Here is a 57,671-nt window from a genome sequence, read left to right as displayed (position 1 = left end):
GGCTTTTTCCCACCCCCTCGATATTCCATTTATCTACCAGGCAAGAAAGCCAATGGGCAGGGCCTTCCGAAGAGCCCTATCAGAGATGGGGCTGAGAAAAGAAGAAACAGTTGTGATTGGTGATCAATTGCTGACTGACGTCCTGGGGGGAAACAGAAGCGGCTTCCATACTATTTTGGTCGTGCCTGTCGCTCAGACTGACGGATTTTTTACAAAATTTAACCGGCTTGTGGAAAGACGAATATTAAATTGGTTCAGAAAAAAGGGAATGATTCAGTGGGAGGATTAAGAAGTGAGTGAAGAACAATTTGTTTGCATAGGCTGTGGAGTAAAAGTTCAAACAGAAAATCCTGATGAGCTGGGCTATGCTCCTCATTCAGCTCTGCAGAAGGAAACGATTATTTGCCAGCGCTGTTTTAGGCTGAAACATTATAATGAAGTTCAGGATGTAAGCTTGACGGATGATGATTTTCTTAAGATCCTGAATGAAATTGGACAAAGTGATGCACTTATCGTGAAGATTGTGGACATCTTTGATTTTAACGGGAGCTGGCTTCCTGGGCTCCACCGTTTTGTAGGCAACAATAAAATCCTGCTTGTAGGAAACAAAGTTGACCTTCTTCCAAAGTCGGTGAAAACAAACAAGCTGATTAACTGGATGAAGCAGGAATCAAAACAGTTGGGACTGAAACCGGAAGAAGTCTATCTGGCAAGTGCTGCGAAAGGGTACTCCATTAACGAGATTGCAGCAGCTATCGATCATTACCGGGAAGGAAAAGACGTGTATGTAGTAGGGTGTACAAATGTAGGTAAATCCACATTCATCAATCGTATATTAAAGGAAGTAACAGGTGAGGGCGATGTCATCACAACTTCCCACTTTCCTGGCACAACCCTTGATATTATCGAAATACCTTTATCTGACGGAAAAGCTTTAGTAGATACGCCAGGTATAATAAACCATCATCAAATGGCCCATTATGTAGATAAAAGGGACTTAAAGGTTATAACACCTAAAAAGGAAATAAAGCCTAAGGTTTACCAGCTGAATGAAGCGCAGACCCTGTTCTTTGGCGGACTGGCAAGGTTTGATTACATTGCCGGGGGCCGACGTTCATTTGTTTGCCATTTCTCCAATGAACTAACTATTCACCGCACCAAAACTGAAAAGGCCGATGAGCTGTATCGGAATCATGCGGGAGAGATGCTCACACCGCCAAGGGAGGAACAAATGGAAACCTTCCCGGAGCTTGTGAAACATGAATTCACAATAAAAGAACCAAAAACAGATATAGTATTTTCAGGGCTTGGCTGGATTACAGTAAATGAAGCCGGGGCCAAGGTAGCTGCATATGTTCCTAAAGGTGTCCATGCCATGATAAGGAAGTCTTTAATTTAGGCTGTGAACCTGCAGCTGCTTACGCTTTTCAAAAGGGGTGAGGAATTTTGAAAAAGCTGTTTGGGGTGATTGGGGATCCGATTTCCCATTCAATGTCCCCCGCTATGCACAATGATCTATTTGCCGCTTACAGTCTTGATGCACATTATCAGGCATTCCATATATCAAGGGAAAATCTGACGGATGCTATTATAGGGTTCAGGGCAATGGGCATTGCGGGATTTAATGTTACAGTACCGCATAAGGAGGCTATCATCCCTCTTTTAGATGAACTGGATCCCCTGGCAGAGGCTATTGGAGCAGTTAATACAGTAGTCAATCAAACCGGAAAGCTAATAGGCTATAATACGGATGGGAGCGGGTATGTAAAAGGCCTGCTGAATCAAAAACAATCAATTAAAGACAAAAAAGTGCTCATAGTGGGGGCGGGCGGAGCTGCAAGAGCCATTTATTTTACAATTGCCAAAGAAGGTCCTGAGCTTCTGGATATTTGCAATCGGACTCCAAAGAGGGCGGAACAAATTATAAATGATTGCCCTTTCCGTGTCCCGGCGCGAGTGCTGAGCAGACCGGACGCAGAAGGAAGCCTCGAGACATACGATCTAATAGTTCAGACTACATCGATAGGGATGCATCCGGAAATTGGCCAAAGCCCGCTTTCAGTACATAAGCTTAAGCCTGGAGCCTTTGTCAGTGATATCATATACAACCCGCTTGAAACAAAGCTTCTGACTGAGGCTGCTGAAAAGGGTGCGGGAATTCAGAATGGAATCGATATGTTTGTATATCAGGGTGCACTTGCTTTCGAGATGTGGACTGGTATTGGACCTGACATTGAAAGAATGAGACATAAAGTTTTAAATCAGCTGGGAGGATTATCATGCTAACAGGAAAGCAAAAACGTTTTTTACGATCAAAAGCCCACCATTTAAACCCGATTTTCCAAGTAGGAAAGGGCGGGGTAAATGAAAATATGATTAAACAAGTTGGAGAAGCACTGGAAGCCCGTGAATTATTAAAGGTTTCAGTCCTTCAAAACTGTGAAGAAGACAGGGATACGGTGGCGCAGCAGCTGTCAAAAGGTACAAAGGCTGATGTTGTACAAATCATCGGGAATATAATTGTTTTATATAAAGAATCGAAAGAAAACAAACAAATCGACTTGCCGTAAATTTCTTCAGCATAAAACTGGAAAGCATGGAGGAGTGTAAATGGAAAAGGTAGGCATACTTGGAGGGACCTTTAATCCGCCTCATTTAGGCCATCTCATTATCGCGAATGAGGTAATGTCTTCTCATGGTTTGGATGAAATCTGGTTTATGCCGAACCATGAACCTCCCCATAAAAAGCGGTCTGATAATGTGAGCAGCGGTGATCGTACAGAAATGCTGAAACTGGCATTGCAGAGCCATCCCGGCTTTAAATTGCAATTGATTGAGCTGGAGCGCGATGGTCCTTCATTTACCTACGATACAATCAGGATTTTGAAGGAAAACTATCCTCAAAAGCAATTTTATTTTATTATTGGAGCTGACATGGTTGAGTATCTGCCCAAGTGGCATAACATTGACAAACTTCTTGAATTGATTACCTTTATAGGAGTGAGGCGGCCATCTTACAATCTGCAGACTTCGTATCCGATTCTTTATGCTGACGTTCCTGAAATGGGGATATCCTCGAGTATGATCAGAAGCCGTGTAAAGGAAGGCGGAACTATTCGCTATCTGGTACCGGATGCTATACGGAGTTATATAAAGGAGAATCATTTATATGAATCGTGAACAGGCTCTTGCAATTGTAAAGGAACAGCTGACTGAACATCGCTACCTTCATACAGTAGGAGTGATGGAAACAGCCATTAACCTTGCAGCGAAATATGGTGCTGATACAAAGAAAGCGGAACTGGCGGCTATTTTTCATGATTATGCTAAGTTTCGCCCTAAGGAAGAGATGAGGGAAATTATCATTAAGGAAGGAATGCCAAGTGAGCTTTTGGAGTACAATAGTGAACTTTGGCATGCTCCCGTCGGTGCTTTTCTGACGGAGAAGGAAGCAGGAATTAATGATAAAGAGGTTTTGGATGCTATAAGGTACCATACTTCCGGCAGGCCGGGAATGGTGCTTCTTGAAAAGATCATATATCTTGCAGATTATATTGAACCTGGAAGGCACTTTCCAGGTGTTGGTGAAGTGCGTGATTTAGCGGAGACAAATCTGAACAAAGCCTTAATCAAGGCCGTCCAAAATACCATCATGTTTTTAATGAAAAAAGGGCAGCCGGTTTTTCCAGCGTCCTTTCAAACTTATAATGACCTTGTAATGAATAAGGAGGACTGATTAGATGAATGAAAATACATTGCTGATGACAGCAGTTAAAGCAGCAGACGATAAACGGGCAGAAGATATAACAGTACTTAATATGAAAGGCATTTCTCTGATTTCGGACTACTTTGTAATTTGCCACGGCAACTCAGATAAACAAGTGCAGGCCATTGCTCGGGAAATGAAAGAAAAATCTGAAGAACACGGGTTTGCTGTTAAAAGGATGGAAGGTTTTGATGAAGCAAGGTGGATTCTAGTCGATATGGGTGATATAGTTGCTCATATTTTCCATAAGGATGAAAGAAGCTACTATAATCTGGAAAGACTTTGGGGCGATGCACCGGTCGAGAACGTTCAGGGCATGCTTAACCAATGAGCTACGGAAAGTTCGCTTATCTCTATGACAGGCTAATGGAAGATGTTCCTTATGACAGCTGGATTAAATTGGTCAATGAAAAGCATGCGGAATTTAATGTGCCCGGAAAAAAACTGTTGGACCTTGCCTGCGGCACAGGCCAGCTTTCTATAAGGCTAAGTAAACAGGGGTATGATGTTACTGGTGTGGACATATCAGAGGATATGCTGGCTGTTGCACAGGCAAAGGCAGAACAGAACGGTCTGCAAATCCCCTTTTACCTGCAAAACATGGCTGAACTTGAAGGATTCAGTGAATTTGACATTATTGGCATTTTTTGTGATTCTTTAAATTATCTGAAGACGGAATCAGAGGTGAAGGACACCTTCATGAGGGCCCACGCCCATTTGAAAAGGGATGGTCTTTTTATATTTGATGTTCACTCCATTTATAAAATCATGCAGATATTTATGAACCAGACATTTGCTGAAAATGATGAGGAAATTTCATATATCTGGCACAGCTATCAGGGTGAATATCCTAATTCTGTGGAGCATGATCTTTCATTTTTTGTCCTGGAAGAAGAAACCGGAAAGTATGACCGCTATGACGAACTTCACTTCCAGCGTACGTATCCTATTGATCAATATGAAAATTGGCTTAGAGAATGCGGATTTGAACTGCTAGACATTTCAGCAGATTTTGAAGAGGGCCCTCCAGGCAGTCAGGCTGAAAGAATCATTTTTATTGCAAAGAAAAGGAACTAATATATATTACAGCCGGACTGTGAAGCAATCCGGCTGTTTTTTTTTTTTTTAGAAAAAAGAAGGATTATTTCCATTAACATCGAATAGCTAATGGAGAGAATACTGTTTCTTTACCTCAATAAGATCTTCGTCATACTTGGAATGTGTTGCCTGGAATAAGTGCTCAAATACTGTGCCAAGCTCGCTTTCAAGAATCTTAATTCCCTCTCCTGTAATTCCTCCTTTGACGCATACCTTCTCCTGTAATGTCGGCAATGTATAAAATCCCTTTTTCAGTAAATCCCCAAGTCCGATCAGCATCTCTCCTGCAAGCTTTGTGGCTGTTTCTTTATCAATCTCCGTTTCTGCAACTGCCGCGTTGATGAAGCGCTGTGTCAAATAGCTGAAAAAGGCAGGTCCGCAGCTGACAATATCTGAAGAAACCCGTGTAATATTTTCCTCGATAAAGACAGGCGTGGAGATGCTTTCAAAAAGCTTATGAAGTATCCCTTTCCAATGCTCGCTGCACTGTTCACCGAATGATAAAAGCGAAACCCCCGATAAGGCCCGATTTGTTATGCTTGGAATCGTCCTGGCTGCTGAACAGGGCAGAATAGATTCAAGCTGTTTTACACTAATAGGGCTGGTTATTGAAACTACACATTTATCTTTTGACAGGGACGGCAAAATATCCTGAACGACATTATACACATCATGAGGCTTTACACAAATGAAGATAAGTGAAGAACGATGTGCGGCCTCTCTTGCGTTATTTAAAACTGTAATATCCGGATGAGTTTCCTTTATATCCATCGCTTTTGCCGCTGTCCGATTGGTAATTGTCATGGAGGATGGGGAAACGGTTCCGCCATCGAGGAAAGCCTCGGTCAGTATTCTCCCCATGTTACCTGTGCCAATTATACCGATTTTCATTGCTTTATCCCTCCTTCAAAAGCAAGCTCTCTCATATAACGATATGTATCAAAAACACATTTATTCCAAAAAGAAAGGATTGATCCTTAATGGCTCAATGGATAAAAACACATAAAATTTACGCTTTAGGAGCCGCCATTGCACTGGCTGCCTTCCTCTATTATTTTTTCATGCCTGTTCAAGAGGCTGAATTATTGCCTGAGATTGAACAGACAGTTCAATTAAATGAAAAGGAAGATGATGATAAAGAAATGGAAACAGAAGGTGATGAACAGGCAGAACAGATGCCACAGCCAATGAAGGCAGATATTAAAGGAGCTGTACAAAAGCCGGGAGTATACGAAGCGGCAGAAGGTGACAGGGTGATAGACCTTCTGGAAAAAGCAGGCGGACTGACAGATAAAGCAGATGGAACTAAAATCAATTTTGCCCTCAATATTACGGATGAAATGGTCATATATGTTCCAGAAAAGGGTGAAATTCTCGAGGAGGCCACGGTCGAAGATGGAAAGGCGAGAGGCCAGCAGGATAATGGAAAGATAAATTTAAACCAAGCCAATGAATCAGAATTGCAGATGCTGCCGGGAATCGGCCCATCTAAGGCCGCAGCCATAATTGAACACCGCGAGACAAATGGACCCTTTAAGGATGTTGCAGACTTGAAATTAATATCAGGGATAGGAGAGAAAACCTTTGAAAAACTCAAAGAACATATTAGTGTAAAATAATTTCATTCCATTGACCTTAGCGAGCATGAGGCTTACACTTATTTAGAGAAAAAGCTTGTTTTTGAATTAAGGGCATATACGCCTGTGCAAAAGACGGAAGGGGAGAGACTGCAAGATGGATCGGATTTCCTGGAACCAATATTTTATGGCGCAAAGCCATTTGCTTGCTTTGAGGAGCACTTGTACAAGGCTTGCGGTAGGCGCAACCATTGTAAGGGATAAGAGGATCATTGCCGGAGGCTATAATGGATCGATTGCGGGCGGTGAACATTGTATTGATGAAGGCTGCTATGTTATTGATAACCATTGTGTCAGAACCATTCATGCGGAAATGAATGCGATTTTGCAGTGTGCAAAATTCGGGGTACCTACAACTGATGCGGAAATATATGTAACTCATTTTCCATGCCTCCAATGCTGCAAAGCGATCATACAGGCGGGAATTAAAACTGTTTATTACGCACAGGATTATAAAAATCACCCATATGGAATTGAGCTCTTTGAAAAGGCTGGAGTGAAAACAGTACAGGTAATAGCAGAAAAAGTGTCCTTTGATGACAGCAAACAAGAAAAACATGATTTTATAGAAGAATTAATAAATGAGCTTGAAAAAAGCGGAAAAGATAGGGACTTGGTGAAAAGCTATAAAGAAACAAAGGACAAGCTTTTCGAGAAATAAAACATTCAAGGAGTAACACCTGAAATGAAGGTCTTACTCCTTCTAAAAAAATAAAGGAGCAAATGATATGAAAGGCAGATGGATCTATGCGGCTGCTGCCTCATTGCTGGGAATTTTGACATCTTTTTTTCATCCGGCTATTGCTATCGTTATTTTTCTTCTGACTTTTTTCCTCTTAAAAAGAAATATTTTATCATCCTATAACGCTGCCATTATGATAGTGATTTTCCTTGCCTTTATCATGCGCAGTGAATTTGCATCCGAACACAACAGGACAAGCCTTTCCGGAAATGAGAGCGAGTTCGAAGTAACAATGAAAGAATCTGCAAAAATAGATGGAGATCTTCTTACAGTCTTCATTGAATTAGCAGATAAAAAAGAAAAGCTGGCAGCCAGGTATAAAATTAAATCCGAAGCAGAAAAAAAGACCCTTACAGACAACCTGGGAACAGGTATGACATGCCGGGTAAATGGCACCTTACAGACCCCTCCAACATCCACCAATCCTAATTCCTTCAGCTATCAGGAATATCTAAACCACAACAGCATCTTTTGGATCCTCGAAATGGAACAGTTAAACCTCTCTGATTGCAGTTACCGTAAAAGCAGCCTTGTATTAACCATTTTAAAAATAAGAGAAACGGGAATTAATTATCTCCTGGACCATTTTCCTGAACAATCAGCTCCACTGGCTATTGCCCTTATATTCGGCGAACGTAATTTTATTGATCAGGCTACTATTGCTTCTTATCAGAAAATCGGAATTATCCATTTGCTTGCGATATCCGGCCTTCATGTAGGTATGCTAGCTGGGATGTTCTTTCTTGCTGGTGTACGTGCCGGAATCACCAGAGAAAAAATGACCAGCATCTTATTATTGGTTTTGCCTTTATATGCCATCCTGACAGGGGCAGCACCATCTGTTCTGCGGGCTGTGTTTATGATGCTTGTGGTTTTGCTCGCAAAGAAGCTGAAGGCACCTATTCAATTAGCTGATGTTATCTCTATTGTGTTTATTGGCTACCTTTTTATCTCTCCTTATATCATCTATAATGCCGGGTTTCAGCTGTCGTTTGCTGTCGCCCTATCGCTTATTCTCTCAGCTCCCATCATCCTCAAAAGATTTTCTGAATCATACGCTGCTATCCTGGCAGTTTCTTTTGTTTGCCAGATGGCTGCCATTCCGATCCTTCTGTGGCATTTTTATGAGGTATCGATTATTTCCATAATTGCCAATCTGATTTTTGTGCCTTTATATTCTTTCATAATCCTTCCGGTGGTGTTGATTCTCTTCATTTTTGATTTATTAACAGAGGGGAAAGCAGTTTTATTGCTCAATGTATTTGAAAGACTTATCAGCTTTCTAAATTGGATTGCTGAATTGCTTTCGGCTATTCCTAACTCGACCCTTGTTCTTGGCAGGCCATCCCTGATTATGCTGATCGTCTATCTGCTCCTGATTCCCGCATTCTTTGCAGGCTGGGAAAGGTCAAAAAATAAAAAGGCTCTTATCAGGAGCGGTGTGCTTCCAATCCTTGCCATACTAATTCAGTACTGGTCGAATGTGTTTACTCCTGCAGGTGAAATTACATTTATAGATGTTGGACAGGGTGACAGCATTCTGATAAAGCTTCCATATGGAAGAGGGAATTATCTGATAGATGCAGGAGGCACGCTTATGTTTGACACTGAGGATTGGAGGGTGAGAAGTGATCCTTATGAAACAGGAAAGGATACAGTAGTGCCTTTTCTGAAAAGCAAAGGGATCAGTAAAATAGATAAGTTTTTTTTGACTCACGGGGATATGGATCATATTGGAGGAGCATCAGCTGTGATTAGGGAAATGAGGGTAAAGTCTGTTGTGTTTTCGCAGGAAGCGGAAATTTCAGAGGCTGAAAAGGATTTGATTGTTCAGGCTAAATTAAAAAAAAGCAATATTGTATTCACTAAAGCTGGAGATAACTGGTCAAAAGGAGATTCCGTATTTCAAGTTTTGTCTCCATTTGGAGATCGGATGGGGGACGTGTATACAGGGGAAAATGATAGCTCTATTGTCCTTTTTGCCAAAGTGGGTGGCCTTAACTGGCTGTTTACCGGAGATTTGGAGGAAACGGGGGAAAGTCAGCTTATAAAAGCTTATCCCAATTTGAAAATTGATGTTTTAAAGATTGCACATCATGGAAGCAAAACCTCCACAACAGAATCATTTCTGGCTGCTGTTAAGCCGAGAATTGCCGTTATTTCTGCAGGCAGAAACAACAGGTATGGGCATCCTCATAATGATGTAACGGGCAGGCTTAAAGACATTAATGTGCATGTTCTGAGAACCGATAAGCAGGGGGCGGTTAACTATGTTTTTAAAGGAAATTCAGGAACCTTTTCCGTTCAGCATCCATAGTATATGTTAGAAATGCTTCAGCTCCCTTTCCATACTCTCAATGCCTATTATCACTCACAGCCACAAAAAAAGAGACTGCTGAGGCAGCCTCGATGTGTCAGAGGTATGACACAATTACTTACTTTATGTAGCCATTAAGCTCCTAAAAATTTAATGACTGTTGCAATAACAAATAACGTTGCGAAGAAACCGAATGATACGATGAATCCTACTCCAGAGTCGATGGCATCATTACGTTTGCTTTGGACGTTCTTTTCAAATTCGTTCACAGTCTACCCCTCCTATTTCCTTATATAGTATAAGTCATTCAAATAAAAAAATCTAGAGTTCCCCTGCCCTTTTCCTGCAATAGCAGGAGTTGTCACAAATATGCCGGCACATCAAGGGGAAAATAATAGAACAAAGGTGCACCGCAGCTTCCTGAGTATCCCGGGCCTCAGGCGGCAGCGTTCTATATAGATTGGAAATTGGCGTTCTTCTGGGCGCCAATTTCTTATGTCTTGTCAAATTGGCATTGGTTCTTTAGGATATATAGTGAACATGCAATCAGCGGGATAGGGGCTTTATCCCTGCCCGTTAGACTGCAATAAAGTGAATATAATGTAAGGCGAACGGAGAGAAAGAAATTGGTTTTTGATATTTGGAAGCAGATAAAAGCAAAAAGTTTTGCTCCTATTTACTTATTATATGGAACAGAACCTTATCTTATAAACGAAACGAAGCAGCTTCTGATCAACAATGTGCTAAGCGAAGATGAAGCTGATTTTAATTTATCCTCTTATGACCTTGAGGAAACCCCAATCGATACAGCCCTTGAAGATGCGGAGACATTTCCGTTTATGGGGGAAAGAAGACTGATCTTTTTACATAACCCAGTTTTTTTAACATCAGAAAAATCGAAGGCTAAACAGGAGCATAATCTGTCAAAGCTGGAAGCCTATATGAAAGAGCCTGCCCCGTATTCAGTGGTGGTATTTTCCTCAGCTGCAGAAAAGCTGGATGACCGGAAAAAAATAACTAAACAATTGAAAAAAACGGCTGCAATCCTTGAAGCAAAGAAACTAAATGAAGGAGAATTGAAAGCCTGGATCAGGGAACGCGCAGCACTTAATGGCGTGCAGATTGATGAATCGGCAGTTGAGCTAATATTGACATTGGCAGGCACCAACCTATTTATCTTGACAAACGAGATCGATAAATTAGCTTTATATGCGAATGACACGAAGCGAATCGATGAACAAATGGCAGAGAAAATGGTATCAAGGTCATTGGAGCAAAACATTTTTTCCCTTGTAGACAAAGTTGTTCACCGCAAAATAGAAGAAGCCCTGAGAATTTATTATGATTTATTAAAGCAAAATGAAGAACCCATTAAGATTTTATCTGTTATTACAGGGCAGTTCAGATTGATTTATCAGGTGAAGGAGCTTGCGAGAAGAGGCTACGGCCAGCAGCAGATTGCCGGCTACTTAAAGATTCATCCTTTCCGGGTGAAACTTGCAGCTGGACAGGCGCAGATGTTTGCAGACGAAGAACTTGCAGCGATTATAAGCTTGCTTGCTGATGCAGATTACCAAATGAAAACTGGAGGCATGAATAAAACCATGCTGATTGAAATGTTCCTGTTTCGTCTGCAAAGTCAGGCTCTCAGAAAAAATCCATAAAGAAATAACGTTTCTGCCTCCGGCACCTTGAGTGTTGAGACAAAATTAGTAATTCTGATTACGTAAAAAAGCGGTCCAACTGGACCGCTTTTTTACGTAAAATAAAAGGCTATCCCTTAAGATAGCCGATATCTTCAAACATTAAGCGTTTAAAGAGTTCATTTTTTTCATTAAACGAGACTTTTTACGGGCAGCAGCATTTTTGTGGATAAGACCTTTTGCAGCAGCTTTGTCTAGTTTACGAGCAGCATCAGCGAAAGATTCAGTTGCAGCAGCAGCATCGTTGTTTACGACTGCAGCATCAACCTTCTTTACAGCTGTACGCATTGCTGATTTAACTGTAGCGTTATGAGCGTTGCGAGCTTCGCTAGTTTTAACACGCTTAATAGCAGATTTAATGTTTGGCATTCCATTCACCTCCTGAAAAAGCATCGAGATTCTATAACTCGACATTCACATTCATTAACAATAATTAAGAACAAGTGATATTTTATCAAACACGGGGGCATAATGCAATACTCTGTAATCAAAATTGCTGGAGGCGATTCTGCATGTTTTTGGACTTTAAAGGCAATGATAGTATATATCCGAATTTTAGTATAATGTGTGTTATTTTCCAATAGCTGAGAATGTGAGGGATAAATATGAAGGAATCAATAGATTTAAGCCAATACTCAGTCCGAACGGACCTTGCCATTGAAGCCAGGGAAATGGTTATTTCCGACAGGCAGAAAGACAATATTCATCAGCAGGAGAATCTCTCCCAAATAGAAGGCGTAATAATTAAAGAAAAAGAAGAAAATGATATAAAAATTTCTTTTGTTGAAGTAACAAAAGAAGGTGCAGAGGCATTGGGGAAAAAAGAGGGAAAATATCTGACCCTTGAAGTGACGGGCATACGCCAGCAGGATACGGAGCTGCAGCACAAAGTGGAGTCTGTATTTGCGAGTGAGTTCTCCCAATTTATTAAGCAGCTGGGAATCAATGAAGATGCATCCTGTTTAATTGTCGGTCTGGGCAATTGGAATGTCACTCCCGATGCACTGGGTCCGCAAGTATGTGAAAACTTGCTTATTACAAGGCATCTCTATCAGCTGCAGCCTGAAAGTGTAGAAGAAGGCTATCGGCCAGTAAGTGCTATTTCCCCGGGAGTGATGGGCCTGACCGGGATAGAAACAAGTGACATTATTTATGGCATTGTTGAAAAAACAAAGCCCGATTTTGTCATTGCAATCGATGCTCTTGCTTCCCGATCAATTGAAAGAGTCAATTCTACCATTCAAATTTCGGATACAGGAATTCACCCTGGTTCTGGTGTCGGGAATAAACGAAAAGAAATCAGCAAAGAAACTTTAGGGATACCTGTCATAGCGATTGGCATCCCAACCGTTGTTGATGCTGTGTCCATTACAAGCGATACAATTGATTACATCCTCAAGCATTTCGGTAAGGAAATGAAAGAAGGCGGACGTCCATCACGTGCCCTGGCTCCTGCAGGAATGACTTTTGGAGAGAAGAAGAAGCTGACAGATGAAGACCTGCCGGAAGAACATCATAGAAAAACCTTCCTTGGCATGATTGGAACCTTGCCTGAAGAGGAGAAGCGGAAGCTTATTTATGAAGTCCTGTCTCCTTTGGGCCACAACCTTATGGTGACTCCAAAGGAAGTGGATGTATTTATTGAAGATATGTCAAATTTAATTGCTAACGGTTTGAACGCAGCACTCCATCAAAAAGTGAATCAGGATAATGCCGGTTTTTATACCAGATAGGAAATAACATGTTCTATCTTTTCTAGCAAAGTCATAACATTTACTAGACTAGCAAGGAGAGGTGGAACAATGAAACCTTTTAAATCGAACGGACTTGTAGTAACCATTCAAGGGACAAGCTTGCTGAAAGCCATAGGCGGATTTTTGCTTTTTCTTTTTATGATATTTTCAATAAGCGGAGCATTAACTTCATTAAAGCCGGAATACAGAATCAGCTCCTCCTCAGTTAATTCTGCCGCGAACAGCCTGACAGGAGAAATGCTTTATCATTTTCTTGGATGGGAAAACCACTCATTTCTCCAGGGGGTTTCTGAAACCAGTTCTCCCCCGGGCATTGCCAATTTGGTTTTTAAGCTATCCACAAATGTCAATTTGGATGATCCCAGAAGCCTTTTGGGAAGGGAGCTTCCATTCTTCTCTATTTATGACAGTAAGATTCTTGTTGCTGGTGAAGGAACGGATTATACAAACATGCCTGTGGAATCTTCTCCTCCTATCGAAGTGCTGATGGCAGAACAGGAAGCAGCCCTGCAAAACACCGAAGGACTTGAGCCTGACGGTGATTCGAAACAATCGAAAACACCGCCGATGTCAACAGGTGATAAAAAACCGGTCTATATTTACTTTTCGCACAATACTGAATCCTATCTTCCTTATTTAAAGGGTGTAACCAATCCTGATGCAGCCTATCATTCCAAAATTAACGTTACTAAGATTGGTGATAAGCTTAAAGAAGAGATGGAGAGCAAAGGAATAGGGACCTTTGTCGACAAAACGGATATCCAGGGGAATTTAAGCAAGAAAGGATTAACGTATGGACGCTCCTATCAGGAATCCAGAGAAGTTGTTCAGGCTGCAATTACGTCCAACCGGGATTTGTCTTACTTAATCGATATTCACCGTGATTCAAAAAGAAAAAAAGATACAACGAAAGAAATAAACGGAGAGTCTTATGCCAAATTAGCTTTCATTATTGGCGGAAATAACCCGAACTATGAAAAGAACTTAAAATTTGCGAAAGAGCTGCATGATAGATTGAACGTTAAGTACAAAGGGTTAAGCAGGGGAATCATGAAAAAGGAAGGTGCAGGGACAAATGGCAACTTCAATCAGGATTTATCGGGAAATGCCATTCTCATTGAATTTGGCGGAGTTGATAATACGTTTGAAGAATTAAACCGTTCGGCAGAAGCAATCGCAGAAGTGTTCAGTGAATATTATTGGCAGGCCGAGGAAGTAAATTCATCAGCTGGCGGTGAATCTGAAAAGAAATAGTATTAGGATGATGCGGAATGAAAATATTTATGCTAAAAGCTCTTTTTCTGGCAGCCCTTATGTTTGTCTCAGTATTATTTGGAATGCAGCAGGCAAATGAAGGAATCCACAGAATGAAGGGTTTCCATGACGAAGATTTCAAAAGTGCCCTAACCTTAAATGAAACCAATGAAGGTGAAGTGCAGGCATCTGTCCTGGGGAATGATCTGTCCAGCCATGATCTTCAGCAGAAAAAAGAAAAGCTTGAAGAGATGAAAGCATATAACTTTTTTTCATCTCTGGGAAAAAGTATATCCGAAGGTTTATCAGAGCTGACAGAAAAATCGGTCGCATTCATTACAGACTTAATAACCGGAAAATAGGCTGCTCAAGAGGGCAGCCTTATTTTTTTTGGACGGTTAAAGACGTAAAGCTTAGCATTGAATCTTCACAAACGTACTGATATAATCAAAAATAGTGTATAAACTAAAAGGACTATTTAAAATTGAACACACTTGGCTCCAGGCGCCTGTCTTAAGGCGCTTGCGCTTTTCTTATAGTAGGAGTTGAATTATTTATAATGAACAGAGAAGAGAGACTAAAAAGGCAAGAGAAAATAAGGAATTTTTCGATCATTGCCCATATTGACCATGGCAAGTCGACTTTGGCGGATAGGATCCTTGAAAAAACCAATGCGCTGACATCGCGCGAAATGAAGGATCAGCTCCTTGATTCCATGGACCTCGAAAGAGAGCGAGGCATCACGATCAAGCTTAATTCCGTCCAGCTAAAATATAAAGCTAAAGATGGAGAGATATACACTTTTCACTTAATTGATACCCCGGGACACGTCGATTTTACATATGAAGTATCCCGAAGTCTGGCAGCCTGTGAAGGTGCAATCCTGGTTGTGGATGCGGCTCAGGGTATTGAAGCGCAGACCCTTGCAAATGTATATCTGGCCTTGGATAACGATCTTGAGATTCTTCCGATCATCAATAAAATTGACCTTCCAAGTGCGGATCCGGAACGGGTGCGCAATGAGATCGAAGAAGTCATCGGCCTCGATGCTTCTGAAGCGGTACTTGCTTCAGCAAAAGCAGGAATCGGCATTGAAGAAATCCTTGAACAGGTCGTTGAAAAAGTGCCCGCTCCAGTAGGTGATCCGGATGCCCCTTTAAAGGCGCTTATATTTGACTCCCTTTATGATGCCTACCGTGGAGTAGTAGCCTACATCCGTGTGGTGGAAGGTACGGTTAAAGTAGGGGATAAAATTAAAATGATGGCAACTGGCAAAGAGTTTGAAGTTACTGAGGTTGGTGTGTTCACTCCTAAATCCACTCCATTGCCTGAATTGTCAGTTGGAGACGTCGGCTTTTTGACTGCTGCAATCAAAAATGTTGGCGATACACGTGTAGGTGATACCATCACAAGTGCGAAAAATGGTGCAGCCGAAGCTCTTCCTGGGTACAGAAAGATGAATCCGATGGTTTATTGCGGACTTTATCCAATAGACAGCGCCAAGTTCAATGATTTGCGTGAAGCACTTGAAAAACTGGAACTGAACGATTCTGCCCTGCAGTTTGAGCCTGAAACGTCACAAGCGCTTGGCTTTGGATTCCGCTGCGGTTTCCTTGGATTGCTTCACATGGAAATTATTCAGGAGCGCATTGAGCGCGAATTCAAAATTGATTTGATTACAACAGCACCAAGTGTTATTTATGATGTCATCCTGACTGATGGCACAGAGGTTAATGTGGATAACCCATCCAATATGCCTGATCCGCAAAAGATTGACCGTGTAGAAGAGCCTTATGTAAAAGCTACAATGATGGCGCCGAATGATTATGTGGGAGCCATAATGGAACTTTGCCAGCAAAAACGCGGCATCTTTATTGATATGCAATACATGGATGAAACAAGAGTTAACATTATATATGAAATTCCTTTATCGGAAATTGTTTATGATTTCTTTGATCAGCTGAAATCCAATACAAAAGGATATGCTTCTTTTGATTATGAATTAATTGGGTACAAGCCATCAAAACTTGTTAAAATGGATATCTTGTTAAATGCAGAAAAAGTAGACGCATTAAGCTTTATCGTTCATAAGGATTTTGCTTATGAAAGAGGAAAAGTAATCGTTGAGAAGTTAAAAGAGCTAATTCCCCGTCAGCAGTTTGAGGTTCCTATTCAAGCGGCGATCGGCCAGAAAATTGTAGCCCGCTCAACCATTAAAGCCATCCGCAAAAATGTATTGGCGAAATGTTATGGCGGAGACATCTCCCGTAAGCGTAAATTATTGGAGAAGCAGAAAGAAGGTAAAAAGCGGATGAAACAGGTCGGTTCTGTTGAAGTTCCGCAGGAAGCCTTCATGGCAGTCTTGAAGATGGATGATAACAGCCCTAAAAAGTAAAATATTTGCTTTGTTTTAAGAGGTTAGATATGCTGTCATAATAATAACAGCACTAACCTCTTTTTTATTGAATGTGTTTTAAAACTTGTTGCTTTCCAGTGGCTAAATCATTAAAACATTAAGTTGATTGGAGCAAAAGGCCCGAGATTCTCGAAAATGCTGCCGCATTTTCTTCGTGCGGTGCTGATTCAAGGAAGCTTATTCATCGTCCTGCGGGAGCAGCGTGCCAGGGGAGACCCCAAAGACGCAGAGCGTCGAGGAGCTTCGGGAGCCCCGTGGGAAAGCTTGAGTGCCTGCAGCGGAAGTCAACGGATGAATTCAAAAAGCTATATAAATTAAGTGGAAAGCGATTGAATGATGAAAGTAGTGAAATAAATGATTAAAGCAGCTTATATACACATCCCATTTTGTGAACATATCTGTCATTACTGTGATTTTAATAAAGTGTTCTTGAAGAACCAGCCAGTTGGAGAATATCTGGACTCTCTTGACAAAGAGATGAATCTTGCTTTGAAAGAAGTACCTGCATCCCGCCTTGATTCCATCTTTGTAGGAGGCGGTACGCCAACTGCGCTGAACGGGAAACAGCTTGAAAAGCTTTGCGGCACTATCAAAGGGCAGCTTCCCTATGACTCTTTCACGGAATATACATTCGAAGCTAACCCGGGAGATCTCTCTGAGGAAAAACTTCAAATATTGCATGATGCTGGAGTCAACCGGCTCAGCTTTGGCGTTCAGACCTTTAACGATGAACTCTTAAAAAGAATTGGAAGGTCACACAGAGCAAGAGACGTTTTTCAGTCAATTGAAGCTGCAAAAAAAGTCGGGTTCGATAACATCAGTATCGATCTTATATATAGTCTTCCTGGCCAGACACTTCAGGATTTTAAGGATACACTCGAAACATCATTTACACTGGATATTGCCCACTATTCCGGCTATTCGCTGATCATTGAACCCAAGACGGTATTCTATAATCTGATGAGGAAGGGAAAACTGCCAACTCCTGGAGAAGATGTGGAAGCTGAGATGTATGAATTATTAATGGAACAAATGGGCAAACACGGCTTTGCGCAATATGAAATCAGCAATTTTGCAAAACCAGGCTATGAAAGCCGGCATAACATCACTTATTGGGATAATGAATGGTACTTTGGCTTTGGGGCTGGCGCACATGGCTATGTAAAAGGGCTTCGCCGTTCAAACCACGGCCCCCTGAAAAAATATATGGAGCCTATTGAAAACGGCCGGCTTCCGATCCTGGAAGAGCATAAGGTACCCCTGGAAGAACAGATGGAAGAGGAAATGTTTCTTGGACTGAGAAAAACAGAAGGTGTCTCAATAAGTCGCTTTAAAGAGAAATTTGGCAAAGATCCGCTGGAGCTGTTTAAAGTCCAAATTAAACAGCATGCTGAAAAAGAATTAATTATTGCAGAGGAAGACCATATTAAATTGACAAGGCGAGGACGCTTCCTTGGAAATGAAGTATTTCAGTCCTTTATAGGGTAATCAGGCATGGGGATTGCGTCGGGAAAAAAGAAAGCCAAATTATTGACACTGCACGTTTGATTTGATAATTTATTAGTAGAATTAGCACTCAGGAACAAAGAGTGCTAACAGAGGTGATAACTGTGTTAACAGATCGTCAATTATTAATTTTTCAAGTAATTGTTGATGATTTTATTCAAACTGCACAGCCTGTCGGGTCGAGAACCTTGTCGAAAAAAGAAGAAATTTCTTTTAGTTCCGCGACGATCAGAAATGAGATGGCTGATTTAGAGGAACTTGGGTTTATTGAAAAAACACACACCTCATCGGGGAGGATTCCATCTGAAAAAGGGTACCGCTACTACGTGGATCACCTTTTATCCCCGCAAAAATTAAATCAGCATGATATCCACAAAGTGCAATCTATCTTTGCGGAAAGAATCTATGAGCTCGAGAAAATCGTTCAAAGATCGGCAAAAATTCTATCTGAGCTGACAAACTATACATCCATTGTCCTCGGGCCTGCAGTAAGGGATAACAAGCTGAAGAGAATTCAGATCGTTCCCTTGAATAAAGAAACAGCGATAGCAATTATTGTCACAGATACTGGCCATGTGGAGAACAGGATGTTCCACTTGCCGGAAAACATTGATGCCGGTGATTTGGAGAAGGTTGTTAATATCCTTAATGACCGGCTTGCCGGTGCACCATTGGAAAGTCTGAACAATAAGTTATATAAAGAAGTTGCCGTTCTTTTAAGGCATCATATCAATAATTACGATCTAATGCTGAATTCAATTGCCGATACAATCAAGATACCGGCCTATGATAAGCTTTTCTTCGGCGGTAAAACAAATATGCTCAGCCAGCCCGAGTTTCATGATATTGAAAAGGTTAAAAACCTCATGAATATGATCGAGCAGGAAAAAGGCATATATGATTTAATCCGTAAAAATAAGTCAGGGATCAATATAAAAATCGGCCGGGAAAATAATAATTCAGCAATGGAAAACTGCAGTCTGATTACAGCAAGCTATTCGATCGGCACCGAACAGCTCGGTACCATTGCCATTCTGGGGCCGACCAGAATGGAATATTCAAGAGTCATAAGCTTATTGAACTATATCAGTGCAGACCTATCAGCTGTTTTATCTAAACTGTATCAAAACAGGTGATGGTGGAGATATTGATTAAGGGTGGAAAAACCTTTCCACTCCTTTCCTTATGGTTTTTATTTCGAAGAAACACCCATTCTTTAAGGGAGGTGAACATGTTGGCAGAGGAGAAAGACACACTAAACCAAGAATTAAATGAACAAACCAACGAACCTGAAGGAACCGAAAATGAGGCTCCTATTGAAGAGGTATTTGCGGAGGCAGAAGCAGAAGCTGGTGCTGATGAGGGAAGCACTGATGCAGAGCTTACAGCAGCGAAAGCGAAAATAGCTGAACTGGAAGGCAAGCTGGAAGAGGAAGAGAATCGCATCTACCGCCTTCAGGCTGATTTTGAAAATTCCCGGCGCCGTGCAAGGCTTGACCTTGAAGCGTCTGAAAAATATAGAGCACAGAGCTTAATCTCCGATTTGCTGCCTGCAATTGACAATTTTGAGAGGGCTCTTCAGATGGAAGCTGAAAATGAACAGGCTAAATCTATCCTTCAAGGGATGGAAATGGTTTACCGCAGCTTGCTGGAGGCTATTAAAAAAGAAGGCGCAGAACAGATTGAAGCAGTTGGGAAAGAATTCGATCCTCATTTACACCAGGCTGTGATGCAGGTGGAAGATGAGAATTTTGATTCCAATATCGTGGTCGAAGAATTTCAAAAAGGCTACAAGTTAAAGGATAGAGTCATTCGTCCATCAATGGTTAAAGTAAATCAATAACTACATATTTGGGGAGGTAAAGAACATGAGCAAAATTATCGGAATCGATTTAGGTACAACAAACTCATGTGTCGCTGTCCTTGAAGGCGGCGAACCAAAAGTAATTCCAAATCCGGAAGGCAACCGTACAACACCTTCAGTTGTTGCGTTTAAGAACGGCGAGCGCCAGGTCGGAGAGGTCGCAAAGCGCCAGTCTATTACAAACCCGAACACAATCATTTCCATTAAACGCCACATGGGAACTGATCATAAAACTGAAATCGAAGGAAAAGAATACTCGCCTCAAGAGGTTTCTGCTATTATTCTTCAATATTTGAAATCTTATGCAGAAGACTATCTTGGCGAGAATGTTACTAAAGCAGTAATCACAGTTCCGGCATATTTCAACGATGCTGAGCGTCAGGCTACAAAAGATGCAGGCAGAATTGCCGGCCTGGAAGTTGAACGAATCATCAACGAACCTACTGCTGCAGCGTTGGCTTATGGTCTTGATAAAATGGATGAAGACCAGACAATTCTTGTTTATGACCTTGGCGGCGGTACTTTTGACGTGTCTATCCTTGAACTTGGCGATGGAGTATTTGAGGTAAAATCCACTGCCGGAGATAACCGTCTTGGCGGAGACGATTTTGACCAAGTAATTATTGACTACCTGGTTGATCAATTCAAAAAAGAGAATGGCATTGACCTTGCCAAAGATAAGATGGCTCTTCAGCGTTTAAAAGATGCCGCTGAAAAAGCGAAAAAAGATCTTTCAGGTGTGACTTCAACGCAAATCTCGCTTCCGTTTATCACGGCTGGGGAAGCAGGACCTTTACACCTTGAAGTTACACTTTCAAGAGCTAAATTTGAAGAACTGTCTGCAGACCTTGTAGAACGCACAATGGGACCTACACGCCAGGCGTTAAAGGATGCTGGATTGACTCCTTCAGAACTTGATAAAGTTATCCTTGTCGGCGGTTCAACTCGTATTCCTGCCGTACAGGAAGCAATCAAGAAAGAAACAGGAAAAGAACCGCATAGAGGAGTTAACCCTGATGAAGTTGTTGCAATGGGTGCAGCCATTCAGGGCGGTGTAATAACAGGTGACGTCAAGGATGTTGTCCTATTGGACGTAACTCCTTTGTCACTTGGCATTGAAACAATGGGTGGAGTGTTCACTAAGCTGATTGAACGCAATACAACCATCCCAACATCAAAATCCCAAGTGTTCTCAACTGCTGCTGATAACCAGTCAGCTGTTGATATCCATGTGCTTCAAGGGGAACGCCCGATGGCTGCAGATAATAAAACACTGGGCCGCTTCCAGCTTGGCGATATTCCTCCTGCTCCTCGTGGAGTGCCTCAAATCGAAGTATCTTTCGATATCGACAAAAATGGTATCGTGAACGTACGCGCTAAAGACTTGGGCACAAATAAAGAGCAGGCCATTACGATTAAATCTTCAACAGGATTATCTGATGAAGAAATCGAAAAAATGGTAAGAGAAGCTGAAGAAAATGCGGAAGCAGATAAGAAGCGCAAAGAAGAAGTTGAACTCCGCAATGAAGCGGATCAGCTGGTATTCACTACCGAAAAGACTCTAAAAGATCTTGAAGGCAAAGTGGATGAAGCTGAAGTGAACAAAGCAAATGAAGCAAAAGATGCCCTAAAGGCTGCAATTGAAAAGAACGATTTGGATGAAATCCGTGAGAAGAAAGATGCCCTGCAGGAGGTTGTCCAGGCGTTAACAATGAAACTTTATGAGCAGGCTCAAGCTGCTCAGGGTGCACAGGGTGCAGAAGGCACTGAAAGCAAAAGTGACGACGATAATGTCGTCGATGCTGAGTTCGAAGAAGTTAAAGACGATAAATAAATCATCAATTAAATGATGGTGTGATCTACACACCAGCTACAGGTTCACATCAAAAGTCAAAGTCAGGTTTTTCTTGGCTTTGGCTTTTATTTCTGTTTGAAGCAATCCATTAAATATGCATAAAAGTGTTTTTTGCCCCTTGCCCTATGAGTGGACCGGGGTCCTTTCTTTGGGGAAGCGGCAAATGCCAATGCATAATTCTCTGCATTAGAAGTGTGTATTGCGGTTGCGGAATATAATTAGAGAATGATACAATAACCTTTATGTGAAATGAATCGGGGAGTGGTAATCATGAGTAAAAGGGATTACTATGAAGTTCTTGGAATCAGCAAAGGTGCATCCAAGGATGAAATTAAGAAGGCTTATCGAAAGCTTTCAAAAAAATATCATCCTGATATTAATAAAGAGCCTGATGCAGACGAGAAGTTCAAGGAAGTTAAAGAAGCATATGAAGTCCTCAGCGACGACCAGAAAAAGGCCCACTATGATCAATTCGGGCATACGGACCCTAATCAGGGCTTTGGCGGAGGCGGATTTGAAGGGTTTGGCGGATTCGAAGACATCTTCAGCACCTTCTTCGGAGGAGGCTCCCGCCGGCGTGATCCAAATGCCCCAAGACAGGGTGCAGACTTGCAGTACACCATGTCCTTATCCTTTGAGGAAGCAGTATTTGGCAAAGAGACGGATATTGAAATTCCGCGTGAAGAAACGTGTGAGACATGCAGCGGATCAGGCGCAAAGCCAGGAACTAAGCCGGAAACATGCCGTCACTGTCATGGATCAGGTCAGCTGAATGTAGAACAAAATACGCCATTTGGCAAGATAGTAAATAGAAGGGTTTGCCACTATTGTAACGGCACCGGCAAAGAAATCAAGGAGAAGTGCACTACTTGCCGAGGAACTGGTAAAGTACAAAAACGCAGGAAGATACATGTGAAAATTCCTGCAGGCATTGATGATGGCCAGCAGCTTAGAGTGGCTGGTCAAGGGGAACCCGGTGTAAATGGAGGCCCTCCTGGCGATCTTTATGTCGTATTCCATGTTCGTTCACATGAATTCTTTGAGCGTGATGGCGATGATGTATATTGTGAGATGCCTATTACGTTTGTGCAGGCAGCCCTTGGCGATGAGATCGAAGTGCCTACACTGCATGGAAAAGTAAAGCTGAAAGTCCCATCAGGCACACAAACAGGAACAAAATTCCGTCTAAAAGGAAAAGGTGTCCCTAATGTCAGAGGATATGGAACAGGGGATCAGCATATTATTGTCCGTATTATTACTCCGACAAAGCTGACAGAAAAACAGAAGCAGCTTTTAAGCGAATTTGCTGAAATCAGCGGAACAGTTCCTCAGGGAGAACAGGAAGAAAGCTTTTTTTCGAAAGTAAAACGAGCCTTTAAAGGTGAATAAAGGAATGGAGTTGGTAGTAGTGAAATGGTCAGAAATCAGTATTCATACTGCAAATGAAGCTGTTGAACCGATTTCGAATATTTTGCATGAAGCCGGAGCAAGCGGAGTTGTAATTGAGGATCCTTTAGAACTTGTAAAAGAAAGAAAGGACCAATTCGGTGAAATCTACCAGCTCAATCCGCAGGATTATCCTGAAGAAGGCGTAATTGTAAAAGCGTATCTGCCAGTAAATAGTTTTCTCGGTGAAACTGTCGATGAAATAAAAGAAGCCATCAATAACCTGATATTATTTAACATTGACATTGGGGCAAATAAAGTCAGCATCAGTGAAGTAAATGAAGAAGAATGGGCTACTGCCTGGAAAAAATACTATAATCCTGTAAAAATTTCAGAACGTTTTACAATTGTCCCAACCTGGGAGGATTACACACCTGTCAGCAGTGATGAACTTATCATAGAGCTTGACCCTGGAATGGCCTTTGGAACGGGAACACACCCTACAACGGTGATGTGTATACAAGCACTTGAAAGAACAGTAAAACAGGGTGATAAAGTTGTAGATGTAGGAACAGGATCGGGAGTTTTAAGCATTGCAGCAGCTATGCTCGGTGCTGAGAAGGTGAAAGCACTTGATCTTGATGAAGTGGCAGTAAATTCAGCTAAATTAAATATTAAGCTGAATAAAGTGCAGGATATAGTTGAGGTTTCACAAGGGAACCTGCTCGATGGTGTCAGTCAGGGAGCTGATGTGGTCGTTGCCAACATCCTGGCAGAAGTGATTCTCAGATTTACTGATGATGTTGCATCTGTCGTAAAGGAAGGCGGGCACTTTATCGCTTCAGGCATTATCCAGCAGAAGAAACAGGAAGTAAGAGATGCTATTTCCGCAGCGGGATTTGAAGTTGAAGAAACCATTCAAATGGAAGATTGGGTTGCTATTGTGGCAAGGAGAAAGCAATAATGTAAAAAAGGGGGTAATGAACTTACCCCCCTTTTACAGTTGAAAGAATTCTGGACAGGCAAGAAAGAGGGTGCAGATTGTGCAGCGGTATTTCACAGAGAATGCTGTAAAAGAAAATGTCTTTCTAATTAAAGGGGAAGACCGCCATCATATTGTAAAAGTAATGCGCATGAAAGAAGGCGATCAGATTATCTGTGTTGATCAATCCCAAAATAGTGCACTTTGCGCAATTGCAGAAATTACCGATGAACATGTGGCTGCAGAAGTTGTACAATGGATTGAAGGGTCTTCTGAGCTGCCTGCCAATATTACGATTGTGAGCGGACTGCCTAAAGGGGATAAGCTTGAGTGGATCATTCAAAAAGGCACTGAGCTGGGAGCACACCGTTTTATCCCTTTTACTTCAGCCCGTTCAGTAGTAAAATGGGATGCGAAGAAATCTGTGAAAAAAGCAGAGAGATGGCAGAAGATTGCTAAAGAAGCTGCTGAACAGTCACACAGGACCATGGTGCCTGAAGTGTTTGCACCTCTTGATTTGAAGTCATTGCTGAAATTATCTGGAGATTATTCATATAAATTGATTGCCTTTGAGGAAGAAGCGAAGCAGGGAGAGGACTCTGTGCTCTATAAAACACTTACCTCTATGAATAAAGGACAATCGCTTATGGTTGTATTCGGGCCTGAAGGCGGTCTTTCTGACAATGAAGTTTCATTGCTGCAGGAAGCAGGCTTTGTTGCCTGCGGATTGGGGCCACGTATTTTAAGAACAGAGACAGCACCTCTCTATTTGCTGTCAGCTGTTTCCTATCATTTTGAATTAATGGGGTGAAATTAGATGCCTGCAGTTGCATTTCATACACTTGGCTGCAAAGTCAATCATTACGAAACAGAAGCCATTTGGCAGCTTTTCAAAGAAGCTGGCTATGAACGGACAGACTTTGAATCCGTTTCAGATGTATATGTAATTAATACATGTACGGTTACAAATACTGGTGATAAGAAAAGCCGCCAGGTAGTCAGAAGGGCAATCAGGAAAAACCCTGATGCGGTTATCTGTGTAACGGGCTGTTATGCACAAACCTCACCGGCTGAAATTATGGCGATTCCTGGTGTGGATATCGTTGTTGGCACCCAGGATCGAGTAAAGATGCTTGAATATATCGAGCAGTATAAACAAGAACGGCAGCCGATTAATGGTGTTGGAAACATCATGAAGAATCGTGTCTACGAAGAGCTTGATGTTCCGGCATTTACCGATCGGACACGTGCTTCCCTTAAAATTCAGGAAGGCTGCAATAATTTCTGTACTTTCTGCATTATCCCCTGGGCGCGCGGTTTAATGAGATCCAGGGATCCAAAAGAAGTAATCCGGCAGGCGCAGCAGCTGGTTGATGCCGGATATAAAGAAATTGTTCTGACTGGAATCCATACAGGCGGGTATGGCGAAGACATGAAAGATTATAATCTGGCTATGCTTCTTAGGGATCTGGAGGCTCAGGTAAAAGGTCTTAAACGTTTAAGAATTTCTTCAATTGAAGCCAGCCAGATTACCGATGAAGTTATTGAAGTTATGGATCAGTCCAAGGTTGTTGTAAGACACTTGCACATTCCTCTTCAGTCTGGCTCAAATACTGTCCTTAAGAGAATGCGCCGCAAGTATACCATGGAGTTCTTTGCTGAGCGTCTTGAGCGCTTGAAGGAAGCTCTCCCAGGTTTGGCTGTTACATCAGATGTTATCGTTGGCTTCCCGGGAGAAACAGAAGAAGAATTTATGGAAACCTACAACTTTATTAAAGAACATAAATTTTCCGAGCTTCATGTATTTCCTTATTCAAAGCGTACAGGAACACCTGCAGCGAGAATGGACGACCAGATTGATGAAGAAATTAAAAATGAGCGTGTCCATCGCCTGATTGCATTATCAGATCAGCTTGCAAAAGAATACGCATCTCAGTATGAAGGCGAAGTTCTTGAAGTGATTCCGGAGGAAAGCTTTAAGGAAAGCAGTGACAGCAGTTTATTTGTCGGCTACACTGACAATTACTTGAAAGTCGTCTTCCCGGCGGCAGAAGAAATGGTCGGCCAGATTGTAAAAGTTAAGATTACAAAAGCTGGCTACCCTTACAATGAAGGTCAATTTGTTAGAGCCCTTGATGAATTGAATGAAACAGAAGAGGCTGCAGTTTAGTGGAATTACCTAAGGGTAATTCCTTTTTTTATTAAGCTGTTATTGTTTAGTTTATTGCTCTTAAAATAACTAAGTTACTGAGTTGATTGGAGTGGAGGGCACTTGATCCTCGAAAATGCTGAAGCATTTCCTTCGTGCGGTGCTCATTCCAGGAAGCTTAATCAATGTCCTGCGGGAGGAGGCTCCCGTTGCTCCCTGCGGAAAGCAGGTGCCCCGTGCTGAAATCAAAGGGGATGAATTCCTAAGCAAAAACATCAATCTACGAGAAAAGTGATTTTGATTAATTTATTAATATCTTTTGGGAAAAACTACTTTCGAAAACGATTACAAAAAACATAAATAGTGCTCGATATTTTATTATCTAAGTGATATTATGTAAGAGGTACGTACAACTAACTGTTTTTTAAAAGGAGTAGTTACAATGACAAATAACGTAGCAAAAATGATCGATCATACATTACTTAAAGCCGATGCAACAAAAGACCAAATTGAGAAAATCTGTGCCGAGGCTAAAGAATACAATTTCGCGTCAGTTTGTGTAAACCCGGCATGGGTCAAACTTTCAAGCGACTTGCTTAACGGGACTGAAGTGAAAGTCTGCACGGTAATCGGCTTCCCGCTGGGAGCTTCCACACCTGAAACAAAAGCATATGAAACAAAGAATGCCATCGAAAACGGTGCAACAGAAGTAGATATGGTCATTAATATTGGCGCTTTAAAAGGCGGAGACAATGAGCTAGTGGAGAGAGATATCCGTGCGGTTGTTGATGCTGCCAAAGGAAAGGCACTAACAAAGGTTATTATCGAAACCTGTCTTCTTACTGAAGAAGAAAAAGTTCGTGCATGTGAACTTTCTGTAAAAGCAGGGGCTGACTTTGTTAAAACATCTACAGGATTTTCAACAGGCGGAGCAACTGCAGAAGATATCGCCCTGATGAGAAAAACTGTCGGCCCGGAAATCGGTGTTAAAGCTTCAGGCGGTGTCAGAAGCGCTGAAGATGCACAGAAAATGATTGATGCAGGTGCAACGAGAATTGGGGCAAGCTCTGGCGCTGCTATTGTCAACGGTTTAACAAGCGATTCGGATTACTAAGAAAAGCGGAAGGTGCCCGTTTATCGGCTTAGACCTGTGAGCCGATGGCACCTGTAGACAGTTGTCGAAATTTAAAATATTATATTTGTTGAAAAAAATGCCGGGATTTACCGGCATTTTTTTATTGTTCTATCGGTCATGAAGCCTGATGACAAACCTTCCAAACTGATTTGCAACTGGAAGAACAAGCAGTGAAGATATTACATTAAATAAAACACTGATGTGTGCAAGCTGCACATCCGGAGAACCTGCTGCACTTTGTCCAAAAACAGCAAGGGCATGAATAAAAGGATAAAAGGCTGCGACACCTAGGCAGTTGAGCCAGATATGGGCAAAGGCAGTCAGCTTTGCTTCTTTTCCAGAACCAATGGATGCCAAATAAGCGTCTACGCATGTTCCGATATTAGATCCAAGCATAATGGCAATGCCGGTATCCAAATCCATTGCTCCTGCAGTTAAAAACCCCATTATAATGCCAGTTGTGGCGGTGCTTGATTGGATAATCGCAGTAAGGACAATCCCAGCCGCTACTGCGAACATATAATTCCCATCCAAGGTAAGCAGCCAATGATTGACCATATCATTATTTTTAACTGAACCGGCAAGATATTCAAACCCGCGCATTGCGGCAAAAACCGCTGATAAACCCAGCAATGCCAGACCGGTGCTTCGCATACTGTTTTTCTTCAATACAGCCAGGATGCTTCCGGCAGCAGCAAGCGGAATAATATAAGATTCTATATTAAAAGTGATTAATTCTGTCGTAAATGTTGTCCCGATGTTGGTTCCTAAAATGATGCCGATTGTCTGGGGAAAAGTAAGCATCCGTGCAGCTACCATTCCAATTGTAATAATCATTACCGCTGAGCTGCTCTGCAGGACAGCTGTGACGATTGTGCCAATAACAAGGCCTTTCCAGGGTGAATTGGTCATCACTGCCAGCCATTTTTTTAATGAATCGGCAGATAAATTAAATAGACCTGACCTTAAAAGTGTCATACCATAAATAAATAACCCGATTAGCAGAAAAAATAATAACAGCTGGACCAAGCATTCACCCCCTACAATTAATACTATGGGACAGCATGCTGGGACATGCTTAAGTGCGAAAAATTGTTTCGTTTGTCATGAACGGGGTATTAAACAATCACAATCAAATAAAAACTCATCTCATAGCAGGCTAATTACTGTTGACCTTGATAAGCTGTTATATTATAATTGCAAGGTACATGGAATAAACCATGTTGTTGATGTAAGTGTGTTGTGCTCGGAGGGAGGGAAAGAGAATGTCTAAAACCGTCGTTCGTAAAAACGAATCGCTTGAAGATGCTCTTCGTCGCTTCAAACGTTCAGTATCAAAAACTGGTACTTTGCAGGAAGCAAGAAAGCGCGAATTCTACGAAAAACCTAGTATTAAACGTAAGAAAAAGTCTGAGGCTGCTAGAAAGCGTAAGTGGTAAGAGAGGGTGTATGTAATGAGTCTTCTCGAGCGTTTAAATGAAGATATGAAACAAGCGATGAGGAATAAAGAAAAAGAAAAGCTTACTGTCATTCGTATGATTAAAGCTTCGCTTCAAAACGAAGCAATCAAGCTTGGTAAAGATCTTAACGAAGAACAGGAGCTGACTGTCCTTTCTCGCGAAGTTAAACAACGCAAGGATTCCCTCCATGAATTTGAAAAAGCAGGTCGTGAAGATCTTGTTGAAAAAATTCGTACTGAACTTCAGTATGTCGAATTATATATGCCAAAACAGCTCTCTGAAGATGAAGTTTCAAAAATTGTTGCAGAAACGGTTGCTGAAACTGGTGCTTCATCAAAAGCTGATATGGGAAAAGTGATGGCTGCTATTATGCCTAAGGTAAAAGGCAAAGCAGATGGTTCACTTGTAAATAAACTTGTACAACAACACCTTTCATAAAACTATGCAATAAAAGACCGAAAGCCATTGGCTGACGGTCTTTTTTATTTTGCGTTGACTTATTTTATGCATATCCTTAGGGCTATGTGACTAAATACTGCTGGCATGATATACATTCATTTCTAGGTTATACTAATAATACAGCCGCTTTGTAAATACTAATCAAAGGGAAAAATAAAAAATGAAACTTTTTAATAATTGAATCGTAAATACATATAGAATCAATTTTGCGGTTAAAGGGGGGAAAGATTTGATTGCCAGAAGAGCAATAACCGCCTTTTCATTGTTTTTTGCTCTGCTGCTTTTAGGAAGCCCTTTTCAAGGAAAAGCCGATAATGAAAAAGTACTGATTGTTCCTATTGAAGAAACTGTGGAAAAAGGGCTTTATGCATTTTTAAACAGAGCGGTCCAAACAGCTGAAGAAGAAAATGCCTCAGCCATTATATTTGAAATAAATACACCCGGAGGTGCAGTGGATGCAGCCGGGCAAATCGGAAGGCTGTTAACCTCGACAAATATAAAAACAATATCTTTTGTCAATAAGCAGGCCTTATCTGCAGGTGCCTATATAGCTTTGAATACGGATGAAATATACATGGTCCCGGGTTCAACAATGGGTTCTGCAGCAATTATTGATCAGCAGGGAAATACGGCTGGCAAAAAAGCTGAATCATACTGGTTTGCGGCTATGCAGAGTGCTGCCGCACAAACGGACAGAGATCCTGTTTATGCCCTTGCTATGGCAGATGAGTCGGTGGATCTGCCAGATTTGGGGGCGCCGAAAGGGAAGCTTCTTACCCTTACAGCGGAACAGGCTAAAGAGGTAGGGTATTCGGAAGGCACAGTAGATTCAAGAGCGGAATTACTGAAAGTGCTCGGCTTTGAGGGAGCTGATATACAGACAATTGATGAAAGCTTTGCAGAAAAGGTGGCCCGTTTTATTACCCATCCTGTCGTTATACCAATTCTATTGTCCATCGGAAGCCTCGGACTTGTTCTGGAGCTGTATTCACCGGGCTTCGGCATCCCTGGCCTCATGGGGTTATCGGCTCTGCTCCTTTTCTTTTATGGCCATATGGTGGCCGGTCTGGCAGGATATGAAACTTTAATTCTGTTTGTAATTGGCATAGGTTTAATAATAGCTGAGTTTTTCCTTCCTGGAGGAATTGCAGGAATAGCTGGAATAGCAGCAGTATTGGGCAGCCTGTTCCTGGCTGCTGACAATGCAGCCCATATGGGGATGTCTATTTTAATTGCTATGGGAGTTTCAATATTGGCATCTATATTAATGATAAAGGTGTTTGGTAAAAAGATGAAATTCTTTAAAAAAATTATATTAACCGATAGCACAAATACAGAAAAAGGCTATATCTCAAATAAGAGCAGACTTGAACTGCTTGGCCTTGAGGGTTATGCACTTACAGCTCTAAGGCCATCTGGTACAGTCGTCATCGGGGATGAGCGGATTGACGTTGTCAGTGAGGGAGGCTTTATCCTTAAAGGGGCAAAAATAAAAGTTGTTAAAGCAGAAGGCTCACGTATTGTTGTAAGGGAAGTATCTAATCTTGATTTAGATAAATAAAATCATCAGGAGGTAGGAATATGTTAGAAGCAGGGACAGTATTTGTTCTGGTTGCCGTTGTACTTGGTGTCATTTTACTTGGGATATTATTCACCTTTGTACCGGTAATGCTATGGATTTCAGCATTGGCAGCAGGTGTCAGAGTCAGTATCTTTACATTAATTGGGATGAGGCTTCGCCGGGTTATCCCAAGCCGTGTTATTAACCCGCTTATTAAGGCACACAAAGCAGGGCTGAATGTATCAACAAACCAACTGGAAAGCCATTATTTGGCCGGAGGTAATGTTGACAGGGTTGTGAATGCATTGATTGCAGCCCATCGTGCAAATATCGATTTAAGTTTTGAGAGAAGTGCCGCTATTGATTTGGCAGGCCGAGATGTTTTGGAAGCAGTACAGATGAGCGTTAACCCTAAAGTAATTGAAACACCTTTTATTGCAGGGGTGGCGATGGATGGTATTGAGGTTAAAGCAAAGGCCAGAATTACTGTAAGAGCCAATATTGACCGCCTTGTCGGGGGAGCTGGAGAGGAAACAATCGTAGCACGTGTCGGGGAAGGGATCGTATCTACAATCGGTTCATCTGATAATCATAAAAAGGTCTTGGAGAATCCAGATATGATTTCTCAGACCGTTCTCTCAAAAGGTCTGGACGCAGGCACCGCTTTTGAAATCCTTTCGATTGATATTGCAGATGTCGATATCGGCAAAAACATTGGTGCGGAACTTCAGACTGAACAGGCTGAAGCAGATAAGAAGATTGCCCAAGCTAAAGCGGAAGAAAGACGTGCAATGGCAGTAGCGCAAGAACAGGAAATGAAAGCCCGCGTTGAGGAAATGCGAGCGAAGGTTGTGGAAGCAGAGGCTCAGGTGCCGCTTGCCATGTCAGAAGCGCTCCGTTCTGGAAATATTGGTGTAATGGACTATATGAATATCCAAAACATCTCAGCTGATACCGAAATGAGGGACTCAATCGGCAATATGAGTGATGATGGCAAAAATGGCCGCAAAAATGACTAAATGATCCCATATTGGGAGAAGGGAGGAAACTCTCTTGGAATTCTTATTGGAGAATCCTTTTATTCTTATTGCCTTAATAGCTTTCATTTCCTCCTTTTTCAAAAAAAAGAAGGAGGAAAAGCCTGTTAAACAGACTCCCCGTTCAGTACAGCAAGAGCAGAGGGCGCAGGCAGAAAGAACTTCGGCAGATTCTGCATTGGCCGAAACGCTAAAAGAAGAATACAGGCAGCAGGAAGAGAAAGCCAAAAGAATAGAAGAAGAATACAGGCAGCGTAAACAGCAGGCTGAAGAAAGCATGAAGGCTCTTCAGAATCAGCGGAGAGCTGCAGAAAGAAAAGCAAGTAAAATAGCGAAAACAGCTTCCAATACAAACGCAGAGCATCGAAAAGAACCATCTGGAGCAGGAAGTTTTGAGTTTAGGAAACAATCGCTTGCTGACGGAATAATTTGGTCTGAAATCCTTGGACCACCAAGATCAAAAAATCCTCACCGATCCCTGAACAGGAAGCAATAAGAAAAGCGGAAGCTCTTTGCCCGCGAAGGAACGCAGACTAAGATCGCTGCGTCCTGTGGCAGCGTCTGGATGACCCGCATCCTCCCAAAAGCTGTCGCTTTCGGTCTTGCGATGTTTATGCTGACGGTGCCTTCCTTATCCTGCGGGCCTCAAGCACAAGACGAGTCTCACCAAAAGGCGTTATTTGCCTTTTTGGGAGGGTTGGCATTGATACATTCTATTCTTATCAAAAATAAGTGCTAGAACCTCCGTTCATTTCATAAATATGAGATGAAAGGGGGTTCTTTTTTTATGGCAAAAAAGTGGGGACAATTCGTCCGCGGCTGGATGACTAAAAATATGGAGCTTCCTCAAGATGTCATGATGGATCTGCCCCGCATCACAATGATTGGACAAATCCATATCTATATAGAGAACCACAGGGGATTATTGGCTTTTTCAGATAAGGAATTAAGACTGCTTTTGAAGCAGGGGCAACTTTTAATTAGAGGGAAAGCTTTCATCATAAAAACGATACTGCCAGAAGAAATACTGCTGGAGGGGAAAATTGACTCAGTAACTTATATTTCAGACACTGATTAAGAATTCAGGGGGAAGGAAATGAAGAACCAGTGGATCGAATTTTACAGGGGGCTTGTAACAGTTAAAGCAAGCGGGAAGGGAATAGAAAGGTTTATTAATGCGCTTACCCGCAGCGGAATCAATATCTGGAATGTGAAAAACCATGGAACGCAATCAGTCACCTTCAAAATGAAATTGGAAGATGCCAAAAAAATAAGGAGCCACGCCAGGAACAGCGATTGCAGAATCGAGTTCCTGCAGCGGGCAGGAGCTCCATTCCTTGTGAAAAGGCTGCTGAAAAACAGCGGATTTGCTGCTGGTGCCCTCGCATTTTTTGCAGTCATTCTCCTTTTATCCAATATGGTTTGGGGAATAGAGATTAAGGGGGCAAATCCTGCTACTGAATATCAGATTATCAAAGAATTGGACAAGATGGGGGTTAAAAAAGGAAAGCTGCAGTTCTTTGTTGATAACGTGGAGTCTATTCAGCGTCAACTTTCAAACAATATTGAAGCGATTACTTGGGTAGGTGTGGAGTTAAAAGGGACAACCTACCATCTACAGGTCGTAGAGAAAAATGAGCCTAAGAAGCCTGAGTATTTAAGTCCGCGCCATTTGGTAGCGAAGAAAAAAGCCGTCATTGTAGATATGTTTGTCGAAGAAGGGCGTCCCGTCGTTGATATACACGATCATGTTCAGCCAGGACAGCTTTTGGTCTCAGGGATAATCGGGAAAGAAGGTCAAACAGAGACTGTTCCTTCGAAGGGGGAGATTTTCGGGGAAACATGGTATAAATCTGAGGTCATTCTTCCGCTTAAGAGCACTTTCAAAGTATTCAGCGGCAATGAAAAAGTCAAGCATGCACTTACGATCGGAAATCTTGAGATCCCAATATGGGGGTTTGGGAGCCCGGAGTTTGAAGAATATGAATTAGAGGAAAATGAAAAAAGCGTAAAATTCCTGAAATGGGAGCTTCCTATTTCATATGTGAATAAAACGTTCCGTGAAAGGGAGCAAGTCACAAGAATTTATTCGAATAAAGAGGCATTTGAAGCTGCGAAAGATTTGGCAAGAAAAAAAATAAAAAGCAGCTTAGATGAAAATGCTAAAGTTATGGGAGAAAAAGTTTTGCACCAATCAATTGACAATGGTAAAGTAACTATAGCAATACATTTCCAAATTATTGAGAATATTGCAGAAGGACAACCAATTATTCAAGGAGATTCGGAATGACAGAAGACTTGAAAACAATGAACCTGCAGCTAGAAGACCCAAACGAAGCAATTGCCCTATTGGGGAATTCGGATGCAAACCTAAAAGTTATTGAGCAAGAACTGAATGTTTCCATTGTAACCAGGGGAGAATCTGTTTATGTGTCTGGAGAAATGGACAAGGTAGAACTCGTTGGAAAGGTTCTGGATAAACTGCTTTATGTAATCCGGAAAGGAATAAATATAAGCCAGAGAGACGTTATGTATGCTCTTCAAATGGCTCATAAGGGTACACTTGAGTATTTCAGTGATTTATATGAAGAAGAAATCACAAAAAATGCAAAAGGCAAGTCCATTCGCGTTAAGACACTGGGCCAGCGTCAATATATTCATGCAATCCGCGGGAATGACCTGGTTTTTGGCATAGGTCCAGCAGGAACGGGAAAAACATATTTGGCTGTGGTCATGGCTGTAAATGCTTTGAAAAATGGGAATGTGAAAAGGATTATCCTCACCCGTCCTGCAGTCGAAGCAGGCGAGAGCCTTGGTTTTCTGCCGGGGGATCTGAAGGAAAAAGTCGATCCTTACTTAAGGCCATTGTATGATGCTTTGCATGATATATTAGGTGCAGAGCATACACAAAGAATGATTGAAAGAGGCACGATTGAAATTGCACCGCTTGCGTACATGCGCGGAAGAACTTTAGATGATGCCTTTGTCATTCTGGATGAAGCGCAAAATACAACTCAAGCCCAAATGAAGATGTTTCTAACCCGGCTTGGCTTCGGCTCAAAAATGATTATTACTGGAGACAGAACACAAGTTGACCTTCCAAAAGGAGTAAAATCCGGCCTGATAGTGGCTGAAGATATACTAAAGGGTGTAAGTGGGCTATCATTCGTTCATTTGGAACAAAGTGACGTTGTTCGGCATCCGCTTGTGGCCAGGATTATCCAGGCATACGAAAAGGAAGATAACTAATGAACTGATAAACCGCCGACTTTGGCGGTTTTTTCGTTGAGTAAAAAATTCCACCGGTATGAATGATAGCACGATTTATCATGGAATTATTTGCTATTAATGAAATGTTTAGGTAACCTGTTAATAGATAGGCCATTTTTTCTTGGTGAAAACCATCAAAAAAGCTGTTATGATTTTACATAATTAATACTGAAATGCTTTTTAAAGTTATTGGAATTTTTTTACCCAGGACAGGAGGGGTAAATGTGCCAAACCTTCAGCAGAGTATGTCAACAATCAGAAATTTGCTTAATATGACCTTTTTTCGTGTTCTCTTATTTATTCTCTTGGGGATTGTTATGTATTTTTCCATGTATAGCAATGTTAAGCCTGAAAAACTGGATTTAAGTCTGTTCTCTGTTGCTGAACAGACTATAAGGTCGCCAATAACAATAGAGGATAAAGCTAGCACAGAAAGAAAGAGAAAAGAAGCAGAAAATAATGTTAAGGATATTTACGTTGTAAAAAAAGAGATTGCACAAAACAGAGTTGACCTGGTTACCTCCATTTTCGGATCTGTATCGGAAGTGAACGATGAAGTAAAAGAAGAGATGGAAGAGAAAAAGAAAGCTGCTCAAACTGAGGCCGATAATAATGTTGAGGCACCGGACCCAGAAGCCACCCGTCCTGAAGATAAATTGGCTATGGTTAAGGAAAAGCTCACTGATGACGTAACACGTGAGGTATCAGATGGCGTTTTCCTTTCTTTGCTGCAGGCAAAGGAGGGGGAGCTGAGCATTGCAAAAGACCTTACGGTAACGGCCATCAATAAAATTATGAATAATGAGATTCCGGCTGAACAGGTGGAGAACGCGAAAAAGCGGGTTGAAGAAGAATTGAAGTTCACCAGCTTGAATTCAGATTTAAAAAAAGCTGCAATAGAACTGGGACGTTATGCTATATATCAAAATCAATTTTATGATCCTGCTGCCACGGAAGAATTACGGCAGCAGACTGTTGAGAGTGTCGAGCCGGTTAAGATCCTGCAGGGACAGATAATCGTAGAGGAAAATCAGCTGATCAGCCGGGACATATACAGGCAGCTGGAACTTGCAGGACTTCTTGACAGTGTTAATTCGATTCAGCCTTTTATAGGGCTATCGCTGATAATCGTCATTGTCTTATCAGCCCTATATTATTATTTCCATGAAATGAACGTGCAGCGGGAAACAAAGCAAAGTTATCTTTTGCTGTTTAGCCTAATTTTTATCTTATCCATATTGCTGATGAAGGTCATCAGTCTATTCCAATATGCTGATTATTCAGAGATAGGATACATTTACCCTGCAGCCATGGGAGCTATGCTAATCAAAATACTGATTGATGAAAAGCTTGCCATGTACTATACGATCATTATGGCTATTGCAGGAAGCGTAATTTTTAATGAAGGCGTTACTGGCACATTTCAGCTGACATCAGCCATTTATATCCTCTGCAGCGGCTTGGCTGCTATATTGTTTTTGAGCAAGCAGAATCGCCGCTCCAAAATCTTGCAGGCTGGTTTATTTGTATCCGCAGTAAACATACTTGTTATCTTTTCAATGCTTTTCTTAAGAAACGGCCACTATGATACGATTGAATATGGCTTTTACTTTGTTATTGCTCTGATTTCAGGTATTTCGTCTGCAGTGCTGGCAATTGGCCTGCTGCCGTATTTCGAGGCAGGTTTTGGAATTTTGTCTACTATGAGGCTGATAGAACTATCTAATCCTAATCATCCTCTGCTGAGAAAGATACTGACCGAGACTCCCGGAACTTATCATCATAGTGTAATGGTTGCCAATCTTTCCGAGTCAGCGTGTGAAGCTATTGGGGCGAATGGCCTTCTGGCAAGGGTGGGATGCTATTATCACGATATCGGTAAAACAAAGCGGCCTCAGTTTTTTATCGAGAATCAGGTTAATATTGAGAATCCGCATGATCGCCTCCCTCCGCAGACCAGCAAGAATATTATAATCGCCCATGCTGCCGATGGGGCTGAAATGCTGAGGAAGCATAAGATGCCGAAGGAGATAGTAGATATTGCCGAACAGCATCATGGAACAACATTGCTTAAATATTTTTACTACAAAGCAAAACAGAATGGGCTGGAAGTAAAGGAAGAGGACTATCGCTATCCGGGACCAAAACCGCAATCAAAAGAGTCGGCAGTAATTGGCATTGCTGATAGTGTGGAAGCTGCAGTCCGTTCCATGGCGCATCCTACAACAGAACAAATAGAGGAACTGGTCAAAAAGATAATCGCAGACAGACTTCAGGATGGACAGCTGAATGAATGTGATTTAACCTTAAAAGAACTGGAAACCGTTTCACACTCGTTCTGCGAAACGTTAAACGGGATTTTCCATTCACGTATCGAGTATCCTGAAATGACAAAACAGAAGGTGAAACAGGCATGAATTTAAATATTGATTTTTTGGACGAAACAAATGAGCTTCAGGAAAATGATATAGCCAAAATTGAAGAGCTAATTAATTTTGCTGCCTCTAAAGAATCTGTGGAGCCGGAAAGCGAAGTATCCATCACATTTGTGACCAATGAACGCATCCGGGAAATTAACAGGGAGTATCGGGATAAAGATCGGCCGACAGATGTTATTTCTTTTGCAATGGAAGAGCTGGGTGAAGGTGAAATCGAACTGATTGGTGCCGATATGCCCAGAGTCCTGGGGGATATCATTATCTCAGTTGCAAAGGCGAAGGAGCAGGCTGAGGAGTACGGTCACTCTTTTATAAGGGAGCTTGGTTTTTTGGCGGTCCATGGCTTCCTTCATCTTCTTGGATATGATCATGAAAATCCAGAAGATGAGAAAAAAATGTTTTCCCGCCAAAAGGATATATTAGATGAATTCGGGCTCACAAGATAGAAAGGTCCGAAAACACAGTGTCCTAAAATCCTTTTCGTTTGCTTTTTCCGGCATTAGGGCAGCATTATTGAATGAAAGGAATCTGCAAATACATTTGGCAGTGTCGATAGCTGTTATTATGTTTGGGGTATTCTTTGGCATTTCCAGCCTTGAATGGATAATCATTCTCCTGGCCATAGGGGGCATGTTCTCACTCGAACTGCTGAACACTGCCATTGAAAGGGTTGTGGATCTGGCGACAGAAGAGTATCATCCCCTTGCAAAGCAAGCAAAGGATATTGCAGCTGGAGCAGTATTGGTGTATGCAATTGTAAGTGTAATTATAGGCGGAGTTATATTCCTTCCTAAAATTCTCATATTTTTGCAGTAATGTGAAGCTGTCCGGATGGGCAGCTTTGCTTTTTGGTATTTCTATATAAACAGCAAAGTCTGAAGTATGGTGAAAAAATTTAGAGCATGGGTTTGAAAACGCTCACTGAATCCGCTAAAATGACAGAACAGCAGTAAATATTGCATGCTGGGGAGATGTTTGTGGAATCTCATTCAGAACAGGGACCTGGTTCAAAATTAAATCAGCCTATGTATTTTTAGAAAATTCAATTTTTTTATTACGTTTTTGCTACAAACGATGAAAATCACAGTAAAATGTTGTAAAATAAAAGAGAAGCGGCTGCTTCTTACCGAAGAAGCTATTGAGCGCATTGCTTAATTTCACAAGGCCCATTGCAGGTCCAAACCTTGGGTTTATTGGCTTGGGGAGCAACTCGCTTTACAGGAAAGGAAGAATTATTTGTGAACAGCGATCAACTAATAAAAGAAGCAATGATTGCAAGAGATAGAGCATATGTGCCATATTCAAAATTTAAAGTAGGAGCGGCACTATTAAGCAGTGACGGGCAGGTCTTTCATGGCTGCAACATCGAAAATGCTGCATACAGCATGTGTAATTGTGCTGAGAGGACTGCGCTTTTTAAAGCGTATTCTGATGGCGTAAAAAGTTTTTCAGCCATAGCTGTAGTTGCTGACACAGACCGTCCAGTTCCCCCATGCGGTGCATGCAGACAGGTAATAGCCGAATTATGTCCGCCTGAAATGAAAGTGGTTTTAACCAACTTAAAAGGGGATATTAAGGAATTAACAGTTGAAGAATTACTGCCAGGAGCATTTTCACCGGAGGATTTACATGAATAACACTACTACACCAAAAGGACACAAATCAGGGTTTATTTCCATAATCGGCAGACCGAACGTAGGGAAGTCAACGTTCTTAAATCGCGTAATCGGGCAGAAGATTGCGATTATGAGTGATAAACCGCAAACAACGCGCAACAAAGTTCAAGGTGTCCTGACTACCAATGACGCACAATTTATATTTATTGATACGCCAGGAATCCATAAGCCAAAGCATAAACTGGGAGACTTTATGATGAAAGTTGCCCAAAATACACTTAAAGAAGTGGATGTCATCCTGTTTATGGTAAATGCCCAGGAAGGCTTTGGAAGCGGTGAAGAATTCATACTTGAGAAATTTCAGTCAGTCCGTACACCGATTTTCCTTGTAATCAATAAGATTGACCAGGTACATCCTGATGAACTTCTTAAAATTATTGAGTCTTACAAGGAAAAGTACGAGTTCAGCGAAATTATCCCCATTTCTGCTTTAGAAGGCAATAATGTAGAGACGCTGTTAGGACAGATTAAAGAATATATTCCGGAAGGGCCGCAGTTTTATCCAGCTGATCAAGTAACGGACCACCCAGAGAGATTTATCGTTTCCGAACTGATCAGGGAAAAAGCACTGCATTTAACAAGAGAAGAAATACCGCACTCGCTTGCTGTAACCATTGATAAAATGGAACGCCGCGAAGATAAGGATGTCATTCATGTCATGGCTACAATCATTGTGGAGCGTGACTCCCAAAAAGGCATTGTGATTGGAAAGCAAGGGAAAATGCTCAAGGAAATCGGAAAAAGAGCAAGAGTTGATATTGAGAATCTTCTTGGATCAAAGGTTTTCCTGGAGCTATGGGTCAAAGTCCAAAAAGACTGGCGCAATAAAATGTCACAGCTCCGCGACTTTGGCTTCCGTGAAGATGAGTACTAAACCCAGCCCTAATTAAAGTATTATTCATTTCTGATTTATATGCATGCAGGTGATTGACAATATTTTCGTCTCATGATTTTACAAAGACAGGCTATGATATAGATAAATGTATTGGGATAAAGAAATTGCTAGTTGAATAACTGAAAGGTGGGGTTTTCGATGATGGATTTTACCTGGAGAGTGTTTTCCCAGACAGGAAATATTGACACATATCTTCTCTTCAAGGAGCTAGAAAAGGAAACTCAGGATATACCCGGCAGCAATGATGAAGAGCTAGCAGAAGCTGATTTTCCCATCTCATAGGTTTGTCGAAAGACAGGGATGGTGTCACGGTTGCTTGATAAATGTGAAGGCATCGTCATCAGGACAACTAATTATAGTGAAACAAATAAGATTGTTACTTTATATACCCGTGAATGGGGAAAAGTTGGTGTGATGGCACGAGGAGCGAAAAAGCCGAACAGCAGACTTGCTGCTGTCACCCAGCTTTTTACATACGGGAATTTCTTAGTTCAGCGTGGAAGCGGTTTGGGTACCCTGCAGCAGGGGGACATGATTTCATCTATGCGGTCCATTAAAGAAGATATTTTTCTGACTGCATATGCAAGCTATATTGTCGATTTGACTGATAAAAGCATTGAGGATAAGAAGCCCAACCCATTTTTGTTCGAATTGCTGTATCAAACCCTAAATTTAATAAACGAAGGATATGACCCGGAAATTCTTACAAACATTTATGAAATGAAAATGCTGAATGCTCTGGGTTTATATCCAGTACTTGATCAATGTTCTGTCTGCGGAAGCACTGACGGGCATTTTGCATTTTCTATCCGCGAAAACGGGCTTATTTGTCACCGCTGCCTTGATAAGGATCCTTATCATTATAAAGTGTCCCAGGCGACAATTAAGCTTCTTCGCCTGTTTTACTTTTTTGACTTGTCCCGGCTCGGCAATATCTCTGTCAAACCAGAAACCAAAGCTGAATTGAAAAAGATTATTTCTGCCTATTATGAAGAGTATTCAGGCTTAAACTTGAAGACAAAGAAGTTTCTGAATCAAATGGCTAAGTTTAATGATTTAATGTAATGCGTTTCTTTATAGGCGAAGCGCATTGGCTTTTGTTATTATTGACAATTTAAATCCATTCCGCTATGATTCAAATTAATAAAATAAAATTGCTGTGAAGGAGAAGAGTACTTAACCTTTTCTAATTAAAGCGAACCCGGGATAGTGGGAGCCGGGCATGGATGGTTAAGGAAGGGCGCTCCAGAGCAATATTGTCTATCGACAACTAAAGAGGCTGTGGTCAAAATCGCAGCAAATAGGGTGGAACCGCGGGTAAACTCTCGTCCCTATGCCATTGGGCATAGAGACGGGAGTTTTTTATGTTCACAGAAAAGCGGTGGGTAGACAGCTGTTAAGTTCATAAAGCTATAATTTATACAATAAGAAAGAGGTGTCCTATGAATATTCAAAACATGATATTAACACTTCAAAAACATTGGTCTGAACAGGGTTGTATCTTGATGCAGGCTTATGATACTGAAAAAGGGGCCGGAACAATGAGCCCGTATACTTTTTTAAGAGCGATTGGACCAGAGCCGTGGAATGTTGCTTATGTGGAGCCTTCACGCCGTCCTGCCGATGGGCGTTATGGTGAGAATCCAAACCGGCTTTATCAGCATCATCAATTTCAGGTGATCATGAAGCCGTCGCCGGATAATATTCAGGAGCTGTATCTTGATTCATTAAAAGCATTGGGCATTGATCCGCTTGAACATGATATCCGGTTTGTAGAAGATAACTGGGAAAATCCTTCTCTGGGCTGTGCAGGCTTAGGATGGGAAGTTTGGCTTGATGGTATGGAAATAACGCAGTTCACATATTTCCAGCAGGTAGGCGGATTGGAATGTAAGCCTGTGTCAGTTGAGATTACCTACGGAATTGAAAGGCTTGCATCCTACATTCAGGACAAGGAAAATGTCTTTGACCTTGAATGGACTGACGGGTTTACGGTTAGAGATATCTTCCTGCAGCCTGAGTTCGAGCATTCGAAATACACATTTGAAACATCAGATCAGGAAATGCTCTTCAATTTGTTCAATATTTATGAAAAAGAAGCACATAGACAAATGGATGAAGGCCTAGTACACCCGGCATATGACTATGTATTAAAATGCTCTCATACCTTTAATTTGCTTGATGCAAGGGGAGCGATCTCTGTTACAGAAAGAACCGGCTATATCGCCCGATGCCGAAATCTGGCCAGAAAAGTAGCCAAAACTTTTTATGAAGAGAGAGAAAAACTCGGTTTCCCAATATTAAAGGATAAGGAGGAAGAATCTCATGAATAAGAAAGATCTTCTGCTGGAAATTGGACTTGAAGAAATGCCTGCCAGATTTGTCACTAATTCAATGAATCAGCTTTCAGATAAAGTGAACTCATGGCTTTTGGAAAAGAAAATATCTTTTGACGAGATCAGCGCTTTCTCTTCTCCACGCCGTTTGGCTGTTCTTGTAACGGGAGTAGATACCGCCCAGGAGGACATAAATGAGGAAGCGAAAGGACCTGCAAAAAAAATTGCCTTAACCGAGGATGGAGAATGGTCAAAAGCTGCGGTTGGATTCAGCCGGGGCCAGGGAGCTTCTGTTGAAGATATATTCTTTAAAGAAATTAATGGGGTTGAATATGCCCATGTCAGCAAATTTATAAAAGGAAAGGAAACAGCAGCACTGCTGCCGGAACTCCAGCAGATTGTCACCTCGTTATCATTCCCGAAAAATATGCGCTGGGCAAACCAGGAGCTGCGCTTTATCAGGCCGATCAAATGGCTTATGGCATTATTCGGAAATGAAGTCATTCCTTTTGCAATTACAAACGTTCATACTTCTAACCTTACAAGGGGCCACCGCTTTCTGGGCGAAGAGATTGAAATTAACAATCCTTCTGATTATGAAAAGTCCCTGCTGGCGCAATATGTGATAACTAATCCGCAGGAAAGAAAAAGTGCAATTCTATCACAATTGCAAAAAATAGAAGAAGAAAATGACTGGGTGATCCCTGTAGATGAAGATTTATTGGAAGAAGTAAATAATCTGGTTGAGTATCCAACAGCATTATATGGCCAGTTTGAAGAAGAATACCTGGAGCTTCCGGAAGAGGTTTTAATTACATCGATGAAGGAGCATCAGCGTTATTTTCCGGTAAAGTCCAAAGAGGGCAGGCTGCTTCCTTACTTTGTTACTGTCCGAAATGGATCCCATGAACATTTGGAGAAAGTGGCTAAAGGAAATGAGAAAGTATTGCGGGCAAGACTTTCTGATGCAGCTTTCTTCTACAGGGAGGACCAAAAAACGGATATCGCGGCATCACTGGAAAAACTTAAGAACATTGTTTATCATGAAGAAATTGGAACTCTTGCTGAAAAGGTGGAACGTGTTCGCCAGCTGGCAGCTAATTTGAGTGAAAATCTTCATTTCAGCGATGAGGCAAAGGCAGTGACAGACCGGGCTGCTGAAATCAGCAAGTTCGACCTTGTTTCGCACATGGTTTATGAATTTCCAGAGCTGCAAGGCTTTATGGGTGAAAAATATGCCCTGCAAAAAGGTGAAAAGGAAGCTGTGGCGCGTGCAATTAATGAACATTATATGCCGCGCAATGCAGAGGACCAGACGCCTGCAAGTGATGCTGGTGCAGTGCTGTCCATTGCTGAAAAGCTCGACACAATTGTGTCTTCCTTTGCAATAGGGATTATTCCAAGCGGCTCCCAGGATCCATATGCCTTAAGAAGACAGGCAACGGGTGTTATCCAGACTTTACTGGCAAAAAATTGGGATTTAAAACTCGAAGAATTAATTGCATTATCTTCTGAGACTGTTCTTAATTCGAAGATTGGAAAGAAATCAAAGGGTGAATTGATGCAGGAACTGGTTTCATTCTTTAAATTAAGAATCAAATATATGCTGCAGGAGAAGACAGTTCGTTATGACTTAATTGAAGCCGTTTTGGGCAGTGAAATCGGTTCAGTGCCTTCACTTGTAAAAAGAGCTGAAGTATTGGAGTCCCATAAGGATGCTGCAGGTTTCAAGGAAAGCATTGAAGCTCTTAGCCGAGTTATCAACATTGCTTCTAAAGCAGAGGATAAAGGGGATATAGACAGCAGCTTATTTGAAAATGTTTACGAAAAATCTCTTTTCAACAAATATTTATCAGTGAACGAGGAATTAAGAAAAGAGGTAGCAGAAGAAGCTGCCTTTAACCTGCTAATTAGCCTGAAACCAGAAATTGATCAATACTTCGAGCATACTATGGTTATGGATGAAAAGCAGGAAATTCGCAGCAATAGGCTGCACCAGATGGCAAATTTGGCTGATTTGATTAAGAAGTTTGCAAATATGAACGAAATTATTGTTAAATAACGAGCTTAAATTTTGCGTTTTTTGCTGGAATAGGATTAAATTTTAAGAAAGAAGACAGCAGCTTTAGCTGTCAGGAAAGAGCCTGTTATATTGCTGACGGGCTCTTTCATATTTTGGACATATTGGGCGAAGTAAAGAGAACTATATAGGAAACACATCTTTTCATTTATGACAAATAGTATATAATAATTATATAAAAGTATAACATTATTATAATGGGAAATGAGTGCCATTAGCATACCCTGTTCAGAATAGGTGGTGAGGAAGATCGAATTAAATAAAAGGCAGGAAAAGATCATAGAAATCGTAAAGGAAAACGGGCCGATCACTGGTGAGAGTATAGCGGAACAGCTTAACTTAACCAGGGCAACACTAAGGCCGGATCTGGCTATATTAACGATGGCAGGCTATTTGGATGCCCGTCCGCGTGTAGGATATTTTTATACAGGAAAAACCGGGGCACAGCTGTTGACAGAAAACCTTCAGAAGCTTTATGTAAGAGATTATCAATCCATTCCTGTAGTCGTTAATGAGAATGTATCGGTATATGATGCAATTGTGACTATGTTTCTGGAAGATGTCGGCACGCTATTTGTAGTGGACCAGAGTTCACTGCTTGTAGGGGTTTTGTCAAGGAAGGATTTGCTTAGGGCTAGTATTGGCAAGCAGGAGCTTAATTCTATCCCTGTTAATATCATTATGACAAGAATGCCTAATATTACGATGTGTGAAAAAGATGATTTGCTCATAGAAGTTGCTAAAAAGCTGATTGAAAAGCAAATCGATGCCCTTCCTGTTGTAAAAAAGACAGAGAAAGGGTTCGAAGTAAACGGCCGGATAACCAAAACAAACCTGACAAAAGCATTCTTGGCCCTGGCCGGCGAAAAGTAGCAAAGTAAGAAGGAGATGGTGTTGAAGAATGGAAAAATTGCCGATCATCTACGTCGTTTCGGACTCAGTGGGAGAAACGGCCGAACTTGTAACAAAAGCTGCCACAAGCCAGTTTAATGGCAGTGATATATCTATTAAGCGCTTCCCATATGTTGAAGAAAAAATACATATTGATGAAGTCATTTCGCTGGCAAAACTGGATAATGGCATGATAGCCTATACAATGGTTAAGCCGGATATGAGGAAGTATATTAACCAGAGGTCTGCAGAAGAAGGAATATATGCTTTTGATATCGTTGGCCCTTTAATGGATCAAATCCAAAGAGCCTGCGGCATTACCCCTCTTTTTGAACCTGGACTGGTCAGAAAGCTTGATGAGGATTATTTTAAAAAGATTGAGGCTATCGAGTTCGCTGTTAAATATGATGATGGCCGAGACCCTCGTGGGATATTAAAAGCGGATATAGTGTTAATAGGCGTTTCAAGGACATCAAAAACACCTCTTTCTCAATATCTGGCACATAAGCGCCTTAAAGTGGCTAACGTTCCCCTTGTTCCTGAAGTCGATCCTCCAGAAGAGCTGTTTCTTGTCCCGCCTGATAAGTGCTTCGGCCTGAAAATCAGTCCTGAGAAATTAAACTTTATCCGGAGAGAACGTCTAATATCGCTAGGTTTAAGCGATAATGCCAGCTATGCTAATATAGAGAGAATCAAAGAAGAAATAGGTTACTTTGAAAAGATTGTATCTAAAATTAAATGCCCGGTTATAGATGTCACGAATAAGGCAGTAGAAGAAACAGCCAATATGATTCTAAATCAATACCGTAAAAGCTTTCCGAAAAGCTAGCACATAAATTTTTTATGTGCCTTTTCTTTTTTATACTAGGCATTTAGGCTGTTTAGCTTAGGGTAGAATAGGGAGCGGGAGACTCCTCTGGAACCCCGAAATAAAGCTCTATTCTAAGGATGGCTTTTTTCAGGGGAAAACCTGTAAATTAAATTATATTCATCCCAGATAAATTAATGGCAAAATAGAGATTAATGTACTATAATAAAAAATTGTGATAAAAATGTCCCTGAATAGGTTTAGAGTTCATTGCGAAGGAATAAACTATTTATTGTGGCATGTCAAGTTTTCGACCAAGAAAAAATTCGACATATCTCACAATGCAAAAGTTATTCATGCAAAGAAGGATTATGCGGAGTGATGTAGAATTATTAGAACATCAGGCAAACCGAACATTATAGTAGATGCTGATTCCTGTCCCGTTAAAGAAGAAATTGTCGAAATAGCCAATTCCTTTACGTTGGACGCAGTATTTGTTGCTTCTTATGCCCATATGAAAAATGACCTAAATGGGGCTGTCTGGAAATTCGTTGACAGCAGTAAGGAAGCTGCTGATTTATTCATAATGAATTATGTGAAATCAGGAGATGTAGTTGTAACTCAAGATATTGGATTGGCATCAACTCTTTTGCTCAATGGTGTTTATGTCCTTTCTCCCAGGGGAATTTTATTTGAGGAAAATGAAATTCGGACCGCGCTTGAAATGAGGCACCTTTCAGCGAAAGCGCGAAGAAGAGGAGTTTATGGGAAAGGCCCAAAACCATACAGCCGAGAGGACAGATCCAGGTTTGTGCAGCAATTGACAAAAATTTTGTCGAATCTTGAAGGAATTCAGTAACGTTTATCGAATACCTGAGTAAGTAATGGAGTTGTTCATATGGCAGAACGGATCGCCGAGGAGAAAGTAAATGAGATTCGGCAGGCTGTAGATATTGTTGATGTCATTGGCGACTATATTCAATTAAACAAGCAAGGACGCAACTATTTTGGGCTTTGTCCTTTTCATGGCGAAAATACTCCTTCCTTTTCTGTATCGCCCGAAAAGCAAATCTATCATTGCTTTGGATGCGGAGCGGGAGGCAATGCCTTTTCTTTCTTAATGGAATTAGAAGGATATTCCTTTCAGGAAGCAGCCTTGAAACTCGCTGAAAAAGGAAATGTCAAGCTTGAAATTGATGCGGCATCTGCAGCATCAGCAAAATCAATGCCTGTAGATTTACAGCAGATGATGGAAGCTCATGAGCTTCTACGTAAATTTTATCACCATCTGCTCGTAAACACAAAAGATGGTCAGCATGCACTTGAATATTTGCTTAATAGAGGCTTTACAATGGAATCGATTGAGAAATTTCAAATCGGCTATTCATTGAAGTCCTGGGATTTTGTTTTCAAGTTCCTTACTAAAAGAAAATTCCCGGCAGATGTTATGGAAAGGGCAGGACTGATTATCAAAAGGGAGAAAGATGGGAACTATTTTGACCGCTTCAGAGATAGAATCATGTTCCCGATTTTTGACCGCAGCGGAAATACGATTGCTTTTTCGGGAAGATCACTTGGGGACGATGAGCCCAAATATTTAAATAGCCCTGAAACTGTAATCTTCAATAAAAGCAAAACTTTATATAATTTTCATTTGGCGAGACCACAGATTAAAAAATTGCAGAGGGCCGTTCTTTTTGAAGGGTTTGCAGATGTAATCGCTGCTGATCGTGCTGGTGTCGGCAATGGCGTTGGTACGATGGGCACCGCTTTAACTGAAGAACATGTTGCTTCTTTAAGAAGAAATGTTCAATCAATCACGATCTGTTATGATTCCGATAATGCAGGTATTGAAGCCGCATACCGGGCAGCAAATCTGCTAATGGAAGCAGGATGCCAGATCAGAGTGGCGCTCATGCCTGACGGATATGATCCGGATGATTATATTAATGAGTTCGGAGAAGAAAAATTTCGTCATGATGTAATCGAGTCCAGCATAACCTTTATGGCATTTAAGATGCTTTATCTCCGCAGGGGGAAAAGGCTTCAAAATGAAGGAGATCGTCTCCTTTATATCGAAGAGGTATTAAAGGAGATCAGCCAGCTGGATAAAGCGGTCGAAAGAGATCATTATCTGCGCCAGCTTGCGAATGAATTCTCACTTTCTCTGGAAGCCTTGAAAGAGCAGCAAAAACAGGTCTATTATACGGAGAAGCGAAGGAACACCCATAAAGGGAAAGGTGCTTTCGAACCTCAAAAAAGGCTTCAAACACCAAAAAGGGCTGACAGTCTTAAACCCGCCTACCATACAGCGGAGAGAAGGCTAATCGCCCACATGCTCAGGAATAGTGACATAGCATTTAAAGTTCAGGATATGCTTCAGGGAAATACATTTAACATCGATGAACACCAGGCAATTATTACCTATCTTTTAGGTTTCTACGAAAAAGGCCATACGCCTGATCCGAGTGCATTTATAAATTTTATAAAAGATGAAAAGCTTAAGCGAATTGTGGTGGATATAGAAATGATGTCCATTAACGATGAAATAAGCGAACAGGAATTATCAGATTATCTTAAACAGGTGTTGAATTATCAAAAGATGTTAAAAATAAAGGAAAAACTAAATGAAGAAAAAGAAGCAGAACGACAAAAGGATTATGCTAAAGCGGCTTTAATCGCAATGGAGATCCTTCATTTGCGAAAGTCACTATAAGAAGGCCTTGTGCCTCAAATAAATGTTTCTGGGGATTAGGCGTCTCCTAAGGAATAGTCCCATTTGCAAGATGTATTAAGAATGTGTTTGATTTTTGGAAGGAGGGGGACATATGGCTGAAAAGTCGGCCCGTTCAAAAGAGGTTGATACAGAGTTGACCCTTGAACAAGTGAAAGATCAATTAGTTGAAATAGGAAAAAAGACAGGTGTCCTTGCCTATGATGATATAGCAGAAAGATTGTCTCAATTTGAAGTCGATTCCCACCAGATGGATGAATTCTATGAATTCCTCGGAGATCAGGGTGTTGAATTAGTCGGAGACAATGAAAATGAAGATCCAAATGTTCAGGAGCTTGCAAAAAATGAAGAGGAATTTGACCTTAATGATTTAAGTGTCCCTCCGGGTGTGAAAATTAATGATCCTGTCCGTATGTATCTAAAAGAGATTGGACGTGTTGATTTACTCTCTGCAGAGGAAGAAATCGCACTTGCCAATCGAATTGAGGAAGGCGATGAAGAAGCAAAAAGACGTCTCGCAGAAGCTAACCTCCGATTGGTTGTAAGTATTGCTAAAAGGTATGTGGGACGCGGAATGCTATTCCTTGACCTTATTCAGGAAGGAAATATGGGACTGATAAAAGCGGTTGAAAAATTCGACTACCGCAAAGGATTTAAGTTCAGTACGTATGCAACATGGTGGATCCGCCAGGCCATCACAAGAGCAATTGCTGACCAGGCCCGTACAATTCGTATTCCTGTCCATATGGTTGAAACCATCAATAAGTTGATCCGTGTCCAGCGTCAGCTTCTTCAGGATCTTGGCCGCGAACCAACACCAGAAGAAATTGCTGAAGATATGGATTTAACTCCAGATAAAGTAAGAGAAATTCTTAAGATTGCACAGGAACCTGTTTCATTAGAAACACCTATTGGTGAGGAGGATGACTCTCACTTAGGTGACTTTATTGAAGATCAGGATGCCACTTCTCCATCAGAGCATGCGGCATATGAACTCCTTAAGGAACAGCTTGAAGATGTTCTTGACACACTTACTGACCGGGAAGAAAATGTTCTTCGTCTTCGATTCGGACTGGACGACGGCCGAACCAGGACTTTAGAAGAAGTTGGCAAGGTATTTGGCGTTACCCGGGAGCGTATACGTCAAATTGAAGCCAAAGCCTTAAGAAAACTGCGTCATCCCAGCAGAAGCAAGCGTTTAAAAGACTTCTTAGAATAAAAAAGAATTGCCAGTGGATAGTTTACTTCTTAAAATGGAAGTAAACTATTTTTTTTTGACTGGATGTGCTTTGGTTGGATGAAAACAGAAAAAAGGTCATTGTTAACGAACTTCTGTATTGGAAGAAAAGCCGAATGCTCCCTGATCGATATTGTGACTACCTGCTGGCTCTTTATACGGAAGGAAGTCAGCCGAAGGAAATAAAAAAGCATAAAAGTGTAATGGGTCTGTATCTGGCCAATCTTATTTTCTTGCTGCTTATTCCAATTTCTGCTTTATTAATTTATTTTACTGAATTGTCTATTATTTTGCAAACTGCCATTTTGTTTCTTTTTATTTTCACGTGTATATTCTTTGTTTTTTATTTTTTCAGGAAAGCAAAATTAATGCATATTCCCATCATATCAGCAGCATTGAATTTACTGATGGGATCTGTTGCACTAGTATCAGAGGTATATCGCGAAAACCAGAAAGCTCTCTATGCTGCCCTAGTAATTAATTGTGTTCTTTGGCTGTTTGCGGGTTTGAAATTGAAGTTTCAATATTTATGGATTTCCGGGGCGCTAGGATGCTTTTTAATAGTTATTTCTATATTCGTATAATAAAATATTTTAAAAAGTTTTTAAATGTTGAGAAAACTCTTGCATCCCTTATATAATAGTAATGAAAGCGTATACAACAACTTTTGTGTTTAAGGGGGATGTAAATGAATTTTGATTTGACGGCCGAACAGAATATGATCTATAAAACCATAAGGGAATTTGCTCAGGAAGAAGTGGCACCGGGGGCTTTGGAAAGAGACCGTACAAAAGAATTCCCGATAGAAGTTTTTAAAAAAATGGCGGATCTTGGTTTAATGGGACTTCCTTTCCCTGAAGAATATGGTGGGGCAGGGGCAGATACTGTAAGTTTCGCTATTGTAACAGAAGAATTGAGCAGAGCGTGCGCTTCTACCGGAATCACTTACTCGGCGCATATTTCTCTTGGCGGAGCACCGCTTTATTTATTTGGAACTGAAGAGCAGAAGCAAAAATATCTGGTGCCAATTTGTACAGGTGAGTCGTTTGGAGCTTTCGGTCTGACAGAACCAAATGCAGGCTCTGATGCAGGCGGTACAAGAACAACAGCCGTAGAAAAAGATGGAGAATATATCATTAACGGAAATAAGTGTTTCATTACAAATGCAAGCTATGCTAAGCATTTAGCATTGACTGCTGTCACCGGTGAAAAGGATGGCAAAAAAGAAATAAGCGCAATTATTGTTCCAACGGATGCAGAAGGATTTACTGTGATCGATAATTACGAAAAGATGGGACTCAATGCATCAAATACTACTGAACTTGTCCTTGAAGACGTACGCGTTCCGACTGAGCACTTGCTCGGCAAAAAAGGAGAGGGCTTTAAACAATTTTTAATTACTTTGGATGGAGGGCGTATTGGAATTGGAGCCATGGCTCTGGGAATAGCGCAGGCTGCCTATGACAAGGCACTCCAGTATGCAAAGGAACGTAAGCAGTTTGGCCGTTCATTATCAGATTTTCAGGCTATTCAATTTAAACTTGCAGATATGGCAATGAAAATTGAACTGGCAAGGAATATGGTTTACAAAGCTGCATGGCTGAAAGACCAGGGCAGACCTTTCGCAAAAGAAGCATCCATGTGCAAGCTCTATGCTTCTGAAATCTGTATGGAAATCGCTGATCAGGCCGTCCAAATCCACGGAGGATACGGATATATGAAAGACTACCATGTAGAACGCTACATGAGAGACGGAAAGCTCACAGAAATAGGTGAAGGTACCTCAGAAGTACAAAGAATGGTCATTGCACGCCTTATTGGGTGCTAAATTTATTATGAATCCAATAATAGGAAGGACAAAAACTCCACCCTCAGGATGGAGTTTTTGTCCATTTTATGAACAAGATTTGACAAAGTTTACAATAGGGCTTTTCCTTCTGACTTTTTTAAAGTAAAATAGAGATTGTTTGTATACTTACTTAAACTGAATGTGCTTACATAAGGGAGGTTAAATCATGAATCGCAATCCAATCATTCCATTTGTGTTAATTATGGTTTTTGGTGTGGTAGCAATGTTCCTTGTTTCTTTTAAAGGTCTTGGCGATATGGAAGAGCTTGCTAAAGAACAGGAAGGCGGCGGTGCTGAAACTGAAGAAACTGCAGCTGCAACCCCTGAAGAAATTTATCAGAAGAGCTGTATCGGATGTCACGGTGACCAGTATCAAGGTGGAGTTGGTCCTGCTCTAACAGGTGTAGGCGATCGTTTATCACAAGATGATATCGCAAATATCGTAGTAAACGGTAAAGGCTCAATGCCTCCAGGATTAGTGCCTCAAGACAAAGCTGCCGAAATGGCTGAATGGTTAGCAGGCCTTAAGTAATACCTATAATGAAAGTCCTTTGCATATGTAAAGGACTTTTTTTATACTATAAGAAAGGCTATCGCAAATTACGATAGCTTTTTTTAGCTTTTCTCTCAGGAGGAGCAGATAGGCAGGCGCTCTGCGCTTGTTACAATACATATATAAGTGGTGACAGAATGAATACAGAGAAATTATCAAATCGGCTTGAAGCTGTAACAAATTATATCCCCCCTGGTTCACGAGTGGCTGATATAGGCTCAGACCATGCGTATTTGCCCTGCTACGCAGTAAAGAAAGGCATTGTCCCTTTTGCTATTGCTGGTGAAGTGGTGGAAGGGCCGTTTCAATCAGCCAAAAAACAGGTGAAAATGGAAGGGCTTGAAAATCAGATTTCTGTAAGAAAAGGCAGCGGCCTTGAAGTAATTGGGCCAGGCGAAGTAGACTGTATAACCATTGCGGGCATGGGAGGCGCTTTAATTGCGAGCATTCTTGAAGATGGGAAGAGCAAGCTTGCTGCTATAAAGAGGCTTATCCTCCAGCCGAATTTAAGTGCCATCTCGATTAGAACCTGGCTGATTGCTAACGGCTGGGAGCTAATCGCTGAAGAAATTCTCGAAGAAGACGGAAAGATTTATGAAATCCTTGCAGCTGAAAAAGGAGAGCCTTTGAAACCATACAAGAATAAAGAACAAGGTTTGCTGATGGGCCCTTTTCTAATGGAGCAAAAATCCGAAGTATTTCGAACCAAGTGGATTGGTGAAAAGAAAAATTGGGAGAGAATCCTTTTGCAGCTCGATAAGGCTGCATACTCCAGCGAAACAGAAAAGAGAAAACAGGAGCTGAAGGAGAAAATCAAAATGGCAGAGGAGGTACTAAAACAGTGAAAAAAATAAATGGACATGAGATTATCCAATTATTTGAGCAGTTCTCCCCAAAAGGATATGCGATGGAAGGAGACAAAATCGGCCTCCAGATCGGCAGGCTTAACACCCCCGTTGAAAATGTCATGATTGCCCTTGATGTGCTGGAAGAAGTCGTTGATGAGGCAATTGAAAAGAAGGTACAGCTGATTATTGCTCATCATCCGTTAATCTACAGGCCGCTGCAAAAAATTTCAACGGATACTCCATCCGGAAGAATTATTGAAAAGCTTATCAAACATGATATAGCCGTATATGCAGCACATACCAATTTGGATATCGCCAAAGGCGGGGTCAATGATATGCTTGCTGATGCACTGAAGCTGACCAATACAGAAGTTTTATATCCAACATATGAAACTGAATTGAAAAAGCTCGCTGTGTTTGTACCTGAAGAAAATGCTGAATCACTAAGGCAAGCGCTTGGAAACGCAGGGGCAGGTTCAATTGGCAATTACAGTCATTGTTCGTTCGCCTCCCGTGGAACAGGGCGGTTTAAGCCTAATGGGGAGGCCAATCCGCATATCGGCCAGCAGGGTAAGCTTGAGACTGTTGAAGAAGTCTGCATTGAGACCATTTATCCTGAACATATAGAAAAGAAAGTGCTGTCGGCCATGTTCAAAAACCATCCTTATGAAGAAGTTGCTTATGATATTTATAAGCTTGAAAACAAGGGGGAAGTTCTTGGGCTTGGAAAAATTGGAGAAATCAGCGAGATGACTCTAAAGGAATTTGCAGAGCATGTAAAACATACACTTGAAGTGGATGGAGTCCGGGTAGTAGGTGACCTCTCATCCAAAATCAGGAAAGTTGCTGTCCTGGGCGGAGATGGAAATAAATACTTCATGTCAGCAAAGATGAAGGGGGCTGATGTATATGTTACAGGTGACATGTATTATCATGTGGCACATGATGCCATGATGATGGGCCTCAATATTGTTGATCCGGGACATAATGTGGAAAAAATAATGAAAAAGGGAGTTGCCCAAAAATTAGTACAGATGTGTTCTGGAAAAGGGTATAGCGTATCCATTTTTCCTTCTGAAATTCATACGGATCCATTTAAGTTTGTTTGACTAAAAAAGAACCGGTCTCCTATAGGGACCGGTCTTTTTGATTATAGCTTTGCAGGCTTCTTCACTTTAGGAAGTATCTTATTTAATGGCACTTTTTTCTCGCGTGACCATGTGGATTCATCAATGGGATTAAATTGTTCCAGGAACGTGATGACTTCCTTTGTGATCGGTGTCGGTGTAGAGGCTCCTGCAGTGACTGCAACTGTCGTTGCATCTTTTAGCCAATTCACATCCAGTTCAGTTATATCAGCAATGCGGTAGGCTTTTGTACCGGCAATTTCTTCTGATACCTGTGCAAGACGATTGGAGTTATTGCTCTTTGGGTCCCCCACGACGATTAAAACGTCAGCCTGGCCAGCTTGTTCCGCAACAGCTTCCTGGCGCACCTGGGTAGCCATGCAGATTTCTTTGTGGAACTCTGCGTGAGGATATTTTTCCTTTATCTGATCCATAACATGTACGACATCCCATTGGCTCATTGTTGTCTGATTAGTCACCAGTATTTTATCAGCCTGTATGCTAAGTTCATTTACATCCTCAATGGTCTGCACTAAATGGACTGCTTGAGGAGCTACACCTACTGCACCTTCAGGTTCTGGATGGCCTTTTTTGCCAATGTAAATGATTTGAAAACCTTCCTTTTCCTTCTCTCTGATTAAATCATGTGTTCTTGTTACGTCAGGGCACGTAGCATCGATTGTCACAAGGCCTTTTTGTTTGGCTGCTTCACGCACTTCAGGTGAGATGCCATGTGCTGTAAAAATGACAGTGCCTTTATCGACTTTATCTAAGATTTCTTTGCGGTCTTTCCCATCAAGTGTAATAATGCCTTCCTCTTCAAAAGCATCTGTTACATGTTTGTTATGAACGATCATACCCAAAATATAGATGGGTCTTGGCAATGACGGATCAAGTGCAGCGTTTCTGGCAATAACCATTGCATCCACCACACCGTAACAATACCCCCGAGGAGAGATTTTTATGACATTCATCTGCTTATCCTCCCTAATGAAAGCTTATATCTGAATTGAAGTGAGTTCTATTTCTAATGCGGAAAAATCCCATATTGCATTTCTATTATATAAGAGATAAACCGATATTACAAAAGGAGTAATTCTTCTTAATAAAAAGCAAAAAAAGAATGCCTCAGCATCCTTTTCTTTAAATATATAATTTAGGTTTGGAAATACCTTCTGCTGAAGATGATTTAACGGCTGGCTTTTCAGAGACAGGTGCCTTTTTGGTTTTTTTGCTCTGGGAATCTGGTTTCTTTTTTTCTGCTTTCGTCTGATTGGATTCCTCTTTAGGTTCAGAAGCGGTCTCATCAGCTTCAGGGGCATCTTTCAAACCTCTATAAAGTTTCCACATAGCAGGAAGATTCCTGACCAGCGGACCATACTGCTGAACCATTGGTCCAATTTGCTGTGCGGTATTTAGAACCTTTTGAGTGTTTGTTAAAAAGCCGTTTATGGAAGAAGGGTTGCTTATTGCCTGCAATATGCCTCCACCTGCGGGGGAGCCTCCTGCTGCTCTTGCTCCCCCCATTCCGGCTGCAGGCTGTGCATTGCCTTTTCCCAATATTTTTGAAAGCAATCCTCCCCTGCCTCCACCGCGTTTCATTCCCGGAGGACCGCTTATCATTGGCCCCATAGGAGGTCTTCCCTGCATCGGTGTCATAAAAGGATAGGGAGGCATTCCTCCGCGCATAGGGGGTCTTGATCCTGGCATCATATCTATTGGCCTCCTTTCTTTGCACATTTCTGCTTCTTAATAAAATTTCATATAATAAAGTATGCGTTTATCCCATTTTGGTTTAGGCATAAAGCAGAAGAAACCAATTTATTTATTAAAATCGCCCAAAAAGCTTATCATAAAAATATAAATGCCTGTATGAGTGGTTATTTGCAGGAAACTTTATTATAATAACAGGATGTAGGAAAAGCTCGGAACCAGCAAGTTGCAGTTGATACTAGTAGATCTTACTTCACTAATATATGTTTCGGATGCTGCCTGAACTGAGGCGAATCTGAATAATTGAGGGGTTTTTATATGAACGAAACGAAATTTGACCGATTTAATTTGAAGCCTTTTATTATAGAAGCGGTTAAGGATTTTGGCTTTTTCGAGCCGACAGAAATTCAGGAAAGAATGATTCCTGCAGTACTGAAGGGTGAAAGCGCCATTGGCCAGTCGCAGACAGGTACAGGAAAAACTCATTCATACGTACTGCCTATTCTTCAAAAAGTTGATCCATCCCGCCAGGAGGTTCAGGCCATTATTACTGCACCGACACGTGAGCTGGCCAACCAGATTTATCATGAAATTCTTAAAGTAACAGAGCATTGTCCAGAAGGAGAAGAGATAACTGCCCGCTGCTATATCGGCGGAACAGATAAGCAGAGAACGATTGAAAAACTGAAAAGACAGCCTCATGTGGTTGTAGGGACTCCTGGAAGAATTAATGACCTTGTAAAGGAACAGGCGCTATTTGTGCATACTGCAGAAATTCTTATTGTGGATGAAGCTGATTTAATGCTTGATATGGGATTTATTGAGGATGTTGATCAGATTGCAGCAAGGATGCCGGAAAAGCTTCAGATGCTTGTGTTCTCAGCTACCATTCCGGAGAAGCTAAAGCCTTTCCTGAAGAAATATATGGAAAATCCGAAATATGTTCACGTTGAGCCTAAGCAGGCAGCAGCAGCTAATATTGAGCACTGGCTTTTGCCGTCCAGACATCGAAACAAAGTGGAACTTGTCTACCAAGCATTGACTTCGCTTAATCCTTACTTAGCCATTGTTTTTACCAACACCAAGAAAAAGGCAGATGAAGTGGCAGACGGATTAATCAGCAAAGGTCTAAAAG

60 protein-coding genes and 1 other annotated feature (2 of these 61 running past the window's edge) are annotated in these 57,671 nt (G+C 41.4%); of the genes, 54 read left to right on the top strand and 6 right to left on the bottom strand.

All coding sequences use genetic code 11. The annotated features are described in order from the left end of the window. The 8 genes in view from NR125_RS05825 to NR125_RS05790 are tightly spaced (at most 47 nt apart) and all read left to right on the top strand, a layout consistent with a single transcriptional unit that may run on beyond the window. Nucleotides 1-289, top strand: the 3' portion of a protein-coding gene (locus NR125_RS05825; RefSeq protein ID WP_009333040.1) for a YqeG family HAD IIIA-type phosphatase. The gene continues 227 nt to the left of window position 1, outside the view; 289 of the gene's 516 nt are visible here — the last part of the coding sequence; its start codon lies off the left edge, out of view; it ends in the stop codon at nucleotides 287-289. 3 nt (nucleotides 290-292) lie between these two features. Beyond that, nucleotides 293-1,399 carry a ribosome biogenesis GTPase YqeH gene (gene yqeH, locus NR125_RS05820; protein WP_251156156.1) on the top strand — a complete coding sequence of 369 codons (1,107 nt, stop codon included), beginning with the start codon at nucleotides 293-295 and terminating at the stop codon, nucleotides 1,397-1,399. Nucleotides 1,400-1,446: 47 nt separating this feature from the next. After that, nucleotides 1,447-2,286, top strand: a complete 840-nt coding sequence (gene aroE / locus NR125_RS05815) for a shikimate dehydrogenase (RefSeq protein ID WP_009333038.1) — start codon at nucleotides 1,447-1,449, stop codon at nucleotides 2,284-2,286. Continuing rightward, nucleotides 2,280-2,570: a ribosome assembly RNA-binding protein YhbY gene (gene yhbY / locus NR125_RS05810; protein WP_009333037.1), complete on the top strand. Its 291-nt coding sequence runs from the start codon at nucleotides 2,280-2,282 to the stop codon at nucleotides 2,568-2,570. The genes aroE and yhbY overlap by 7 nt, the downstream gene beginning before the upstream one ends. Nucleotides 2,571-2,610: 40 nt before the next feature. After that, complete coding sequence (locus NR125_RS05805; RefSeq protein WP_009333036.1) at nucleotides 2,611-3,180, top strand: nicotinate-nucleotide adenylyltransferase; 570 nt, start codon at nucleotides 2,611-2,613, stop codon at nucleotides 3,178-3,180. Next, nucleotides 3,170-3,736 (top strand): bis(5'-nucleosyl)-tetraphosphatase (symmetrical) YqeK, encoded by a 567-nt coding sequence (gene yqeK / locus NR125_RS05800; protein WP_009333034.1) that lies wholly within the window; start codon nucleotides 3,170-3,172, stop codon nucleotides 3,734-3,736. Before NR125_RS05805 ends, yqeK begins: the two co-directional genes overlap by 11 nt. 4 nt (nucleotides 3,737-3,740) lie before the next feature. Next, nucleotides 3,741-4,097, top strand: a complete 357-nt coding sequence (gene rsfS / locus NR125_RS05795; protein ID WP_009333033.1) for a ribosome silencing factor — start codon at nucleotides 3,741-3,743, stop codon at nucleotides 4,095-4,097. Further along, on the top strand, nucleotides 4,094-4,843 hold the full coding sequence (locus NR125_RS05790; protein ID WP_009333032.1) for a class I SAM-dependent DNA methyltransferase: 750 nt from the start codon (nucleotides 4,094-4,096) through the stop codon (nucleotides 4,841-4,843). The genes rsfS and NR125_RS05790 overlap by 4 nt, the downstream gene beginning before the upstream one ends. Before the next feature lie 87 nt (nucleotides 4,844-4,930). Here the strand turns inward: NR125_RS05790 and comER are convergent, their stop codons facing one another. Further along, nucleotides 4,931-5,755 carry a late competence protein ComER gene (comER, locus tag NR125_RS05785; RefSeq protein ID WP_256814798.1) on the bottom strand — a complete coding sequence of 275 codons (825 nt, stop codon included), beginning with the start codon at nucleotides 5,753-5,755 and terminating at the stop codon, nucleotides 4,931-4,933. Nucleotides 5,756-5,844: 89 nt separating this feature from the next. On the opposite strand from comER, the gene NR125_RS05780 reads away from it, so the two are divergent. The 3 genes from NR125_RS05780 to NR125_RS05770 all read left to right on the top strand — a co-directional run bounded on the left by NR125_RS05780 (nucleotide 5,845) and on the right by NR125_RS05770 (nucleotide 9,560). Next, entirely contained in the window at nucleotides 5,845-6,483 is a 639-nt protein-coding gene (locus NR125_RS05780) for a helix-hairpin-helix domain-containing protein (protein ID WP_009333030.1), read from the top strand. 115 nt (nucleotides 6,484-6,598) lie between these two features. Next, on the top strand, nucleotides 6,599-7,162 hold the full coding sequence (locus tag NR125_RS05775) for a ComE operon protein 2 (RefSeq protein WP_009333029.1): 564 nt from the start codon (nucleotides 6,599-6,601) through the stop codon (nucleotides 7,160-7,162). 67 nt (nucleotides 7,163-7,229) lie between these two features. Further along, nucleotides 7,230-9,560, top strand: coding sequence for a DNA internalization-related competence protein ComEC/Rec2 (locus NR125_RS05770; protein ID WP_192907769.1), 2,331 nt, complete (start codon nucleotides 7,230-7,232; stop codon nucleotides 9,558-9,560). A 134-nt stretch (nucleotides 9,561-9,694) separates the two neighbouring features. Here the strand turns inward: NR125_RS05770 and NR125_RS05765 are convergent, their stop codons facing one another. Further along, complete coding sequence (locus NR125_RS05765) at nucleotides 9,695-9,829, bottom strand: YqzM family protein (protein ID WP_019382872.1); 135 nt, start codon at nucleotides 9,827-9,829, stop codon at nucleotides 9,695-9,697. Between the two features lie 357 nt (nucleotides 9,830-10,186). On the opposite strand from NR125_RS05765, the gene holA reads away from it, so the two are divergent. After that, complete coding sequence (holA, locus tag NR125_RS05760) at nucleotides 10,187-11,224, top strand: DNA polymerase III subunit delta (RefSeq protein ID WP_009333027.1); 1,038 nt, start codon at nucleotides 10,187-10,189, stop codon at nucleotides 11,222-11,224. Nucleotides 11,225-11,365: 141 nt separating this feature from the next. Here holA and rpsT read toward each other — a convergent pair whose 3' ends face one another. Further along, nucleotides 11,366-11,632 (bottom strand): 30S ribosomal protein S20, encoded by a 267-nt coding sequence (gene rpsT / locus NR125_RS05755; protein ID WP_009333026.1) that lies wholly within the window; start codon nucleotides 11,630-11,632, stop codon nucleotides 11,366-11,368. A gap of 236 nt (nucleotides 11,633-11,868) precedes the next feature. Here rpsT and gpr point away from each other — a divergent pair, with 236 nt between their 5' ends. The 14 genes from gpr to deoC all read left to right on the top strand — a co-directional run bounded on the left by gpr (nucleotide 11,869) and on the right by deoC (nucleotide 27,543). After that, nucleotides 11,869-12,996, top strand: a complete 1,128-nt coding sequence (gene gpr / locus NR125_RS05750) for a GPR endopeptidase (RefSeq protein ID WP_009333025.1) — start codon at nucleotides 11,869-11,871, stop codon at nucleotides 12,994-12,996. A gap of 69 nt (nucleotides 12,997-13,065) precedes the next feature. Then, the gene (spoIIP, locus tag NR125_RS05745; RefSeq protein ID WP_009333024.1) at nucleotides 13,066-14,271 is read left to right on the top strand and encodes a stage II sporulation protein P; all 1,206 of its coding nucleotides are present in this window, start codon (nucleotides 13,066-13,068) and stop codon (nucleotides 14,269-14,271) included. Between the two features lie 17 nt (nucleotides 14,272-14,288). Then, nucleotides 14,289-14,633 (top strand): YqxA family protein, encoded by a 345-nt coding sequence (locus NR125_RS05740; protein ID WP_009333023.1) that lies wholly within the window; start codon nucleotides 14,289-14,291, stop codon nucleotides 14,631-14,633. Nucleotides 14,634-14,830: 197 nt separating this feature from the next. Then, entirely contained in the window at nucleotides 14,831-16,666 is a 1,836-nt protein-coding gene (gene lepA / locus NR125_RS05735; RefSeq protein WP_009333022.1) for a translation elongation factor 4, read from the top strand. A 375-nt stretch (nucleotides 16,667-17,041) separates the two neighbouring features. Continuing rightward, a complete protein-coding gene (gene hemW / locus NR125_RS05730) occupies nucleotides 17,042-18,175 on the top strand; it encodes a radical SAM family heme chaperone HemW (RefSeq protein WP_009333020.1) in 1,134 nt (377 codons plus the stop codon). A gap of 122 nt (nucleotides 18,176-18,297) precedes the next feature. Then, nucleotides 18,298-19,329 carry a heat-inducible transcriptional repressor HrcA gene (gene hrcA / locus NR125_RS05725; RefSeq protein ID WP_009333019.1) on the top strand — a complete coding sequence of 344 codons (1,032 nt, stop codon included), beginning with the start codon at nucleotides 18,298-18,300 and terminating at the stop codon, nucleotides 19,327-19,329. Nucleotides 19,330-19,424: 95 nt separating this feature from the next. After that, entirely contained in the window at nucleotides 19,425-20,036 is a 612-nt protein-coding gene (grpE, locus tag NR125_RS05720) for a nucleotide exchange factor GrpE (RefSeq protein ID WP_009333018.1), read from the top strand. A gap of 25 nt (nucleotides 20,037-20,061) precedes the next feature. Beyond that, nucleotides 20,062-21,891 (top strand): molecular chaperone DnaK, encoded by a 1,830-nt coding sequence (gene dnaK, locus NR125_RS05715; protein WP_009333017.1) that lies wholly within the window; start codon nucleotides 20,062-20,064, stop codon nucleotides 21,889-21,891. A 291-nt stretch (nucleotides 21,892-22,182) separates the two neighbouring features. Next, entirely contained in the window at nucleotides 22,183-23,301 is a 1,119-nt protein-coding gene (gene dnaJ, locus NR125_RS05710; protein ID WP_009333016.1) for a molecular chaperone DnaJ, read from the top strand. 19 nt (nucleotides 23,302-23,320) lie between these two features. Beyond that, nucleotides 23,321-24,262 carry a 50S ribosomal protein L11 methyltransferase gene (gene prmA / locus NR125_RS05705; RefSeq protein ID WP_009333015.1) on the top strand — a complete coding sequence of 314 codons (942 nt, stop codon included), beginning with the start codon at nucleotides 23,321-23,323 and terminating at the stop codon, nucleotides 24,260-24,262. 79 nt (nucleotides 24,263-24,341) lie between these two features. Continuing rightward, entirely contained in the window at nucleotides 24,342-25,091 is a 750-nt protein-coding gene (locus NR125_RS05700) for a 16S rRNA (uracil(1498)-N(3))-methyltransferase (RefSeq protein WP_009333014.1), read from the top strand. 6 nt (nucleotides 25,092-25,097) lie between these two features. Then, nucleotides 25,098-26,450: a tRNA (N(6)-L-threonylcarbamoyladenosine(37)-C(2))-methylthiotransferase MtaB gene (mtaB, locus tag NR125_RS05695; RefSeq protein ID WP_256814797.1), complete on the top strand. Its 1,353-nt coding sequence runs from the start codon at nucleotides 25,098-25,100 to the stop codon at nucleotides 26,448-26,450. Nucleotides 26,451-26,565: 115 nt separating this feature from the next. Next, nucleotides 26,566-26,724: a hypothetical protein gene (locus tag NR125_RS05690; protein ID WP_256814796.1), complete on the top strand. Its 159-nt coding sequence runs from the start codon at nucleotides 26,566-26,568 to the stop codon at nucleotides 26,722-26,724. 147 nt (nucleotides 26,725-26,871) lie between these two features. After that, nucleotides 26,872-27,543 (top strand): deoxyribose-phosphate aldolase, encoded by a 672-nt coding sequence (gene deoC / locus NR125_RS05685; RefSeq protein WP_009333011.1) that lies wholly within the window; start codon nucleotides 26,872-26,874, stop codon nucleotides 27,541-27,543. Nucleotides 27,544-27,672: 129 nt separating this feature from the next. Here the strand turns inward: deoC and NR125_RS05680 are convergent, their stop codons facing one another. Continuing rightward, nucleotides 27,673-28,593, bottom strand: a complete 921-nt coding sequence (locus NR125_RS05680; RefSeq protein WP_192907767.1) for a Na/Pi symporter — start codon at nucleotides 28,591-28,593, stop codon at nucleotides 27,673-27,675. Nucleotides 28,594-28,829: 236 nt separating this feature from the next. Between NR125_RS05680 and rpsU the strand changes: the two genes are divergently transcribed. The 27 genes from rpsU to NR125_RS05545 all read left to right on the top strand — a co-directional run bounded on the left by rpsU (nucleotide 28,830) and on the right by NR125_RS05545 (nucleotide 54,805). Next, nucleotides 28,830-29,003, top strand: coding sequence for a 30S ribosomal protein S21 (gene rpsU / locus NR125_RS05675; RefSeq protein WP_009333009.1), 174 nt, complete (start codon nucleotides 28,830-28,832; stop codon nucleotides 29,001-29,003). 15 nt (nucleotides 29,004-29,018) lie between these two features. Then, nucleotides 29,019-29,462: a GatB/YqeY domain-containing protein gene (locus NR125_RS05670; protein ID WP_019382861.1), complete on the top strand. Its 444-nt coding sequence runs from the start codon at nucleotides 29,019-29,021 to the stop codon at nucleotides 29,460-29,462. A gap of 250 nt (nucleotides 29,463-29,712) precedes the next feature. Then, nucleotides 29,713-31,044, top strand: coding sequence for an NfeD family protein (locus tag NR125_RS05665; protein ID WP_019382860.1), 1,332 nt, complete (start codon nucleotides 29,713-29,715; stop codon nucleotides 31,042-31,044). Nucleotides 31,045-31,064: 20 nt separating this feature from the next. Beyond that, nucleotides 31,065-32,063 carry a flotillin-like protein FloA gene (gene floA / locus NR125_RS05660; RefSeq protein WP_009333006.1) on the top strand — a complete coding sequence of 333 codons (999 nt, stop codon included), beginning with the start codon at nucleotides 31,065-31,067 and terminating at the stop codon, nucleotides 32,061-32,063. A gap of 34 nt (nucleotides 32,064-32,097) precedes the next feature. Continuing rightward, complete coding sequence (locus NR125_RS05655; protein WP_009333005.1) at nucleotides 32,098-32,577, top strand: hypothetical protein; 480 nt, start codon at nucleotides 32,098-32,100, stop codon at nucleotides 32,575-32,577. Between the two features lie 291 nt (nucleotides 32,578-32,868). After that, a complete protein-coding gene (gene yqfC / locus NR125_RS05650) occupies nucleotides 32,869-33,159 on the top strand; it encodes a sporulation protein YqfC (RefSeq protein WP_192907766.1) in 291 nt (96 codons plus the stop codon). 18 nt (nucleotides 33,160-33,177) lie between these two features. Continuing rightward, nucleotides 33,178-34,371, top strand: coding sequence for a sporulation protein YqfD (gene yqfD, locus NR125_RS05645; RefSeq protein WP_009333003.1), 1,194 nt, complete (start codon nucleotides 33,178-33,180; stop codon nucleotides 34,369-34,371). Further along, nucleotides 34,368-35,330 (top strand): PhoH family protein, encoded by a 963-nt coding sequence (locus NR125_RS05640; RefSeq protein WP_009333002.1) that lies wholly within the window; start codon nucleotides 34,368-34,370, stop codon nucleotides 35,328-35,330. Before yqfD ends, NR125_RS05640 begins: the two co-directional genes overlap by 4 nt. Before the next feature lie 266 nt (nucleotides 35,331-35,596). After that, nucleotides 35,597-37,768 carry an HD family phosphohydrolase gene (locus NR125_RS05635; RefSeq protein ID WP_034296689.1) on the top strand — a complete coding sequence of 724 codons (2,172 nt, stop codon included), beginning with the start codon at nucleotides 35,597-35,599 and terminating at the stop codon, nucleotides 37,766-37,768. After that, nucleotides 37,765-38,235: an rRNA maturation RNase YbeY gene (gene ybeY, locus NR125_RS05630; RefSeq protein ID WP_009333000.1), complete on the top strand. Its 471-nt coding sequence runs from the start codon at nucleotides 37,765-37,767 to the stop codon at nucleotides 38,233-38,235. The genes NR125_RS05635 and ybeY overlap by 4 nt, the downstream gene beginning before the upstream one ends. Continuing rightward, on the top strand, nucleotides 38,213-38,605 hold the full coding sequence (locus tag NR125_RS05625) for a diacylglycerol kinase family protein (RefSeq protein WP_009332999.1): 393 nt from the start codon (nucleotides 38,213-38,215) through the stop codon (nucleotides 38,603-38,605). Before ybeY ends, NR125_RS05625 begins: the two co-directional genes overlap by 23 nt. A gap of 422 nt (nucleotides 38,606-39,027) precedes the next feature. Beyond that, nucleotides 39,028-39,426 (top strand): cytidine deaminase, encoded by a 399-nt coding sequence (locus tag NR125_RS05620; RefSeq protein ID WP_009332998.1) that lies wholly within the window; start codon nucleotides 39,028-39,030, stop codon nucleotides 39,424-39,426. Beyond that, nucleotides 39,419-40,339 (top strand): GTPase Era, encoded by a 921-nt coding sequence (gene era, locus NR125_RS05615; protein WP_256814795.1) that lies wholly within the window; start codon nucleotides 39,419-39,421, stop codon nucleotides 40,337-40,339. The genes NR125_RS05620 and era overlap by 8 nt, the downstream gene beginning before the upstream one ends. A 159-nt stretch (nucleotides 40,340-40,498) precedes the next feature. Next, nucleotides 40,499-40,642 (top strand): YqzL family protein, encoded by a 144-nt coding sequence (locus NR125_RS05610; RefSeq protein ID WP_009332996.1) that lies wholly within the window; start codon nucleotides 40,499-40,501, stop codon nucleotides 40,640-40,642. 30 nt (nucleotides 40,643-40,672) lie between these two features. Continuing rightward, nucleotides 40,673-41,425: a DNA repair protein RecO gene (gene recO, locus NR125_RS05605; protein ID WP_009332995.1), complete on the top strand. Its 753-nt coding sequence runs from the start codon at nucleotides 40,673-40,675 to the stop codon at nucleotides 41,423-41,425. An 85-nt stretch (nucleotides 41,426-41,510) separates the two neighbouring features. Further along, nucleotides 41,511-41,696 (top strand) — a binding site (T-box leader). Nucleotides 41,697-41,802: 106 nt separating this feature from the next. Next, nucleotides 41,803-42,693 (top strand): glycine--tRNA ligase subunit alpha, encoded by an 891-nt coding sequence (gene glyQ, locus NR125_RS05600; RefSeq protein ID WP_009332994.1) that lies wholly within the window; start codon nucleotides 41,803-41,805, stop codon nucleotides 42,691-42,693. Then, entirely contained in the window at nucleotides 42,686-44,758 is a 2,073-nt protein-coding gene (gene glyS, locus NR125_RS05595; RefSeq protein ID WP_009332993.1) for a glycine--tRNA ligase subunit beta, read from the top strand. The genes glyQ and glyS overlap by 8 nt, the downstream gene beginning before the upstream one ends. Before the next feature lie 255 nt (nucleotides 44,759-45,013). Next, nucleotides 45,014-45,649, top strand: coding sequence for a transcriptional regulator CcpN (ccpN, locus tag NR125_RS05590; protein WP_009332992.1), 636 nt, complete (start codon nucleotides 45,014-45,016; stop codon nucleotides 45,647-45,649). 28 nt (nucleotides 45,650-45,677) lie between these two features. Beyond that, nucleotides 45,678-46,496, top strand: coding sequence for a pyruvate, water dikinase regulatory protein (locus NR125_RS05585; RefSeq protein WP_009332991.1), 819 nt, complete (start codon nucleotides 45,678-45,680; stop codon nucleotides 46,494-46,496). A gap of 370 nt (nucleotides 46,497-46,866) precedes the next feature. Further along, on the top strand, nucleotides 46,867-47,334 hold the full coding sequence (locus NR125_RS05580; RefSeq protein WP_026041796.1) for a YaiI/YqxD family protein: 468 nt from the start codon (nucleotides 46,867-46,869) through the stop codon (nucleotides 47,332-47,334). A 39-nt stretch (nucleotides 47,335-47,373) separates the two neighbouring features. Further along, nucleotides 47,374-49,191 (top strand): DNA primase, encoded by a 1,818-nt coding sequence (dnaG, locus tag NR125_RS05575; protein WP_009332989.1) that lies wholly within the window; start codon nucleotides 47,374-47,376, stop codon nucleotides 49,189-49,191. Between the two features lie 112 nt (nucleotides 49,192-49,303). Next, nucleotides 49,304-50,428 (top strand): RNA polymerase sigma factor RpoD, encoded by a 1,125-nt coding sequence (rpoD, locus tag NR125_RS05570; RefSeq protein WP_009332988.1) that lies wholly within the window; start codon nucleotides 49,304-49,306, stop codon nucleotides 50,426-50,428. A 74-nt stretch (nucleotides 50,429-50,502) separates the two neighbouring features. Next, on the top strand, nucleotides 50,503-51,030 hold the full coding sequence (locus NR125_RS05565) for a hypothetical protein (RefSeq protein ID WP_009332987.1): 528 nt from the start codon (nucleotides 50,503-50,505) through the stop codon (nucleotides 51,028-51,030). A 104-nt stretch (nucleotides 51,031-51,134) separates the two neighbouring features. Beyond that, nucleotides 51,135-52,274 carry an acyl-CoA dehydrogenase gene (locus tag NR125_RS05560; protein WP_009332986.1) on the top strand — a complete coding sequence of 380 codons (1,140 nt, stop codon included), beginning with the start codon at nucleotides 51,135-51,137 and terminating at the stop codon, nucleotides 52,272-52,274. Between the two features lie 187 nt (nucleotides 52,275-52,461). After that, nucleotides 52,462-52,827, top strand: a complete 366-nt coding sequence (cccA, locus tag NR125_RS05555; RefSeq protein ID WP_009332985.1) for a cytochrome c550 — start codon at nucleotides 52,462-52,464, stop codon at nucleotides 52,825-52,827. A gap of 158 nt (nucleotides 52,828-52,985) precedes the next feature. Further along, the gene (locus NR125_RS05550; RefSeq protein WP_009332984.1) at nucleotides 52,986-53,693 is read left to right on the top strand and encodes a tRNA (adenine(22)-N(1))-methyltransferase; all 708 of its coding nucleotides are present in this window, start codon (nucleotides 52,986-52,988) and stop codon (nucleotides 53,691-53,693) included. Continuing rightward, complete coding sequence (locus tag NR125_RS05545; RefSeq protein ID WP_009332983.1) at nucleotides 53,690-54,805, top strand: Nif3-like dinuclear metal center hexameric protein; 1,116 nt, start codon at nucleotides 53,690-53,692, stop codon at nucleotides 54,803-54,805. Before NR125_RS05550 ends, NR125_RS05545 begins: the two co-directional genes overlap by 4 nt. A gap of 41 nt (nucleotides 54,806-54,846) precedes the next feature. Here the strand turns inward: NR125_RS05545 and NR125_RS05540 are convergent, their stop codons facing one another. Together NR125_RS05540 and vrrA are read right to left on the bottom strand one after the other, a co-directional pair. Beyond that, complete coding sequence (locus NR125_RS05540; RefSeq protein WP_009332982.1) at nucleotides 54,847-55,797, bottom strand: 4-hydroxy-3-methylbut-2-enyl diphosphate reductase; 951 nt, start codon at nucleotides 55,795-55,797, stop codon at nucleotides 54,847-54,849. A 169-nt stretch (nucleotides 55,798-55,966) separates the two neighbouring features. Continuing rightward, nucleotides 55,967-56,536 (bottom strand): VrrA/YqfQ family protein, encoded by a 570-nt coding sequence (gene vrrA / locus NR125_RS05535; RefSeq protein WP_034296573.1) that lies wholly within the window; start codon nucleotides 56,534-56,536, stop codon nucleotides 55,967-55,969. 318 nt (nucleotides 56,537-56,854) lie between these two features. Between vrrA and NR125_RS05530 the strand changes: the two genes are divergently transcribed. After that, a protein-coding gene (locus NR125_RS05530; protein WP_019382851.1) for a DEAD/DEAH box helicase crosses the window boundary here: on the top strand, nucleotides 56,855-57,671 show its 5' portion. It continues 494 nt past the right edge of the window; only the first 817 of its 1,311 coding nucleotides appear in the window; its start codon is at nucleotides 56,855-56,857; the stop codon falls past the right edge of the window.

It is taken from the genome of Cytobacillus sp. Bac17, assembly GCF_024519925.1.
GTDB classification, from domain to species: Bacteria; Bacillota; Bacilli; order Bacillales; family Cytobacillaceae; genus Cytobacillus; species Cytobacillus pseudoceanisediminis.
The sequence above is the reverse complement of the archived record's forward strand: the minus strand, read 5'-3'. Positions and strand labels throughout refer to the sequence as shown.

What these genes read in the sequence shown, in the direction of transcription:
- yhbY (WP_009333037.1), top strand. Translation starts at nt 2,280, where the DNA reads ATGCTAACAGGAAAGCAAAAACGTTTTTTACGATCAAAAGCCCACCAT.
- NR125_RS05805 (WP_009333036.1), top strand. Translation starts at nt 2,611, where the DNA reads ATGGAAAAGGTAGGCATACTTGGAGGGACCTTTAATCCGCCTCATTTA.
- yqeK (WP_009333034.1), top strand. Translation starts at nt 3,170, where the DNA reads ATGAATCGTGAACAGGCTCTTGCAATTGTAAAGGAACAGCTGACTGAA.
- rsfS (WP_009333033.1), top strand. Translation starts at nt 3,741, where the DNA reads ATGAATGAAAATACATTGCTGATGACAGCAGTTAAAGCAGCAGACGAT.
- NR125_RS05790 (WP_009333032.1), top strand. Translation starts at nt 4,094, where the DNA reads ATGAGCTACGGAAAGTTCGCTTATCTCTATGACAGGCTAATGGAAGAT.
- comER (WP_256814798.1), bottom strand. Translation starts at nt 5,755, where the DNA reads ATGAAAATCGGTATAATTGGCACAGGTAACATGGGGAGAATACTGACC.
- NR125_RS05780 (WP_009333030.1), top strand. Translation starts at nt 5,845, where the DNA reads ATGGCTCAATGGATAAAAACACATAAAATTTACGCTTTAGGAGCCGCC.
- NR125_RS05775 (WP_009333029.1), top strand. Translation starts at nt 6,599, where the DNA reads ATGGATCGGATTTCCTGGAACCAATATTTTATGGCGCAAAGCCATTTG.
- NR125_RS05770 (WP_192907769.1), top strand. Translation starts at nt 7,230, where the DNA reads ATGAAAGGCAGATGGATCTATGCGGCTGCTGCCTCATTGCTGGGAATT.
- rpsT (WP_009333026.1), bottom strand. Translation starts at nt 11,632, where the DNA reads ATGCCAAACATTAAATCTGCTATTAAGCGTGTTAAAACTAGCGAAGCT.
- gpr (WP_009333025.1), top strand. Translation starts at nt 11,869, where the DNA reads ATGAAGGAATCAATAGATTTAAGCCAATACTCAGTCCGAACGGACCTT.
- spoIIP (WP_009333024.1), top strand. Translation starts at nt 13,066, where the DNA reads ATGAAACCTTTTAAATCGAACGGACTTGTAGTAACCATTCAAGGGACA.
- NR125_RS05740 (WP_009333023.1), top strand. Translation starts at nt 14,289, where the DNA reads ATGAAAATATTTATGCTAAAAGCTCTTTTTCTGGCAGCCCTTATGTTT.
- lepA (WP_009333022.1), top strand. Translation starts at nt 14,831, where the DNA reads ATGAACAGAGAAGAGAGACTAAAAAGGCAAGAGAAAATAAGGAATTTT.
- hemW (WP_009333020.1), top strand. Translation starts at nt 17,042, where the DNA reads ATGATTAAAGCAGCTTATATACACATCCCATTTTGTGAACATATCTGT.
- grpE (WP_009333018.1), top strand. Translation starts at nt 19,425, where the DNA reads ATGTTGGCAGAGGAGAAAGACACACTAAACCAAGAATTAAATGAACAA.
- dnaK (WP_009333017.1), top strand. Translation starts at nt 20,062, where the DNA reads ATGAGCAAAATTATCGGAATCGATTTAGGTACAACAAACTCATGTGTC.
- dnaJ (WP_009333016.1), top strand. Translation starts at nt 22,183, where the DNA reads ATGAGTAAAAGGGATTACTATGAAGTTCTTGGAATCAGCAAAGGTGCA.
- mtaB (WP_256814797.1), top strand. Translation starts at nt 25,098, where the DNA reads ATGCCTGCAGTTGCATTTCATACACTTGGCTGCAAAGTCAATCATTAC.
- NR125_RS05690 (WP_256814796.1), top strand. Translation starts at nt 26,566, where the DNA reads ATGCTGAAGCATTTCCTTCGTGCGGTGCTCATTCCAGGAAGCTTAATC.
- deoC (WP_009333011.1), top strand. Translation starts at nt 26,872, where the DNA reads ATGACAAATAACGTAGCAAAAATGATCGATCATACATTACTTAAAGCC.
- rpsU (WP_009333009.1), top strand. Translation starts at nt 28,830, where the DNA reads ATGTCTAAAACCGTCGTTCGTAAAAACGAATCGCTTGAAGATGCTCTT.
- NR125_RS05670 (WP_019382861.1), top strand. Translation starts at nt 29,019, where the DNA reads ATGAGTCTTCTCGAGCGTTTAAATGAAGATATGAAACAAGCGATGAGG.
- floA (WP_009333006.1), top strand. Translation starts at nt 31,065, where the DNA reads ATGTTAGAAGCAGGGACAGTATTTGTTCTGGTTGCCGTTGTACTTGGT.
- yqfC (WP_192907766.1), top strand. Translation starts at nt 32,869, where the DNA reads ATGGCAAAAAAGTGGGGACAATTCGTCCGCGGCTGGATGACTAAAAAT.
- yqfD (WP_009333003.1), top strand. Translation starts at nt 33,178, where the DNA reads ATGAAGAACCAGTGGATCGAATTTTACAGGGGGCTTGTAACAGTTAAA.
- NR125_RS05640 (WP_009333002.1), top strand. Translation starts at nt 34,368, where the DNA reads ATGACAGAAGACTTGAAAACAATGAACCTGCAGCTAGAAGACCCAAAC.
- NR125_RS05635 (WP_034296689.1), top strand. Translation starts at nt 35,597, where the DNA reads ATGTCAACAATCAGAAATTTGCTTAATATGACCTTTTTTCGTGTTCTC.
- ybeY (WP_009333000.1), top strand. Translation starts at nt 37,765, where the DNA reads ATGAATTTAAATATTGATTTTTTGGACGAAACAAATGAGCTTCAGGAA.
- NR125_RS05625 (WP_009332999.1), top strand. Translation starts at nt 38,213, where the DNA reads ATGAATTCGGGCTCACAAGATAGAAAGGTCCGAAAACACAGTGTCCTA.
- era (WP_256814795.1), top strand. Translation starts at nt 39,419, where the DNA reads ATGAATAACACTACTACACCAAAAGGACACAAATCAGGGTTTATTTCC.
- NR125_RS05610 (WP_009332996.1), top strand. Translation starts at nt 40,499, where the DNA reads ATGATGGATTTTACCTGGAGAGTGTTTTCCCAGACAGGAAATATTGAC.
- glyQ (WP_009332994.1), top strand. Translation starts at nt 41,803, where the DNA reads ATGAATATTCAAAACATGATATTAACACTTCAAAAACATTGGTCTGAA.
- glyS (WP_009332993.1), top strand. Translation starts at nt 42,686, where the DNA reads ATGAATAAGAAAGATCTTCTGCTGGAAATTGGACTTGAAGAAATGCCT.
- NR125_RS05585 (WP_009332991.1), top strand. Translation starts at nt 45,678, where the DNA reads ATGGAAAAATTGCCGATCATCTACGTCGTTTCGGACTCAGTGGGAGAA.
- dnaG (WP_009332989.1), top strand. Translation starts at nt 47,374, where the DNA reads ATGGCAGAACGGATCGCCGAGGAGAAAGTAAATGAGATTCGGCAGGCT.
- rpoD (WP_009332988.1), top strand. Translation starts at nt 49,304, where the DNA reads ATGGCTGAAAAGTCGGCCCGTTCAAAAGAGGTTGATACAGAGTTGACC.
- NR125_RS05560 (WP_009332986.1), top strand. Translation starts at nt 51,135, where the DNA reads ATGAATTTTGATTTGACGGCCGAACAGAATATGATCTATAAAACCATA.
- cccA (WP_009332985.1), top strand. Translation starts at nt 52,462, where the DNA reads ATGAATCGCAATCCAATCATTCCATTTGTGTTAATTATGGTTTTTGGT.
- NR125_RS05550 (WP_009332984.1), top strand. Translation starts at nt 52,986, where the DNA reads ATGAATACAGAGAAATTATCAAATCGGCTTGAAGCTGTAACAAATTAT.
- NR125_RS05540 (WP_009332982.1), bottom strand. Translation starts at nt 55,797, where the DNA reads ATGAATGTCATAAAAATCTCTCCTCGGGGGTATTGTTACGGTGTGGTG.
- vrrA (WP_034296573.1), bottom strand. Translation starts at nt 56,536, where the DNA reads ATGATGCCAGGATCAAGACCCCCTATGCGCGGAGGAATGCCTCCCTAT.